Source organism: Curtobacterium flaccumfaciens (genome assembly GCF_004361695.1).
GTDB classification, from domain to species: domain Bacteria; phylum Actinomycetota; class Actinomycetes; order Actinomycetales; family Microbacteriaceae; genus Curtobacterium; species Curtobacterium flaccumfaciens_B.
Genome location: NZ_SNVW01000007.1, coordinates 113,227 through 168,995 on the forward strand (window position 1 = coordinate 113,227; position 55,769 = coordinate 168,995).

The window sequence follows — 55,769 nt, forward strand, 5'->3', positions numbered from 1 at the left end:
CGCAGGCGAGCGCGAACCAGCGTTCCGGGCGCGCGGGCCGCACGAGCGCGGGCATCGCGATCCGCCTGTACTCGGAGGACGACTTCGATCGCCGTCCGGAGTTCACCGACCCCGAGATCCTCCGCACGAACCTCGCCGCCGTGATCCTGCAGATGATCTCGCTCGGGTTCGGCGACATCGAGTCGTTCCCGTTCCTGCAGCCGCCGGACTCCCGCGGTGTGAAGGACGGCCTCGACCTGCTCCGCGAGCTCCGCGCGGTGGACAAGGGCGGCCAGATCACGACGACCGGCAAGCAGCTCACGCGCCTGCCGATCGACCCGCGCCTCGGGCGGATGGTGCTCGAGGCCGGACGGCAGGGCGTCGGGCGCGAGGTCATCGCGATCGTCAGCGCCCTGAGCATCCAGGACCCCCGCGAACGACCCCTCGAGAAGCGTGCGCACGCCGACCAGCTGCACGCCCGCTTCGCCGACCCGACGAGCGACTTCCTCACCCTGCTCAACCTCTGGAACCACATCGAGGACAAGCAGGAAGAGCTGTCGTCGAGCGCATTCCGGCGGCTCTGCAAGGCCGAGTTCCTCAACTACCTGCGCATCCGCGAGTGGCAGGACCTGTACCGGCAGCTGTCCCGCGCCGCGAAGCAGGTCGACGTCCGGGTCGGGCAGTCCCGCAGCGAGGACGGCGACGCCGTGCACCGTTCGCTCCTCGCCGGGCTCCTCAGCCAGATCGGGCTGCGCGACCGCGAGAAGCGCGACTACCTCGGCTCGCGGAACACCCGCTTCGTGGTGTTCCCGGGCAGTGTCCTGGCGAAGAAGCAGCCCGACGCGGTGATGGCCGCCGAACTGGTCGAGACGAGCCGGCTGTTCGCCCGCACCGTCGGCCGGATCGACCCGACGTGGGTGGAGCCCCTCGCCGGCGACCTGCTCAAGCGCACCTACGGCGAGCCGCACTGGGAGAAGAAGCAGGGCGCGGTCGTCGCCTACGAGCGGGTCACGCTGTTCGGCGTCCCGATCGTGCAGCGCCGCCGCGTGCAGTACGCCCGGATCGACCCGGTGCACTCCCGCGAGCTCTTCATCCGGCACGCCCTCGTCGAGGGTGAGTGGGAGTCGCAGCAGGCCTTCGACCGTGCGAACCGTCGGCTCCGCAAGGAGCTCGAACAGCTCGAGGAGCGCACCCGCCGCCGCGACATCCTGCTCGACGACGAGAAGGTCTACGAGTTCTACGACGCCCGGATCCCCGCCGACGTGGCGACGATGCGCGACTTCGAGGGCTGGTGGCGGACGACCCGTCGCGAGCAACCGGACCTGCTCACGATGCGCCGGTCGGACCTGCTCGACGAGTCCGCCGCCGAAGCCGCCGAGGACGACGTCGAGTACCCGACGCAGTGGCGGAGCGGCGACCAGCGACTGGCGATCAAGTACCGCTTCGAACCGGGCGCGCAGGACGACGGCGTCAGCGTCCAGGTCCCACTCGCCCTGCTCCCCCGGATGCGCGAGGAGGGCTTCGACTGGCAGGTGCGCGGCCTCCGGAAGGAACTCGTCACCGCCCTCATCAAGTCGCTGCCGAAGCAGATCCGCAAGAACGTCGTCCCCGCGGCGGACTGGGCGGAGAAGATCGTCGCCGAACTGCCGGACGACGCCCCGACCGAGCCCACCGAGTCGTTCCGCGCGACCCTCGCCAAGGCCATCCAGCGGATGACCTACGTGCAGGTCTCCGAGTCCGACTTCGACCTGTCCCGCGTCCCCGCGCACCTGTTGCCGACGTGGGCCGTCGTCGACGAGCGCGGTCGCCGGGTCGAGACCGGCAAGGACCTGTCCGCCCTGCAGACCAAGCTGCAGGACCGGACCAGGGAGAGCGTCGCCTCCGCCACGGTGCGGGCTGCCGGCCGGCCTGGAGGCGCGGCTCGCGTCGCGTCCGCCGGTGGCGGTCGGCAGGTGGAACGGTCCGGCCTGACCGCGTGGCCGTCCGACGATCTGCCGCAGGTCCTCGACACGAAGCAGGCCGGCGGTGTGATCCGCGCCTACCCCGCACTCGTGGAAGAGGGCGACGGCCCCAAGGCGACGGTCGGCGTGCAGCTCCTCGCCACCCCGGCCGACCGTGCCGTGCGCATGCCCGCCGGTGTCCGTCGCCTCGTCATGCACGCCGTGCCGTCGCCCGTCTCGTACATCCAGTCGCACCTGACCGCGCAGGAGAAGCTCGCGCTCGCCGCCAGCCCCTACCCGTCGACGGCTGCACTGTTCGACGACGTCCTCGCCGCGGTCGTCGACGCGGGCATCCGCCGCCAGCACCCGGACGGGCTCGTCTTCACGAAGGCGGCGTTCGAGGCCGTGCGCGACACCGTGTCCTCGACCGTCGTGGACACGATGTTCACCGCGGTGTCCGAGGTCGCCGCGGTCCTCGCCGCCCACCGCGCGGCCGAACGGTCCCTCAAGCAGGCGAACTCCATGTCCCTCCTGCCGGCACTGACCGACATGCGCCAGCAGATGGAACGGCTCGTGTTCCCCGGGTTCGTGTCGGTGGCGGGGCTCGACCGGCTCCGGCGTATCCGCGTGTACCTGCAGGGCGTCGACGCGCGCGTGCAGAAGCTGCTGCAGAACCCCGGGCGCGACGCCACGTGGATGCGCGAGGTCACCGTCGCGACCGACCGCTACGTCGACGCGGGCGGCACCTTCCCGCCCGCGGTGGGAGCGCACCCGGAGCTCGTGCACGCTCGGTGGATGCTCGAGGAGTTCCGCCTCAGCCTCTTCGCGCAGGAGCTCGGCACGGCCGAGACGGTGTCGCTGCAGCGCATCACGAAGGCACTGACGGCCGCGCGCTGATCGGGCTACTGTGTCGGCCATGATCGGCACACTCGACGTCGTCGTCCTGGACTGCCCGGACCCGCGAGCCCTCGCCCGCTTCTACGCCGAACTGCTCGGCGGGGAGATCGTCGGCTTCGACGAGGACTGGGCCGAGGTCGCTCTCCCCTTCACCGACCACCGTCCGATCCTGGCGTTCCAGCAGGTGGCGGACTACCGGAAGCCCGAGTGGCCGGGGCAGGACGTCCCGCAGCAGAGCCACCTCGACGTCAAGGTCGACGACCTCGACGCCGGCGAGACCGCGGTGCTGGCGATCGGCGCGACGGCGACCGGTTCGGGGACCGACACCTTCCGCGTCTACCTCGACCCGGCTGGCCACCCGTTCTGCCTCATCCGCCCGAACGACTGAGGTGTCGACCTCTGACGTGCCGTCCACTGGAGCGATCCGTGCGGTCGTGTTCGACCTGGACGGTGTGATCCGGCACTTCGACCCGGCGCACGTCGCCGCGATCGAACGCGACCACGCGCTGCCGCCGGGATCGATCGAGTCGTTCGCCTTCACGCCACCGGTGATCGACGACGTCACCACGGGTCGGATCACCCGCGCGGACTGGGTCCGGGCGATCGGCGACCACATCGGCAGCCGAGGTGCGGCCGAGGCGTGGGGACGCCAGCCGTTCGCGCCGGATCCCGACGTCCTCGCGCTCATCGACGAACTCCACGCCGCCGGGTACACCACCGCCGTGCTGACGAACGGCACCGATGGCGTGCCCGCCGAGATCGCGACGTTCGGCCTGCCGGAGCGCGTCGACGCCGTCTTCAGCTCGCACGAGATCGGCGTCACGAAGCCCGACGTCCGTGCGTTCCAGCACGTGCTCGACGCCCTCGGGGTCGACGGCGCAGAGGCCTTCTTCACCGACGACTCCGCGGCCAAGCTGACGGGTGCGGTGGCGCTCGGGATGACGGTGCACCACTACACCGGGGTCGAGGGCCTCCGCTCGGCGCTCGTGGCGCGCGGCGTGCTCAGCTGAGCGGTTCCGGTTCGGTCGCGAGGCCGTCGACCACGGTCACGGTCGGCAGCGCGCCCAGGACGGCACCCGGCAGGAACAGCTTCGCGCCTCGGCGACCGGCGCCGATCACGACGTCTGGGGCGCGCAGCACGCGCTCGTCGACGTACACCGGCCACGACGCGGGCAGGCCGATCAGGGTGATGCCGCCGTACTCCATGCCGGTCAGCGCGACGGCCGCATCCATCGGCGCGAAGCTCGCCTTCCGCACGTCGAGGAGCTTCTTCACGACACGGTTCACGTCGAGCTTCGTGGAGGCGAGGACCACGCAGGCGGCGTAGCGGACCTCGTCGCCGCGCTTGCCCGCGACGACGATGCAGTTCGCGCCGCCCTCGAGCGGGAAGCCGTAGGCATCGGAGAACGCGGCCGTGTCCGCCAGATCGGGGTCGATCGGTGCGGCCTCGATGCGTGTCAGCACGTCGCTCGGCAGCACGGCGAGGGCCTCCGCGACGGAAACGGCAACCAATCCGGTGGCGGCGAGGGCGGGGACTCGTTCGAGCGTCGGCATGGCTCCACCCTAGGCAGCGCGACCCCGACCACTCTGGAGCCATGTCCGTGTACGACGCTCACACCGCCCTGCTCGAGACCTCCGCGTCCGAGCTCGCCGAGGTCCTCCGCAGGTCCGATCCGACGACCGCGATCCCGAGCTGCCCCGGATGGACGATGACGGACCTGGGCGAGCACGTGTCCGACATCCACCGGTGGGTGCTCGGGCAGCTCACCGGTGCCGAGCCGGCCCCCGCGGCGGACGGGACGGACCTCTCGGAACGCTTCGCCACTGGGGCAGACGCCCTGGTGGCCGCGCTCCGCGAGCGCCGCCCCGATGACGTGTGCCCCGCGATCTACCCACCGGACACGGCCGCGACCTGGGCACGGCGGCAGCTGCACGAGACCTCGATCCACCTGTGGGACGCGCAGGACGCCGTCGGGACCGCGCCGCGCCTCCAGGCACACGTCGCCGCCGACGGTGTCCGCGAGGTCCTCGAGGACCTGTACCCACGGCAGGTCCGGCTCGGTCGCGCCGAGCCGCTCGCGGCGACGGTCGAGGTCACGTTCTCCGATGCGTCCGGCGCGGCCACGCTCACCGGGACCGACGGCGGCACCCCGGCGGTCCGCGTGACCGGGCCCGCCGAGGACCTCGTGCTCGCCCTCTGGGGCCGCCGCCGGTTCGACGCGGACGCTCTGACGATCGAGGGTGACCGCGCGGCCCTCGACGCGGCCGTGGCGACGAAACTGGTGCCGTGATGGAACTCCGACCGATCGACGTGACGCAGTGGCCCCGCCGCGAGCACTTCGAGCACTACCGCGACCGGGTGCCGTGCACGTGGGAGATGACCGTCGAACTCGACGTCACCGACTTCGCCGAGACGGTGCGCGCGACGGACCGGCGGACCTACGCGTCGCAGATCTGGGCGATCGCGAGCGTGGTGAACCGGCACGCCGAGTTCCGGATGCAGCTGCTCGACGATGGGTCGCCCGCGGTCTGGGACGTGGTGCACCCGATGTTCACGGTGTTCCATCCCGACACCGAGACCTTCTCCGTCCTGGTCGTCCCGTACGACGAGGACCCCGCCCGGTTCCACGCGGCCGCCGTCGCGACGATGGAGCGGTACCGGGACGACCACCGGATGTTCCCGCAGGAGGACCGCCCGAGGAACGTGTTCGACATCTCGACGCTGCCGGGGACGTCGTTCACCGGGTTCGCGTTGCACGTGCGGGACGGCTGGGACCACCTCCTTCCGATCTTCACGATCGGTCGGTACCGGTTCGTGGAGGGGCGCACGATCATGCCCCTCGTCGTGCAGGTGAACCACGCGGTCGCCGACGGGTTCCACGGGTCGCGGCTCGTCGACGAGCTCCAGACGGTGTTCGCCGAGGCGGGATGGCTCCGGAGGTGAGCGGGGGGATCACCGTCCGACCGGCCGTTCCGAGCGACGCGGCGGCGATGGCGCGGGTGCACGTCGCCTCGTGGCGGTCGACCTACCGCGGGCTGATGCCGGACGCGATGCTGGACGACCCGGGGTTCTGGGCCCGCCGCGAGGGGTTCTGGACGACGGCGCTGACCGACGAACGCTTCGCCACGAACCGGGTCGCGGTGGCCGACGACGACGGCGAAGTGATCGGGATCGCGATGTCCGGACCGGTCGCGAACGCCGAGTCCGAGGTGCGGCACCTGTACGTCCTGTACCTGCTCGACGGGCACCACGGATCCGGAGCGGGGAGTGCCCTGCTCGACGCGGTGCTCGAGCCGTCGGACCCCGCCGCGCTGTGGGTGGCCGACCCGAACCCGCGGGCGCAGGCGTTCTACCGGAAGCACGGGTTCGTGTTCGACGGCACCGAGCAGGTCGACGGCGGCGTCCGTGAGCGCCGCATGGTCCGGCCCGCCGGGCGGCAGGATCCCACGGCTCCGGAGGGCGCAGCCTCGGAGTAGAACGGCCGCATGGTGAACGCCGTCGTGCACGTCGAGTTGATCGGCCCCGAGCCGGAGCGGCTCCGCGCCTTCTACGCCGCACTGTTCGGCTGGGACTCCCCCGCCGGAGCGCCGGTCGCCGACGCGATCTCGGCGCCGTCCTCGTACTCGTTCATCGACCCCGTGGACGGTGCGGGCCCGGTGGCGGGCGGCATAGGCGGCGGACCCGGGTTCGCCGCGCACGCGGTGTTCTCCGTCGGGGTCGACGACGTCCCGACGGCGCTGCAGCAGGCCGAGGAGCTCGGTGGCACGGTCGTGCTGTCGCCGCAGCGGAACGAGGGCGGCGGGGTCACCGTCGGCCACTTCCGCGATCCCGCCGGCAACCTGGTCGGGGTGGCCGGCCCCGTCTGACGGACTGGAGGCGCGGTGCCAGCCCGTACCGCGCCTCCCGTCCGAGGACCCGACGCTCAGGCGGCGCGCGCCTCGAGCGCCTGCTCGTACTCCCGCCGGATGGCGTCGCCGCCCCGGCGGCGCCAGTCGCGGGCCGTCGCCTTCCAGGACGACACCTTCGCCCGGCCGAGCAGCACGTCGTTGATCGCGTTCGTCGCGAACGTGCCGAGTGCCGGGCCCTTCGTCGAGTTGGTCGGCGAGTACAGGCCGTAGACCGGGTTCGGCTGCCCCTCGTCGAGCCACGACGCGAGCGACTCGTACACCGTGTCCGTCATCGCCGCGTTGCCGGCGTAGTAGAGCGGCAGCGGGCACTCGGTGAAGTACTGCAGCGGGAACTCGCCGAGGGCGGTCTCGCTGTTGCCGGTCTTCGTGAGCACGGGAGCGCCGTCGCGGTACTCGAAGTCGCGGCCCTCGATGCCGAACTTGCGGTAGGTCCACGCCTCGGTGCCGAAGGGCGACGCGCACCAGTTGAGGACCTCGAGGAGCATCCGGACCCGCGACTCGGATCCGGCGGCGACCGAGGCGATCGTGTTGTTCGGATCGCCGAGCCACGGCTTCGCCGCCGCGCCGGACGGCCCGACGAACGGCGCGATCGTCAGCTCGAACCCGCTGCCGGGTGTGGCCTGCTGCAGGAGCCCCGGGATGGCGCTGTACGTGTCGGACAGCATGAGCGCGGAGCCCTGTACGAACCAGACCTTGCCGTTGTAGGCGGTGATGCTGTCCGGGTGGACGAGGTCCTCGGCGACGAGCCTGCGGGACACGTCGAGCAGTTCCACCCACTCCTCGAGCTCGTACATGTGGGTGAGCCGCCCGCCCTCCTGCTGCCACTGGTTCGGCAGCCCGAGCATCGGCGCGAGGATGTTCGTCGGCACCGACGCCAGCGCCCACCGGTTCGCGTGCGGGTCGGACACCTGCCGGCACAGCTGCGCGAACTCGTCGACGGTCGAGAACGCCGGGTCGACGCCGAGCCGCTCGAACACGTCTTGCCGACGGTGCAGCGCCTGCGAGGTGAGCGGGCCGCGGGGCACCGGCACGCCGTAGATGCCGCCGGAGAACACGGTGCCACGCCACGACGCGGTCGGCAGGTTCGCCAGGTACGGGTAGTCCCGCACGCCGCTGCCGGACAGGTAGGGGCTGAGGTCGGCGGCCTTCGCCTCGAGGAACTGCGGCAGGTACGAGAACGCCCCGTTGATGGTGAACACGTCGCCGAGGGTGTCGCCGGCGACCTGCGTGGCGAACTTGTTGCCGAAGTCCGCGTTCGGGGTGATCGTCAGGTCGAGGTCGATCCCCATCCGTTCGTCGAGGCCCTGCCAGTACGGGTTGCTGCCCTTCGAGGGCGGGATGGGCGAGTTGGTCGGGACGCTGCCGTGCACCGTGGAGCCGTCGCCGGGCTTGCCGGCCGTGGGCACGAGGCGGTCCGGGATCGTCCGGAAGGCGCTCGGCATGAGTGCGCTCGTCTTCGGCAGGACCGGTTCCGGTCCGCCGGTCCACGGGACGTAGTCCGGCAGCTGCACGGCCTTGTTGATCGCCTTCACGTCGGTCGACCGGGTGACGGTGGAGCAGCTGGCCAGGAGGCCCGTGGCTGCGACCCCGAGACCGCCCGCGATGAGTGCGCGGCGGCTGAAGGGCGTCGCCAGACCCTGGGATGTCGTGTTGCGGTGCATGGGTTCAGCCCTTCACGGCGCCGGTCAGGACACCCTTGGCGAAGTGCCGCTGCAGGAACGGGTAGACGATGAGGATCGGCACGATCGAGACGACGAGGATCGCCATCTGGATCGACGCCTGCGGGGGCAGCGCGTCCGAGGACGTGCCGAGGTCGGCGCCGCCGAACTGCGCGTTGTTGATCACGTACGTGCGGAGCACGAGCTGCAGCGGCCACTTGGCGGTGTCGTTGATGTAGAGCAGCGCGTTGAAGAACGCGTTCCAGTACCCGACGGCGTAGAACAGGCCGATCACGGCGAGGACGGCCTTCGACAGCGGGAGCACGATCCGCCAGAACACCGCGAAGTCGCCGGCACCGTCGATGCGTGCGGACTCGATGAGCTCCTTCGGGATCGCCATGAAGAACGACCGCATCACGATGACGTTGAACGCGCTGAGGGCCGTCGGCAGGATGAGCGCCCAGTACGAGTCGAGCAGGCCGAACTGCTTCACGACGAGGTAGTTCGGGATGAGCCCGGGGGCGAACAGCAGGCTGACCAGGACGAGGCTCAGCACGAAGCCCGACCCGTAGGACCCCGGGCGGCTCAGCGCGTAGGCGAGCATCGCGCTCACGAACAGGCTGATGAGCGTGCCGACGGCGGTGATCCCGATGCTGACGACCATCGCCCGGGTGACGACACCGCCAGCGAAGATGCTCTCGTAGGCGCCGAGGTCCAGGCCCTTCGGCCACATCACGAACCCGCCAGCGTCGTTCACCTGGGCGACCGGCGCGAGGCTCGTCGACACGATCCCGACGAACGGCAGGATCACGACGAGGCAGATCACGAGCAGGACGAACCCGGTGAGCAGGCGTCCGGGCAGCGGTGGCGCGTCGAGGCCGCCGCGCTTCCGCTTCTTCGAGCCGGCGACGGTCATCGTGTGCGTGGCGGTCATCGCGACTCCTTCTGGTAGACGCCCGCTTCACCGAAGACGTGCGCGAGCTTGTTGGCGCCGAGGACGAGCAGGACGCCGACGACGCCCTTCACGAGCCCCACCGCGGCGGCGACGCCCCACTGCCCGCCGAGCACGCCGTTGTTGTAGACGTAGGTGTCGAGGACCTCGCTCGCGGCGCGGCCGACGGCCTGCTGCTGGAGGAGGATCTGCTCGAACCCGACGGTCAGGGAGTCCCCGAGCCGCAGGATGAGCAGCAGGATGATGATGCCCCGCATGCCGGGCAGGGTGACGTGCCACAGCTGCCGCCAGCGGGAGGCGCCGTCCATCTTCGCCGCCTCGTACAGGCTCGCGTCGATCGAGCTGAGGACCGCGAGGAACAGGATCGTCGCCCACCCGGTGTCCTTCCAGATCACCTGGCTGGTGAGCAGCGCGACGAACCCGTGCGGGTTGCCGAGGAAGTCGATCGCGTTGCCGCCCGCGGCCCGGATCGCGTTGTTCACGAGCCCGGAGCCGCCGAGGATCTGCTGGAAGACCGCGACGACGATCACCCACGACAGGAAGTGCGGCAGGTACAGGATCGACTGCACGATGCCCTTGATCCGCTCGGACAGCAGCGAGTTGAGCATGATCGCGAGGATGATCGGCGCGGGGAACACGAACACGACCTGCACGAGCGTGATGACCAGCGTGTTCCGCAGGGCGCCGAGGAACTCCGGGTCGCCGTTGAACACGATGGCGAAGTTGTCGAAGCCGACCCACGGGCTCCGGCCGAGCGGGACGAACGGCAGGTACTCCTGGAACGCGATGAGGTTCCCGAGGAGCGGCAGGTAGTGGAACGCCAACAGCAGCGCGACGCCGGGCAGCCCCATCAGGAGCAGCACCTTGTCGCGTCGGATCCGCTGCCACCTGCTGTGCCGACGCAGCCCCGGGTCGGGCGGCGGTGCGGCCCCCGGGTCGTGGTGTGCAGCGGTCCGCGTGCGGTTCGTCGCACGGTCGTCGAGCTTCGTCACTCGCTGGCCCCCTCCGTTGGATTCCTGGAGTGACCCTCGCGTTCATGGCAACCGTGCGGCAACCCGTTGCCAAACGTTTCCATCGTTGTAACGGTCCACCTCCTACGCTGGCACCATGACGCTGCAGTCGACACCCCGCCCGCGCAGACGGATCGGTCTCGTCGGAGCGGGCGGCATCGCCGTCGCCCACGTGCCCGGGCTGCTCCGCCTCGGCGACGTCGTGGTCCACTCGCAGGAGGGCGCGCGAGCCCTGGCCGACGCCTTCGCGGAGGAGGCAGCGGCCGTCGGCAGCACGATCACGGTCGCCGACACCCTCGACGAGCTGCTCGCCGCCGTCGACGTGGTGGACGTCGTCGTCCCCACCCCGGCGCACGCCACGGTGGTGCGGGCAGCGCTCGCCGCCGGCAAGCACGTCGTGTCGGAGAAGCCCCTCGCCCGCACCGTCGCGGACGCCACCGACCTCGTCGCCCGCGCCGCCGACGCCGGGCTGCAGCTCTACCCGGCGCACGTCGTCCGGTGGTTCCCCGCCTACGCACGGCTGCACGAGGCCGTCACCGCGGGCGTCCTCGGCGACCTCGCCGTCCTGCGGTTCTCGCGGTCGGGCGCGTTCCCGACCCGCGTCGCGTGGTTCGGCGACCGCGCCCAGTCCGGCGGGATCGTGATGGACCAGATGATCCACGACATCGACGCCGCACGCTGGATCGCGGGCGAGGTCGTCCGCGTGTCCGCCGTGTCCGTCCGCACCGGGGACGACGAACACCCGGTCGAGGCCGCGCACGTGCTCCTCACCCACGCCTCCGGTGCGATCAGCCACGTCGCCGGACTCTGGGGACCGCAACACCTCGCGTTCTCGACCGAGTACTCGGTGACCGGGACGCTCGGCAGCCTGACGCACTCGTCCCTCGCCGAGGAGGCCACCCGCGGCGACCTCGCGGTGCCGACCGCCACGGACGGGTTCCTGCCGTCGGTCGACCCCGCTGAGGACCCGTACGCGCTCGAGCTCGCGGACTTCGTCGCCGCGTTCGACGGCGGACCGCTCCCCCGCGTCACCGCCGAGGACGGCGCCGTCGCGGTCCGGATCGCGACCGCCGCGCTCGAGTCCATCGAGTCCGGCCAGCCCGTGGAGGTCGCACCGTGACGCTCCGGATCGGCGTGCTGTCGTTCGCCCACACGCACGCCGTCGGGTACCTGGCCGCGCTCGCCGCGATGCCCGACGTCGAGGTGCGCGGCGCCGATCCCGACGGGGTGTCCACCGGCACCGCGGTGGGCGAGCTGCGGGGCGCCGACCTCGCCGCCGCGCTCGGCGTCGGGTACGCGGACACGTACGACGAACTGCTCGCGTGGGCCCCGGACGCCGTGGTCGTCACGAGCGAGAACGCCCGGCACCGGGAACTCGTCGAGCTCGCCGCCGCGGCCGGCGCCCACGTGCTCTGCGAGAAGCCCCTGGCGACCACCTGGCAGGACGGGCTGGCGATGCGGGACGCCGTCGACCGCGCCGGCGTCGTGCTGATGATGGCGTTCCCGGTGCGGTTCGCCTCGGCGTTCGACCGGCTGCGCGCCACCCACGACTCGGGAGCCCTCGGCACCGTCTTCTCGGTGCGCGGGGCGAACACCGGCATGCTCCCGCGCACCCGCGACTGGTTCACCGACCCGTCGATGAGCGGCGGCGGGGCCCTCGTCGACCACGTCGTGCACATCGCCGACCTGCTGGACGGCCTCACCGGAGCCGCCCCGGTGTCCGTCACCGCGGTGGCGAACCGGGTGCTGCACGCCGACCGGGCACGCGCGGAGACCGCCGGGCTCGTGACCGTGACGTACGACTCCGGGATGGTCGCCGCGATCGACTGCTCGTGGAGCCGGCCGGACACCTCGCCGGTCTGGGGCGGGCTGACCCTCGACGTGGCAGGCACGGGCGGCACCGTGTCGGTGGACTTCTTCGGGGCCGCGGCACGGGGACTCCACGCGGTGGACGGCCGGCCGATCGAGCTGCGGTACGGAGCCGACCCCGACGTGGCGATGCTCCGCGCGTTCCTCGACGCGGTGCGGTCCGGCGTGCGGCCCCAGCCGGACGTCGGTGTCGGGCTCCGGACGCTGTCCGTCGTGCTCGCGGCGCAGGAGTCGGTGCGGACCGGACGGACGGTCGCCGTCCCGACGACCTGACCCACGGGGGCGGCCCCGCCGCGGACCGTCCCGCAGGTCGGCCTGGAGGCGCGTGGCGGCGCCGCCACGCGCCTCCAGGATCGGAGTCTGTACCGTTCCGAACCGCACACGCGGGGGTTCTCGGGCAGGGTGGGAGCATGACCTTCGAGCAGCACGCGCAGTCGTTCGGGGCGGCGGCCGACGCCTACGAACGGGGACGACCCGGGTACCCGCCGGCCGCAGTCGAGTGGCTCCTGCCGGACGACGCCGGACTCGTGGTCGACGTCGGAGCGGGCACCGGCAAGTTCACGCGCTCCCTGGTCGGACACGCGAACGAAGTCGTCGCCGTCGAGCCGGACGCGGCGATGCGCGAGCGCTTCGCCACCGCACTGCCCGACGTGCGGGTGCTCGACGGCACGGGCGAGGCGATCCCGCTGGACGACGGGTCCGCCGACGCCGTGACCTTCGCGCAGGCCTGGCACTGGGTCGACCCCGAACGCGGAGCGGCCGAGGTGGCACGGGTCCTCCGGCCGGGCGGCGTGCTCGGCCTGGTCTGGAACGTGCGCGACGAGACCCGGCCCTGGTCGGCACGGCTCGGCGCGCTCATGAAGCAGCCGGAGTCGCGGGTGATGGACTACGGCGCACCCGTGGTCGGCGCCCCGTTCACCGACGGCGGGTACGAGCGGTTCCGGTGGGTGCACGAGCAGGAGCGCTCGGCGTTCCTCGACATGGTCGCCTCGCGGAGCTACGTCATCGTGCGACCGGCCGACGAGCGGGTCGCGCTGCTCGGGGCCGTCCAGCGGTTGCTCGACCAGGACCCGGACACCGCCGGCCGGGACACCGTGCCCGTGGAGTACACGACGTACGTGCACCGGTACGTCCGGCCCTGACGCGGCGACGGCGCCGGCGCTGGCGCTCCGCCGTGCCTGCGCCCCCGGGCCAGCTCCCCGTGCCCGCTCCCGCGTGCGCGCTACGCTCGTCCGGTGCGCGCAACCGTGCGGGACGTGGCCGCCCTCGCCGGGGTGTCGCCGAAGACCGTCTCCAACGTCATCAACGGCGGCGTCGTGGTGCGCCCCGAGACCCGGGAGCGGGTCGAGCAGGCCCTCGCCGAACTCGACTACGTACCGAACCTGTCCGCCCGCGGGCTGCGGAACGGCCGGTCGGGCGCGATCGCGCTGACGCTGCCCGAGATGGCGAGCGCGTACTCCGCCGAACTCGCGCAGTGGTTCGTGGAGCTCGCCCGCGAACGCGGATGGACCGTGCAACTCGACCAGACCGGCAACGACCCCGCTCGTGAGCGCGACCTGGTCTCCCGCGCGCGGGCGCACCTCGTCGACGGGCTGATCCTCAACCCGGTGTCCCTCAGCGCGAGCGTCCTCGCCTCGACGGAGGGCCTGCCGCCGACGGTCGTCATCGGCGAGGTCGAGCCCGAGCACGTCGACCAGGTGCACGTCGACAGCCGAGCTGCGGCCGAACAGGTCACCGCGTACCTGGTGGAACGGGGCCACCGTCGGATCGCGATCGTCGGTGCCGCGCGTGCCACGGCCCCGACGGCCACGAGCGAGCTGCGGGAGCGCGGGTACGTCGCTGCGCTCACCGCTGCGGGCATCGCTCCCGACCCGGCGTTGCGCGTGCCCCTCGCCGGATGGACCACGAGCGAGGCCGCCTCGGCGTTCGCGGCCTGGCTCGACGAGCACCCGCTGCCCGACGCCGTGTTCGCGTTCACCGACTCGATCGCGTTCGGCGTGCTGCACGTCCTGGCGGCGCGGGGCGTCCGGGTGCCGGAGCAGGTGAGCGTGATCGGGTTCGACGACGTCGACGGTGCCGCGTACGCGATCCCGGCGCTCAGCACGGTGTCGTTCGATCGTCGGGCGTTCGCGACCGCGGCCCTCGACCTGCTCACCCGTCGCATCGAAGACCGCGATGCTCCGCCGGAGACCGTCGTGATCCCGCACCGCATCGTCGAGCGCGCGAGCGTCGCCCCGCGCTGAGGCGTGGCGCACCTCGTACCGTGCGACGACGGCGCGCACCACCGTGCGAGGTCGCGCACCGCGCCCGGCGTACGCTCCGCCGCATGACCTCCGCCGACCCGTCGATGCCGACGCTCACCGCCACCGTGCTGCAGTCCCCGGACGCCATCGCCCTGGCCCGCTTCTACGGCGCGCTCACCGGGTGGACCGTCCACGAGGACGACCCGACCTGGGCCCGCGTCCGCCCCGACGACGGCCCGGGGCTCTCCGTGCAGTACGAACCGGCGTACGTCGCGCCGACGTGGCCGGGGACGACGGACGCTCCGGGCATGCAGCTGCACCTCGACTTCCAAGTGGAGGACCTGCCCGCCGCGGTCGCCCGGGCCGAGCGACTCGGTGCCCGCCAGGCGGAGTACCAGCCGCAGGAGGACGTGCGGGTACTGCTCGACCCCGACGGGCACCCGTTCTGCCTGTTCCTGCCGGGCGCCTGAGCCGTCCGGCACCCCGGCGCTCGCCCGCGCCGCGCCGAGTTTCGCGCGCGCTACCCCGAGTTTCGCGCTGAGCGACACCTCTCGGGCTGTCCTGCGCGAGAAGTGTCGCTCAGGCCGAATCCCTGGCCGCCGCGCCGGGCCCGCCGGACGAGTCCGCCGCACCGGGCCCGCCCGGGCCGCCGTCCGCGGCAGCCAGCACCGCCTCGCGGGTCCGCGCATCGCCGAGGATCCGGAAGTGCCCGCCGACCGGCACCCGCACGTTCGTGGCCCCGGCGAGCGCGCTGCCCTCCGGGATCAGCGTGTCGAACACCCCGAACACAGACGTGATCCGCGTGTTCGCGTCGAGTTCCCGCGCCAGCCCGGACAGCACCGGGTCCGCCGCCCGGAACGCCCGCAGGTGCCGCACCGGCGCGAGTCGCGCGTAGCCGGACCCCGCGAACGGCGTCGACACCGCCACCATCCGGTCGATCCGCCCGTGGTCGTCGAGCCGCGCCATCGCGTACTTGCCGATCAGGCCGCCCTTGCTGTGCGCCACGAGCAGCACGTCCCGGAGGTCGTGTTCCTCGAGGTACGCCAGCACCTCCTGCGCCGACTCGGGCACGGGGCGCAGGTTGTGCCGCAGCACCGGCAGGACGTGCACCGGGTGCCCACGGTCGTGCAGGGCGTCCATCAGCGGACGCATGAAGTGCCAGGTCTCGTAGACGCCCGGCACCACGACGACGGGCTGGCCGTCGCCGGTCCGGTAGTCGTCGGCGGTCGTCGGTCCGAAGCTCCGCAGCTGCCACCGGGCCGCGTACCACCAGTCGAGTGCGGCCCACCATCCGCGACGCACCAGCGAGATCCGGACTGGAGGCGCGGTGCGGCCCGTGCGCGTCGGCCCGGCTCCGGACGTGGTCGCCTCCGTCATCGCGCTCCGTCGCGGGTCCGGGCGTCCTCGCGGAGCCGTCCGGCACGGGCACCGGTGTGCGGGCGCACGGGCAGGCCGTCGACCGAGACCATCCCCACGTTCGCGCGCACGAGCCGAGAGTACGCGGCACGTCCTGCACGCTCGCGCCGGCTCCACAGTCGCACGTCAGCGTCGTCATCACCCGCTGATAGGGAACCGGTGTGCACTCGTCCGCATGACCGACGACACCCCCACGACGCCCGCCGACCGCCCGACCGACGCCACGCCGACCGGGTGGGGAGCGGCACCGGCGCCCGCCTCGAGCTCCACGTCCACCTCGACGTTCGACGCTCCCGCCCCGGCCCCGAGTGCCCCGAGCGACTGGCAGCAGGGCGCGTCGCAGCCGGGTGGTCCGCACCAGAGCGGTCCGCACCAGGGCGACCGGCAGCACGCCGGCTGGCAGCAGGCCGGCTGGCAGCAAGGCGCCTGGCAGCAGGGCGGCCCGAACGGCCCGACGCCCTGGTACGGCACGGCCGCCACGGCGCAGCGGAAGGGACCGAAGCCGCCGTGGTTCTGGCCGATCGTGGCGGTGGCCGTCGGGCTCGCCGCGCTGCTCGTCGGCGGGGGCGTCGGGTTCGCCGTCGGGCACGCGATCGGCGGCGCCGGCCACTCGACCACGCAGGTGCCCGGCACGAACGGGGGCACGGACCAGTTGCCCGGCGGTGGCACCGGTCGGTTCCCCGGCAACGGCACCCAGGACGGGACCGGATCCGGGAGCGGGACCCAGAACGGCAGCGGCACCGGCACCGGCACCGGCACCCAGGGCAGCACCGGGACCGGATCCGACACCAGCGGTTCCTCTGCGAACAGCTGAGCGCTACGCTCCCGACATGCGCAAGGTCACCGCAGGACTGTTCGCCTCCGTCGACGGCGTCGTGCAGGACCCGTACACGTTCCAGTACGACTCCTTCGACGACGAGCTCGGGGCCGGGATGGGCGCGTTCATGGCCCGCACCGACACCGTCCTGCTCGGCAGGAACAGCTACCTCGAGTGGGCCGAGTGGTGGCCCGCCCACCCCGAGGACGGCTTCGGCCAGTGGATCAACCCGATCGAGAAGTACGTCGCGTCGACCACGCTCGGCGACGACCTGGCGTGGGAGAACAGCACGCGGATCCCGGGTGACCTCGACGAGTTCGTCCGAGACCTCAAGCAGCGCGACGGCGCCGACATCGCGGTCTGCGGGAGCGTCACCGTCGTCCGGCACCTGCTCTTCGCCGGCCTGCTCGACGAACTCCAGCTCATGGTGCACCCGGCGATCGCCGGTGCCGGCCGCAAGCTCTTCGAGCCGACCGACCCGCCCACGCGCCTGCGGTTGGTCGACAGCACCGTGACGAGCAAGGGGAACGTCCTGAGCACCTACGCGCCGCTGGGGGCGTGAACAGGGCACTGGCGAACCGCGCGTACCCTCTGAGGTGACCATCTCACCACCCGAGGAAGCCGGAATCAGCATGACCCAGGACCCCCGCCCGCACGTCGTCATCGTCGGCGGTGGATTCGCCGGTGTCGCCGCGATGCGCGAACTCGCCGACGCTCCGGTCCGGGTGACCCTGGTCGACCGCCACGTCTACAACATGTTCCAACCGCTCATGTACCAGGTGGCGACCGGTGGCCTGAACGCCGGGGACGTGACGTACTTCCTCCGCAGCCTCCGTGCGAAGCAGGACAACGCCGAGTTCCGGCACGGCCTGCTCACCGGCGTCCGGCCCGACGAGCGCATCGCCGAGATGTCCGACGGCGAGCACCTGCACTACGACTGGCTCATCCTGGCGAACGGGGTGAACACGAGCTACTTCGGCACCCCCGGCGCGTACGAGTACGCGTACTCGATGTACTCCCGCTCGCAGGCCCTCCGCATCCGCGACGAGCTGTTCACCCGGCTCGAGGAAGCCGCGGCGAACCAGGGCCCCGACGAGATCAAGATCGTCATCGTCGGCGGCGGTGCGACGGGCGTGGAGATGGCCGGTGCGCTCGCCGAACTCCGCGACCAGGCCCTCGTCGGCGCGTACCCGGAGATCGAGCGGGGCAACATCTCGATCACCCTGGTGCACCGCAGCGGTGAGCTCCTCAAGCCGTTCGCGCCGCGCCTCCGCCGGTACGCGGCGAAGATCCTGCGGAAGCGCGGGGTCGTGCTGCGCCTGAACACCGGCGTCTCCGAGGTCAAGCGCGACGGCGTGATGACGGCCGAGGGCGAGTTCATCCCGGCGTCGCAGGTCATCTGGGCGACCGGTGTCGCCGCCCACAAGGAGGTCTCGGGCTGGGGCCTGCCGCAGACCCACGGCGGGCGCATCCAGGTGAACGACGACCTCAGCGTGAAGGGCGTCGAGCGCATCTTCTCCGCCGGCGACATCGCCGCGCAGGACGACGCCCTCGCCCAGCTCGCACAGCCGGCACTGCAGGGCGGACGGCACTGCGCACGGCAGATCGTGCGGCGCATCGAGGACAAGCCGACCGAGCACTTCAAGTACTTCGACAAGGGCACGATGGCGACCATCGGCACGAACGCCGCGGTCGCGCAGCTCCGGGGCGGCATCACGCTCGTCGGGCCGATCGCGTGGGCGGCCTGGGTGGCGGTGCACATCGCGTCGCTGCTCGGCAACGGCAACCGGCTGTCGACCCTGTCGCACTTCTTCGTCCGCTACCTGTGGTTCATGCGGAAGCGCTCGATCCCGATCGTGGGTGACGTCCGGCCGGTGCGCCCGAACGGGGACCGCGAGCCGGAGCCGTGGCAGATGCAGAAGGCGGAGTAGGCGCGGGCGCGCGGGCGCTTGCGGGCTGGCGCCGCGCGCGGGCTGGGGCGGCGCGGGCCGGCGCCGCGCGCGGACCGACCCGATGCGACGAGGTCGACGTCGTGCGACAGCGGCTTCGTCGCTCCGCGCGCAGCGCGACATCCCGCGCGCGCAACGAACGACAGGGCCGACGTCGTACGACATCGGCCCTGTCGTTCCGGGTCAACGCCGCGCGGCGACCTCGAAGTAGGCACCGGCCGCGATGTCCTCGAGCAGCCCCGGGCCGATGGGCTCCCAGCGGAGGAGCTCTCGCGTCGCGTCCGACGTCGCGGACATCTCCATGCCGAAGAACTGCCCGATGAACCCGAAGTGGGACACCGCGTCGGCCGGGTCGACCGAGGTCACGGGCAGCCCGAGCCCTTCGCCGATGGCCTCGGCGATCGCCCGGGTGGGGATCGCGGTCTCGGCGACGGCGTGCAGCTTCGTGCCAGCGGGTGCCTGCTCGAGTCCGAGGCGGACGAGTCGCGCGGCGTCGGTGACGTGCGCGGCGGCCCAGCTGTTCGTCCCCTCGCCGACGTAGCCGGACACGCCGGTGCGCTGCGCGGCGCCGACGATCGCGGCGATGAACCCGTGGTCGCCCGTGCCGTGGGTGGTCGGGCTGAAGCGGGCGGCGATGGTCCGGACGCCCTGGTCGACGAAGTCGAAGCCGCGGTTCTCGCTGCCGCCGCGCATGCTCTCGGGGCCGACGAACGGGTTGGGGTCCGACTCGGTCGAGGGGCGGCCCTGTGCGAGTCCGGCGACACCCGACGCGACGACGAACGGCCGGTCGGTGCCGACGAGCGCCTGGCCGATCGTCTCGACCGCGGCGCGCTCGCTGGCGTTCGTCGCGGCGGGGTTCGCCCAGTCGTGCTTGTTGGCGAGGTGCAGGACGCCCTCGGCGTCGGTGGCCCCGCGGCGGATGGCGTCGAGGTCGTCGAGGTCGCCCCGGAGGACGGCGACGCCCTTCGCCTCGAGCGCTGCGGCGGAGGCGTCGGAGCGTGCGAGGCCGGTGACGGAGTGGCCGGCGGCGAGGAGGTCGTCGACGGTGTGGGAGCCGATCCAGCCGGAGGCCCCGGTGACGAACACGTGCATGTGTCTTCCCTTCACAGGTGTCCACGGCGTGATGTCATGAACTGACATCACTGTAGCACTCGATGTCAGCCACTGTCATCAGTAGACTGCGGACATGGCCCGATGGCAACCCGGAACCCGCGAACGTCTGCAGACGACCGCGCTGCAGCTCTTCGCGGAGCAGGGCTACGACCAGACGACCGTCGCCGGGATCGCCGCAGCAGCCGAGGTCACCGAGCGCACCTTCTTCCGGCACTTCGCGGACAAGCGCGAGGTCCTGTTCGCCGGGCAGGACGACTTCCTCGGCATGTTCACCACCCCGATCGAGGCAGCACCGGCCGACGCGGCCCCGTTCGACCTCGTCCGGCGCGCGCTCGAGGCCGCCGGTGCGTTCTTCCCGGAGGAACGCCGTCCGTGGTCGCGCACGCGTCAGGGCATCATCGACGGGAACCCGGCCCTCGGTGAGCGGGAGCTCGGCAAGCTCGCGACCCTGAAGGTCCGGCTCGGCGAGGTCCTGCGCGACCGCGGCGTGCCCGAGCCGGCCGCGACGATCGCCGCCGAGACCGCCGTGACCGTGTTCCACCTGTCGTTCGCCCAGTGGATCGCCGACGACGAGGACCGGCCGTTCGCCGCCATCGCCGACGAGCGACTCGACGCCCTGACGAGCCTGGTGCACCCCGGTCGTTGAGACACCTCTTACCTTCCGCGCGCATCATGTAACGATCCGGTCACGACCTGACGGTCCGTGGCTCCATCGACCAGATCTCGCAGGAGGCGTCCGTGGCGACCACCACGCTCTCGCCGGAGCGGACCCGTCCGACATCCGCGCCGAACGACACCGCCCGCCGGGCCGGCCGCTCGACACCGCCGCCGCCGCTGACCCACCGCGCTCCGGCGCTCGACGGCCTCCGCACGGTGGCGATCCTGATCGTGATCCTGTACCACCTGCACGTGCCGCAGTTCGAGGGCGGCTTCATCGGCGTCACGGTGTTCTTCGTCCTGTCCGGGTTCCTCATCTCGACGCTGCTGCTCGGCGAGCGCCGACGCACCGGTCGCATCCGGCTCGGGTCGTTCTGGACGAAGCGGCTCCTCCGCCTCTACCCGGCCCTGCTGGCGTTGGTGGTCGTCGGGCTCGCGCTCTGGAACTGGGTCGGCGACTACAAGGGCGCGTCGTTCTCCCCCGGTGAGGCCGCGTTCATCGCCCTGAGCTACACCGGCAACCTCTTCCGCTCCTACTGGGACACCACCCAGGGGGTCTTCGCGCACACGTGGAGCCTGTCCATGGAGGAGCAGTTCTACCTCGTCTGGCCGCCGGTCCTCGTGCTGCTGTTCGCCCTGCGCGCCCGCCGGCACTGGCTGATGACCGGCCTCGGCGTGGTCATCGTCGGAGCGGCTGCAGCATCGTGGCTGAGCTACCGCACCCCGAACGCCGGCGCCACCCCGGACGTCTACTTCTCGCCCGTGCTCGGTGTCGTGCCACTGGCGACCGGGTGCCTGCTCGCCCTGCTCCTGGACGACGAGCGGATCCGGACCTGGGCGTCCGGGATCGCCGGACACGCCGGCACCTGGGTCGGCCTCGCGTTCCTGGTCGGTGTGCAGTTCTGGATCGACGACGACTGGACGCAGCACGCGTGGTCCTTCGGCGTGGTGCTCCCCGTCACCGGGCTCATCTCGGCGCTGCTCATCGGCGGGCTGGCGTCCGTCCGGTCGCCCGTCTCGGTCGCACTCGCGTGGACCCCGATGTCCTGGTTCGGCCGGCGCGTGTCCTACTCGGCGTACCTCTGGCACCCACTCGTGATCGCCCTGCTCGGGACGTACGCGATCGGGCCGTGGGGGAACGTCTGGCTCATCGCGGTCGCGCTGCTGGTGGCCGTCGGTGCCGCGTACGCCGTCGAAGTCCCGGTGGAGAAGGCACGGAGGCGGCTGCGCGAGGCGCGCCGTCTGGTCGCGGCAGACCGGTCAGGGCGCGTGACGGCGGACGCCGCCAGCTGACGGACTGGAGGCGCGTGGCGGCCCCGCACCGCGCCTCCAGTCCGTCGGTCGGGGGAGCACCAACCGTCGGGTGTGCGCGGGCGACCCGCCGATTCCTGCTCCCTCGACGAGACGCCCGCACAGCACGCCGAACCGAGAGCCCCCGCCGCCCTGGGTGAGCGCGTCACCCCCTCGCCGTAGGCTCGCACCGTGACCACGGAGCGCGTCGACGTCCTCGTCGTCGGCGGCGGCCCCGTCGGCCTCTTCACGGCCGCGCTCCTCGCCGCCCGCGGCGTGCGGGTCGCCGTGTGGGAGCGTCGCGCCGTACCCCCGGTCGGATCCCGGGCGATCGGCATCCACCCGCCGTCACTCGACGCCTTCGCCACGATCGGCCTCGACGGTCCGGTGCTCGCCGAGGCCACCAAGGTGCACACCGGCGTCGCCCGGAGCCGCGGCCGGAAGCTCGGCACGCTCACCTTCGACCGCGCTTCGGGCACGCACCCGTACGTGGTGACGCTCGACCAGCACCGCACCGAGACGCTCCTGCGGGACCGTCTCGACGTGCTCGCCCCGACGGCGCTCCGCACCGGGACGACCCTGACCGGGCTCAGCCGGCACCGCGACCACGTCGACGCGACGGGCACCGGGCCGGAGGGCACCGCGGTGTCCGTCCGGGCCGCGTTCGTCGTCGGGGCGGACGGTGCCCGGAGCGTCGTTCGCGACCTCCTCGATATCGGCACCTCCGGACGCGACTACCCGGACCGCTACGTGATGGGCGACTTCGCCGACCCGGAGTCCCCGTCTGCCCGGTCCGCCGCACTCGTCGACGTCGGCCCGGACGGTGTGGTCGAGTCGTTCCCGCTCCCCCACGGGCGGCGTCGCTACGTCGTGCTGGTCCCCGACGACGACGCCTTCGCCGCCGCCGGCACGAGCGCCGGCGAACCGGATGCCGGGGTCGCGGTCCGGCTCGCGGCGCTCGTCGCCGAACGGACCGGTGCCGCACCCGACCCCGCGAGCTGCTCGATGACGAGCGGCTTCCGGGTCCGCCGCCGAGCGGCCGACCGCGTGGGCATCGGACGGGTCGTCCTCACCGGGGACGCCGCCCACGAGATCAGCCCGATCGGAGGGCAGGGCATGAACCTCGGGTGGCTCGACGCCGCCGAGCTCGCGCCGCTCCTCGCCGACGCGGTCGCCTCGGGTTCGTCCGGACCGTGGCCCGACTACGCGCGACGCCGGCAGGCCTCCGCCGCTCGGGCGGCCAGGCAGGCCGAGTTGAACATGGCGCTCGGCCGCCCGCTGGGTGCGCTGGGCGCCGTCGGCCGGGAGGCGCTGCTCCGGACCGCCCTGTCCCTCCCGACCGCGCACGGCCTGGCCCGGCTGTACGCGATGCGCTGGTCCTGACGGGTCGCGGCGACACACGCGCGGGCACGCGGCGCGGCGATGCGGGCGTGCGTCCGGCGGTCAGGCCACGAGTCGCGCGCCGGCCAGCCCGAGTTCGACGACCAGCACGAGCGACGACGCGATCACCAACCGGAACAGGGTCCGCGAGGCGCGCCCCACGACCACCAGCCGGATCCCGACCGCCGCGAGGACGACCACCACGAGGGTGCCGACCACTGCCAGCACGACCCCGACGCCGCGCACCGGGTCGTCACCGAGGACCTGCCCGCCAAGCACCAGCAGCGCCGCGACCACGAGCGAGCCGAAGGCCGTGACACCAGCACCCCGGAGCCCGAGCCGGTGCGGGAAGCCGCGGACGCCCGTCGCCGCGTCGTCCACCAGGTCGGGCAGCACGTTCGTGCAGTGGATCGCCACCCCGAACACCGCGCCCGTCGCCACCGCCCACCACGCGGGCCAGGGCGCGTCGGGCCCGGCGGACACCGCCACCACCGGCAGCAGACCGAACGCGACGACGAACGGCACGACGGACCACACCGTCCGCTTGAGCCCGGCGTCGTAGGCCCACCCCGCGGCGACGAGCACGAGGTGCGCGACCGCAGCCACCGGCCCGAGGAGGAGCGACAGCACGACGGCGACCCCGGCGGTCACGAACGCCGCGGTCCGGACCGTGCCGACGGCGACGAGGCCCTGCGCGACGGGCTTGTCCGAGCGTCCCACGGCCCGGTCGCGGTCGGCATCGATCCAGTCGTTCGCGAGCCCGATGGACAGCTGTCCGGCGACCACCGTCAGCGCCACGAGGACGACGAGCCAGGCCGGGTGCCCGACCGCCGCGGCGATCACCGCGGCGAGCACGGTCACGGTCAGGGTCGGCCCCGGGTGCGACGACGCCACCAGGAGACTCGGCAGGGAGCGTCGCGGACGAGGGGTCACCGGGCCAGCGTACGGGCGGCCTCTCCGACGGGTCGCAGACGACGACGGGTGAGGACGCCGGAGGCCAGCGCGATCCCGACCAGCACCACGAGTCCACCGACCGGCTCGTTCCACCGCACCCGCTCGCCGAGCACCAGCACGCCGAGCGCGACCCCGACGACCGGCGTCAGGTAGGTGACGGTCGACGCGCGCCCCGCGCCCCACGCCTGCACGAGGCGGGTGTTCCACGCGTAGGCCAGCCCCGTGCCGACGCAACCGAGTGCGACCATCGCGGCCACGATCCTCCAGTCCAGCTGCACCGGGCCGGTGGCGATCGCGGGCGCGACCAGCAGGAGCAGCCCCGATGCGAGCGTGAGCTGCACCGTCGCGAGGGTCACCGGGTCGTACGAACTGGTCACGGCGACGCGTCGGAGGTACGCCAGCCCGATCCCGTAGCACGCGGTCATCCCGAGGAGCGCGATCTGCCCCGGGATGCTCGCCAGGACCGCCGGGTCGCCGATGACGTCCCACGGTCCGACCAGGACGAGCACGCCGACGATGCCGAGCACGATCCCGACCACCTGCCGGCCGCGGAGCTTCTCGGACGGCACGAGCACCGCGAGCGCCGCCATCGTCATGATCGGCGTCGTCGCGTTGTAGATGCTCGCGAGCCCGGACGGCACGGTCTGCTCGGCCCACGCCATGAGCGACGACGGCACGGCGTTGAGGAACACGGACACGACGAGCAGGTGCGCCCACACCTTCGGTTCACGGGGCCAGCGACGACGGGTCGCGAGCAGGATCAGCACGAGCGTGACCGCCCCGAGCACGGTGCGGACGGTCGCGACCTGCTGCGGCGCGAGGCCGTCGAGCCCGATCTTCGCGAACAGGAAGCTCGAGCCCCAGGTGAGTGCGACGAGGAGGTAGAGGACCGCGTTCATGTGGCTTAGTGTCGACACCCACAGCGCATGCGGCAAACGCATGCGGTTCATGCCGACATGAGGACGACGCATGACCGTCTCGGTCCCCCAGCTCCGCGCCTTCGTCGCGACGGTCGACGCCGGGTCGTTCACGGGCGCCGCCGCCTCGCTCGGGGTCGGCCAGTCCGCGGTCTCGCACGCCGTCGCCGGACTCGAGCGCGAGGTCGGTGGCTCCGTGGTCCGTCGTGGCGGCGCCGCCGCCACGACCCCGCTCGGCGACCGACTGCTCGCCCACGCCCGCAGCGTGCTCGCCTCCGTCGATGCCCTGGAGGCAGTGGTCCGGCCCGCCACGGCCCGCGGCACCGTGCGCCTCGCCGCCGTCCCCACCGTCTGCCAGGGCCTGCTGCCGCGGCTCCGCGAGCTCTGGGCGGTGACGCTGCCGGACGTCGACGTGCAGGTCTACGAGGGTGACGACGACGAGATGCCCGAGTGGCTCGAGGCCGGCACGGTCGACGCCGCCGTGCTGGTGGACCCGACCCCGGTCCCCGACGGCGGCGTGGTCGTCGCGCAGGACGAGATGGCCGCCGTCGTCCGCCGCGACCACCCCCTCGCGGACCTGCCCGCGCTGACCCTCGACGACCTGCACGAGGACGGCCTGGTCGCCGGCGGCGGTGGCTGCGAGTACCAGATCCAGAAGCTGCACGAGCTCGACGGGCAGCCTTTCCGCTACGCCCACCGGGTGCGCGAGATGAGCACGATGTTCGGGATGATCGAGCGGGGCGAGGGCGTCTCCATCGTGCCGACGCTCGGGCGCGTGATGCTGCCGCCGGACCTCGTCATGGTGCCGATGGCGCGACGGCTCGAACGGACGCTGGTGCTGAGCGGACCGTCCTCGCGGGCGTGGCACCCGCTCGCCCGGGCACTGGTCGACGCGGTCTGACGTGTCCGACCTTCGGTTGATCCGCCGGGGTCCGCCGCTCCCTAGGCTCGGAGCATGACCACGACCGCACTGCCCGACGTCTCCCGGGGGCGCCGGGTGTGGGCGGAGTCGTGGCGGATGGCCGTCGCCGTCCTGACCGGCCTCGTCACCGCCGCGCTGGTCTGGCCGACGATGGACACCCGCGGGTGGAGCGACGCGCACGTCGGGGGCCTGGTGCTCGGGGACCTCGCCGCCGGCCTGGCCGCCGTCGTCCTCCTGCCGTTCCGGCACCGCGCGCCACTGCTCGTCACGGTCGTCATCGCCGTCCTCAGCTCGGTGTCGACGCTGGCCGTGGGCGCCGCCGCGCTCGCCCTCGTGTCGCTGTCCACCCGACGTCGGGCAGTCGAGATCGCGATCGCCGGGGCCGTCATGCTCGGCGCCACCGTGCTCTACGACGTCCTCCTCGCCCCGGACCAGGACATGCCGCTGTGGCAGATCGTCGCCGTCGGGGCCGGCGGGATCGCGCTGCTCGTCGCGATCGGCATCGGGATCGGACAGCGCCGGGCGCTCCTGCTGTCGCTCCGCGAGCGGGCGGCCCTGCTCGAACGGGAGCAGCAGCTGCGCGAGGACCGCGCCCGCGAACAGGAACGCGCCCACATCGCCCGCGAGATGCACGACGTGCTCGGGCACCGCCTCTCGCTGGTCGCGCTGCACGCCGGTGCGCTGGAGTACCGGGGCCGCGGGCTCTCACCGGACGAGACGGCCGCCGCGGCGGGCGTGGTCCGGGCTGAGGCGCACTCGGCGCTCACCGACCTGCGCGACGTGCTCGGGGTCCTGCGCGACCCCGCCTCGACCGGAGGCGACGAGGTCACCGCCACCGCGCCGCCACAGCCGAGCCTGGTCGACCTGCCCGAGCTGCTCGACACGGCGCGCGCCGGCGGTGCGGTCGTCCGGGCGAGCATCGCAGCGGGTGCCTCGGCGGCACCGACGGCCGTGGGGCGCCACGCCTACCGGATCGTGCAGGAGAGCCTGACCAACGCGCGCCGGCACGCCCCGGGGCAGGTCGTCGACGTGGTGGTCGAGGTCGTCGGCGGTCCGGCGCTCCGGGTCGTGGTGTCGAACCCGCTGGCGGACGGCACCGCCCCCAAGAACACCGCCGGCCACGGCCTCCGAGGGCTCGCCGAGCGCGCCCGGCTCGTCGGTGGCACCTTCCGGGCCGGCATCGGGACCGACCGGGTGCACGTCGTCGAGGTGGTGCTGCCGTGGACCGCGTGACCGGCCGGATCCGAGTCGTCCTCGTCGACGACGACCACCTGGTGCGCGCCGGCCTCCGGCTGCTGCTCACCGGTGACGACGACGTCGAGGTGGTCGGCGAGGCCGGGGACGGGCTCGAGGCCGCGCACGTCATCGCGACGACGGAGCCCGACGTCGTGCTCATGGACATCCGCATGCCGCGGTGCGACGGACTCGTCGCGACCGAGCGGGAGGTGCGCCGTCGCCCGGACCTCGCGGTGCTGGTGCTGACGACGTTCGAGGGCGACGACATGGTCCTCGGGGCGCTGCAGGCCGGGGCGCGGGGGTTCCTGCTCAAGGACACCCCGCCGCACGAACTCGTCGAGGCGGTCCGCACGGTCGCCTCCGGACGTTCGATCCTGTCGCCGTCCGTCCTCGACCGGGTCATCGCGTTCGCCGCGCGACCGCGGCCGACGCCCGAGACCGACGGCGCCGAGGAGCGTCGACTGCTCGCGCTCCTGACCGAGCGTGAGACCGAGGTCGCGCTCGCCGTGGCGGACGGGGCGTCGAACGCGCAGATCGCGGCCGAGCTGTTCGTGGGGCTGGCGACGGTCAAGACGCACATCGGGCACGTCTACGAGAAGTTCGGGGTCGAGAACCGGGTGCAGCTCGCACTGGTGGTCCACGCCGCCCGGCGCTGAGGTCCGGGGGCGCTGAGGTCCGGGGCGCTGGGGTCCGGGGGTGGTGAGGTCCGGGGGTGGTGAGGTCCGGGGGGGGCTGAGTCGTCGGCCGGACGCGGTCGGCAGGATGGGGCCATGGCCGAGACGCACGTGAAGACCTTCACCACCCCGCACGAAGCCGCCGCCGAGGCCGCCGGACTGGCCTGGCTGGCCGCGGCGGAAGCGTCGGGCGGCACGCGGATCGCCCGTGTGCTCGACCGTCCGGCGCCGACCGTCCTCGACCTCGAGCTGATCGACGAGGGCTCCCCCACGGCGCAGCAGGCGGAGCGGTTCGGCCGGTCGCTCGCACACACCCACGCGGCCGGCGCCGACGGCTGGGGGACGCCCGCCCCGGGCTTCCCGACGGACGGGCCGCTCCGGATGGGCCGCTCGGGGACGGCGTTCGTCACCGCGGCGGAGGCACCGGCGACGTGGGGCGAGTTCTTCGCCGAGTACCGCATCCGTGACTACGTCCGCCGGATCGTCGACCGCGGCGGGCCCGACGGCGGCGCCGACCGTGGCTTCGGTCGTGACGAGGTCGCGCTGTTCGACCGGGTCGCGGACCGGGTGCAGGACGGGACGCTCGGGTCGCCGCAGCCCGCGCTCGTCCGGGATCGCCCGGCGCGACTGCACGGCGACCTCTGGGCGGGGAACGTGCTCTGGCCGGGAGACCACTCCGAGCCGACGGGGGCGGTGCTCATCGACGCGAACCCGCACGGCGGGCACGCCGAGACCGACCTGGCACTGCTGGCGCTGTTCGGGCTCCCCCGGCTCGAGACCGTGCTGGACGCCTACGACGCCGAGTCCCGGTTGGCCGACGGATGGCAGGAGCGGGTGGAGCTGCACCAGCTCGCGCCGCTGTTGCTGCACGTGTTCCTGTTCGGCGGGTCGTACCGCGGCGCCGCCGTCCGCGCCGCCCGCCGGTACGCCTGACGGAGGCCCGCCGCGCGTCCCGCCACCGCGTCCCGCGCCGTGCGCCGTGCGCCGTGCGCCCGAGTCGCCAGCGGACGGCGCATACTGGGCACACCGGACGAGGAGGCCCGCATGCCGAACGACTTCGCACGACTGCCCGGCCGACCACGACCGGAGGACCTCGTCGTCGAGGTCCCCGCGTTCGAGGACGACCGGCCGCAGCCCGAGCCCGCACCGCCCGTCGCCGCGCCGGAGCTCGTCGCGGCGACGGAGTTCGCGCGCAGCTCGCACACGCCACCGACCATCCGTCGGACCCAGATGCGCGCCGGGGCCTGGATCGCAGGTGTCCCGATCGCCGTGCTCGCGATCGTCGCCGTCATCCAGATCCTCCTCCCCCGCTGACGGCGCCGGCCGCCCCCGGCAGCGCTCCCACGCGGACCACGCGCACGGCGGCGGTGTTGCGTGCTCGGTATACCAGGCCGTAGCATCGCCTCACCGCACCACCACCCCACAGGGCCCGACTGTCACCACCGGTCTGCCCGCGGCGAGCGCTCCATCGATGCAGCCTGGCCGTCCGCTGCCGGCAACGCCCCACTGGACCCGCCCGTGAACCCCACCTCCTTCGGCCTCTACGACCCTGCCCGCGAATCGAGCGACTGCGGCGTCGGTTTCATCACCCGACTCGACGGCACGCCGAGCCACGACGTCATCCGCAAGGGCGACGAAGCACTCTGCGCGATCCCCCACCGCGGCGGCAAGTCCGCCGAGGGCGTCGGGGACGGCGCCGGCGTGAGCATCGACCTGTCGGTGGAGTTCTTCAGCGCGATCACCGGCGAGGAGTTGCGAGCGGGCCACTTCGGCGTCGCGAACTGCTTCGTCCCCTCGGGAGACGCCGACCGTGCGGACGCGATCACCGTCGTGACGGAAGCCATCGAGCAGCAGGGCTTCGAGCTCCTGCTCGTCCGCGACGTCCCCGTGGACCACTCCGTCGCCCGCCCCGAGGCCGAGCAGTACCAGCTGCCGATCGTGCAGTGGGTCTTCCGCGCGTCCGACGACTGGACGAGGGAGGACGTGGACACCGCTGCGAACCGCGCCCTGCTCGCCATCGAGGCCGTCTCGTACGGCCAGGCCGCCGCCGACCGCGCCGAGCACGCTGCGCTCTACCCGCTGTCCCTCAGCGCCCGGACCCAGATCCTCAAGGGCCGGCTCAACTCGGGCGAGGTCATCGGGTACTTCACCGACCTGCGCGACCCCCGGCACTCCGTCCGGACGCTGTACTTCCACACCCGCTTCTCGACGAACACCGAGCCGCACCCGACGATGGCGCAGCCGTTCCGCCTGATGGCGCACAACGGCGAGCTCAACACGGACCGGAAGAACCGGCTGTCCGACGAGGCCCTGGCCCGTGCCCGCACCCGGAGCATCGTCCGTCCGCCCGGGCAGTCCGACTCGAGCCGCCTCGACCAGACCCTGCAGAGCCGGGTGTTCGACGACGGGCTCGAGATCGTCGAGGCAGTGGTCTCCCTCATGCCGCCGGCGTGGGAGAACGACCGCACGCTGACCCCCGACGTGCGCGACATGCTCGAGTACTTCTCGCTCTACGAGGAGAAGAACGACGGCCCGGCCGCCGTGATCTTCAGCGACGGCGACGTCGTCGGCGCCCGCCTCGACCGCCTGGGTCTCCGCCCGCTGCGCTCGGTGCAGACCGCCGAGTACCTGATGGTGTCGTCCGAGGCCGGTCAGGTCACGTTCGACGCGGACGAGGTCGTGCACCGCGGCCGCATCGAGGCCGGCGGCATGCTCGTCGTCGACCACCGGACCGGCACGCTCATGCGCACGCGTGAGGTGCTCGAGATGCTGGCCGCGCGGAAGCCGTACGGTGCGCTGCTCGACGCCGCTCGGGTGAACCTCGACGACCTGCCCGCGCCGGAGTACCACCGCACGACGAGCACCCTCGGCTACGACGGCGACCTGTCGCTGCAGGGCCGGTACGTGGCGTACTCGCTGAACCAGGAGAGCTTCCGGTTCATGCTCGACCCGATGCTGCAGAACGGGTCCGAGCGGATCTCGGCGATGGGCTACGGCAACGCGATCAACGCCCTCAGCGACACCGAGGGCGGCATGGCGAAGTACTTCTCGCAGCGCTTCGCCCAGGTGACGAACCCGCCGCTCGACTCGATCCGCGAGGCGGACGGCATGAGCATGCGCGTCGCACTCGGTGCCAAGCCGGACGGCACGGGGACGACCGGTCGTCAGCTCGTCGTGCAGTCGCCCGTGCTCGGGCACCTCGACATGGTGCGCCTGCGCGACCAGGACATCGTGCCGCTGGAGCGCTTCGACATGCTCTACACGCCGGTGCTCGGGGACGAGCAGGCCAACGCGGACGCGATGCGCTCCGCCGTCGACGCCCTCTGCGACGCCGTCGAGCAGTTCGCGGCGACCAGCGGTGGCGTCGCCGTGGTCACCGACCGCGAGGTCTCGTCGACCCGCGCCCCGCTCCCCGTGATCCTCGCCGTGGCCGCCGTGAACCAGCGGCTCATCGAGACCGGCCTGCGGCTGCGGGTCTCCGTCGTCGCGGAGTCCGGGCAGCTGCCGTCGTCGCACCACGTCGCGACGGCGCTCGGCTTCGGCGCAGCCGCGGTGTACAGCCTGTCCGCGCGTCTGCGTGCGGAGGAGAAGTACCCCGCTGCGCCGGCACCCGCCGGCGAGCTGACCGCGACGGACCTGGCGCTCAAGCAGTTCCGGAAGGCGGCCGAGAAGGCCCTCGCGAAGACGATGGGTCGCGTCGGCCTGTGCACGGCCGAGAGCTACATCGGCGGCGAGTTCTTCGAGCCGAACTACCTCGACACCCGCGACGACCTGTTCGCCCGGGTCTTCCCGCACATGCAGGCGCCCGTCGGCGGGGTCGGCTTCGCCCGCATCGCGCAGGCGGCGACGGACTGGCACGAGCGCGCCCGCACGGTCGAGTCCGAGGGACAGGTGCCCCTGCTCGGCCTGTTCAAGGAACGCTCGGACGGCGCCGGGCACTCGTTCGGCGTCGCCAGCGTGCGCGGCTTCGGCGGCATGACCGAGGAGCGTCCGGCGTTCGAGCGCTCCGGTGACTCGGACGCACTGCGCCTGCTCACGCTCGGGCAGCTCGACGACTCATTCGGCATCACCGACGCCGCGTACCGGAACACCGGGTACGACCGGCTGAGCGACGCCGAGATCGACGCGCACCGGATCACGCCGGGCTACGTAACGTTCCTGCAGACCACCCACGACGAGCGGTCCCGTCGTCCCGCCGCGCTCCGCGACGTGCTCGCGCTCCCCGCGGACGTCACGGGCATCGACGAGGCCGAGGACTTCGCCCGCGAGCTCGGCCGCTTCGCCACCACCGGCAACGCCAGCATCACGGTGCGCGGGCTGTCCGGCTCGCGTCCGTCGGACGAGCAGGACCTGCCGGGAGGCACGGCTCGGTTCCGCCTGGAGCTCACCTCCACGGGGACCACGGGTGCACTGCGCCACGCGGCCCTCGCGGACGGGCTCGCGCTGCTGCACCCGGGCCTGGTCGACGTCGACGCCGTCGACGAGACCCAGGTGACGCTCCGCGCCACCGGTCCGGCGGTCGACCTGCTCGCCCTGCTCGAGAGCGCCCCGGCGAGCGTCGTGCTCGACGAGGTCCAGCCGGCGCACGAGATCACCCGGACCCTGGCGTCCGGCGCGATGAGCCACGGCGCCCTGGTCGCCACCGCGCACGAGGCGGTGGCGCACGGCACGAACATGGTCGGCGGCATGTCGAACAGCGGCGAGGGCGGCGAACACCACTCCCGCTACGGCACCATCCGCGGCTCGCGCATCAAGCAGTTCGCCTCGGGCCGGTTCGGCATCTGGGCGGGCTACCTCGCCGACCCGATGCTCGAGGAGCTCGAGATCAAGATCGGCCAGGGCGCGAAGCCCGGCGAGGGCGGTCAGCTGCCCGCGCCGAAGGTCACGGTGGACATCGCCGCGGCCCGTGGTGGCACGCCCGGCGTCGAGCTCATCTCGCCCCCGCCGCACCACGACACGTACTCGATCGAGGACCTCGCGCAGCTCATCCACGACTGCAAGGCCGCCCGCGTCCGGGTGATCGTGAAGCTGGTGTCCTCCGAGGGCATCGGCACCATCGCGGTCGGCGTCGCGAAGGCCGGCGCGGACGTCATCAACGTCGCGGGCAACACCGGCGGGACCGGGGCCGCGGCGGTCACGAGCCTGAAGTACGCCGGCCGCTCGGCGGAGATCGGCGTGGCCGAGGTCCACCAGGCCCTCGTCGCGAACGGCCTGCGCTCCAAGGTCACGCTCCGCTGCTCCGGCGCGCACCAGACCGGCAGCGACGTCGTCACGAGCGCCCTGCTCGGCGGCGACAGCTTCGAGTTCGGCACGACCGCGCTCATGATGCTCGGCTGCGTGATGGCGAAGAACTGCAACGTGAAGTGCCCGGCGGGCCTCACCACGAACGCCGAGGCGTTCGAGGGCGACCCGCGCGCACTCGCCCAGTACCTGCTCAACATCGCCCACGACGTCCGGCAGATCCTCGCCCGCCTCGGCCTGCGCTCCCTGCGCGAGGCCCGGGGCCGCACCGACCTGCTGCAGCTCCTCGACCACCCGGCGAGCGTCGGACGGCTCGACGTGCGTGCCCTCCTCGCGCAGGTGCCCGAGAAGGTCGTCACCGACCCGGAGTACCTGGAGAAGGACTTCCACACCGACGACGCGCTGCTCGAGCGGGTCCGCACGGCCCTGGTCGACCACGCTCAGGAGCACGTGCTCGTGCACGGCGTGCTGCTCGGCAACGCGGACAAGTCCGTCGGCGGCCAGCTCGGCATCGACCTCGAGCGGCTGCTCAACCACGAGCTCGGCGCGGACGACGTCGCCGGGCTCCCCGCCGTGACGACCGACGACCGTGGTCGTCGTCGTCTGGTGGACGGCGCCGTGACGATCCGCACGCAGGGGTCCGCGGGGCAGTCCTACGGCGTGTTCAACAACGACGGTGTCGTCCTCGAGCACACCGGCACCGCGAACGACGGCGTCGGCAAGAGCCAGAGCGGCGGCCGCATCGTCGTCCGCGCGCCCGGTGGCGGTAGCGCCGAGCAGGGCGGCAACGTCCTCGTCGGCAACTTCGCCCTGTTCGGCGCCACCGGTGGCCGGACGTTCGTCGAGGGTGAGGCGGGCGACCGCTTCGCCGTGCGCAACTCCGGGGCGACCGCGGTCGTCGAGGGCGTCGGCGACTTCGGCTGCGAGTACATGACCGGCGGCGCCGTGTTCAACCTCGGGTCGTTCGGCAAGGGCCTCGGCAACGGCATGTCCGGCGGGTTCCTGTACCAGTACGACCCGTCCGGTCAGGTCGCCGACCGCGCCAGCACGGACTCGCTCCTCGTGTTCCCCGTCACCGACACCACCCGGGGCGCCTTCCACGAGGACGCCGCACGGCTGCTCCTCGAGTGGCACCTCGAGGCGACCGGCTCCGCGCTGGCCGAACGACTGCTCGCCGAGTGGGAGACCACCCGCACGCACGTCTACGTCGGCATGCCCCGAGCGCTCCTGCTCACCCAGGACGCCGGCGAGATCCTCGCGGCGGCGACCCGGAACGAGCTGCTCGACGAGCTGGCGACCTCGATCGCGACCGACAAGCTCCGTGCGTTCAAGGTCGACTACCGCGACCAGCGCGCCGTGCTCGGTGGCCGTGCTCCGTCGCTCGGGGACCAGGGCGACGACATGTTCTCGCTGCTGTCCTCGTACACGGTGCTCGGCGTCGCGCAGGACCTCGCGCTCGAGCGCGTCCCGGGCGCCGCGGGGCCGAACGACCCGCGGGTGACCGAGGCGGTCAAGAACCTCATCCTCACCGAGGACTTCTTCGTGAAGCAGCGCGTCGTGAAGTACCTCCGCGGCACGCTGGACCGGTTCGCGGACGACGAGCTCGCGACCCTCATCGCGATCAAGCGCCTCGACGACTACAAGCGCGCGCTCACGCAGCGGAACAACCGCAGCATGGACGCGCCCGGCACCACCGGGTGGATCATGCACCAGAACGCCAAGAACGACGGCCGCGTCCGCGAGGCCCGCTTCGACGAGCTGCTCGCGAACGCGGCGCTCGAGGACATCGCCCGCCGCGCACCGCAGGCTCCGACCGAGGTGGTGTCCGCGTGAGCACCCTGCCCCCGACCGGCTCGCTGATCCCGGTCGACGCCCCGTTCTCCGCCGCGCAGGAGTCCTGGCTCGCCGGGTTCATCGCGGGCATCGCCGCAGCCGGCAAGAAGGCGTCGGTCGCCGCACCCACGACGACGATCGACGTGCTCTTCGGCACGCAGACCGGCAACGCCGAGTTCCTGGCCGACGAACTCGTCGCCGGCGCGAAGGCCCGCGGGCTCGGCGGCCGCGCGAGCGCGCTCGACGCCGTCACGCCGGAGCAGCTCGCCGAGATGTCCCACGTGCTCGTGGTCACCTCGACGTACGGCGAGGGCGAGATGCCCGACAACGCCGGCCTGTTCTGGGACGCCGTGCAGGCGAGCACCGTGCCGCGGCTCGAGGGGCTGCAGTACGCCGTCCTCGGGCTCGGCGACACCAGCTACGACGAGTTCTGCCAGGCCGGCAAGCTCCTCGACACCCGCTTCGAACAGCTCGGCGCGACGCGGGTCCACGACCGCGTGGACTGCGACGTGGACTTCGAGGACCAGGCCGCGCTCTGGACCGCCGCGGTCCTCGACCGGCTCGCGGCCGAGGCGGGCGTGCAGCCCGGTGCGGGAGCCGCCGCTGCGGGCGCCCCCGGCGCCGGACCGGCCACGACGGCCTCCGCAGCCGGCGGGGCGGGGTCGAGCCGCGCCTCCAGGCCGGGTTCCCAGTGGAACAAGCGCAACCCGTACCCGTCGGCGCTGGTCGAGAACCGGCTGCTCTCCTCGCCGCGCAGCGCGAAGGAGATCCGGCACTACGAGTTCGACCTGGGCGACTCCGGCATCGAGTACGCCGCCGGTGACGCCCTCGCGGTGGTGCCCGTCAACGACGAGGTGTTCGTCGAACAGCTGCTCGAGCAGGTCGGCGCGAACGGCGGCGAGGCGCTCGACGGACGGCCGATCGCCGAGGTCCTCCGGACCGACCGCGAGATCCGGACGCCGTCGAAGGACCTCATCGCGGACCTCGTGCAGCGCGCACCGTCGAGCGAGCTCGCGGCCGTCGTCTCGCACGGCGACAAGCACGAGCTGGACCGGTGGCTCTGGGGCCGCGACGTCCTCGACCTGCTCCGCGACGCCGGACCGGCGGCGCCCGGACTCGACGAGCTGCTGCCGAACCTCCGGCCGCTGCAGGCGCGGCAGTACTCGATCTCGTCGAGCCCGCTGGCGCACCCGGACCGCATCCACCTGACCATCGCGTCGGTCCGGTACGGCGACCCGCACCGGATGTACGCCGGCGTCGCGTCGACGTTCCTCGCCGACCGGGTCTCCCCCGACGGCACGGTCGACGTCTACCTGCAGCCGAACGCCGCGTTCGGGGTGCCGGCGGACGACAGCGCCCCGATGATCATGATCGGGCCGGGCACCGGCATCGCACCGTTCCGCGGGTTCCTGCACGAGCGTGCGGTCTCCGGTGCCACCGGCCGGAACTGGCTGTTCTTCGGCGACCAGCACCGCGACACCGACTTCGTGTACGAGGACGAACTGACCTCGCTGCAGGAGCAGGGCGTGCTCGACCGCCTCGACCTGGCGTTCTCGCGCGACCAGGCCGAGAAGGTCTACGTGCAGACCCGCATGCTCGAGCAGGGCGCGGAGCTGTACCGGTGGCTCGAGGACGGCGGGCACGTGTACGTGTGCGGCGACGCCTCGCGGATGGCGAAGGACGTCGAGTCGGCGCTGCTGTCGGTCATCGGCACGCAGCGCGGCCGCGGCGAGGACGACGCGCAGGCGTACCTGGCCGACATGCGGCGCGGGAAGCGGTACGTCCGCGACGTGTACTGACCCGCGGCGCGCGACGGAGCGCGCTGTCCGCCGCCCCGGTGCGGAACCCGAATCCACGCCGGGGCGGCGGCGAGGGAGCGTGCACGACCGGGGAGGCCCCTGATCCGGGACTCCCACGTGGATCCCCCTCGACCGCGGACGTGTCCACTCCGGTTCCCTGTTCCGGCGAGGACCGCACACGCGGTACCAGCACCGTACGTGGATGCGGCCGGTCGTGGAACCCGTTGACCGACGATGATCCCTGTGGTATTCCTCCGTCGCGGCCCGGCGCTCAGCCCCCGTCGCCGCCGGGAGCCTGGTCCTCCTCGGACGCGTCCTCGGCGTCCCCCGGCACCACGGCCCGCGACCACGCGGAGTCGTCCGCCGTGCTCGTGTCGGCCGGCTCCGGGGTCAGGACGAGTCCGGCACCCGAGGTCGCTCCGGCGTAGAGCTCCTCGAGCCAGCTGCGGTTGATCGACGGCACGCGGCTGCCGCCGAACTTGAAGTGGAGACTGACGTTCGGGTGCAGCCAGATGCTGCTGCGGCCGTTGCCGTGGATGACGTCGTCCTTCCACGAGAACAGGAAGCGGTGCTCGCGTCGGAGCATGTTGACGATCACGATCTGCAGGTGCGTGAGGGCACGGTCGTCGATCCGGAGGTCGACGACCTCGCCGTCGTAGATGAGCTGACCCATGAGTCCTTGTACACCGGAGGGGTTGTGGGGCGGGCGGGACGCGCGTAACGTGCAACCAAATGGTTGTACGAATCGAACTGAGCGACACCGAGGTCGACCGGGTCTTCCACGCCCTGGCCGACGCGACCCGGCGTGACATCGTCCGTCGCACCCTCGTCGGCGGCGCGTCCGTGAGCGAGCTCGCCGACGCCTACGCCATGTCGTTCGCCGCCGTCCAGAAGCACGTGGCCGTCCTCGAAGGAGCGGGACTCGTGACGAAGCACCCTCGCGGCCGCACCCGGATCGTGCGCGCCGAACCGAGCCAGATCGACCGGGTCCGCGGTCTGCTCGACACCTACGCGGACCTCTGGCGCGGCCGGATCGACCGGCTCGACGCACTGCTCGGGGACGACCCCGACCGGGCCCGTCCCACCGACACCCAGCACAGGAGCTGACCATGCCGACCACGTCCGTCCACACCGATCCCGAGGAACTCACGATGACGCTGGTCGCCGAGTTCCCGGTGCCCGTCGAGCGACTCTGGGGCGCCTTCGCCGACCCGCGGCAGCTCGAGCGCTTCTGGGGCCCGCCCGGGTTCCCCGCGACCTTCACGTCGTTCGACCTGCGCCCGGGCGGCCTCGCCCACTACCGGATGACCTCGCCGCAGAACGAGCGGTTCCACGCCCTCTGGCAGGTCACCGCGGTCGAGGAACCCGAGCGGATCACCTTCCGCGACCTGTTCTCCGACGCGGACGGCACGGTCGACGAGTCCCTGCCGGCGAGCGAGACCGTCCTGTCGTTCGAGCGCGTCGGGGAGGGCTCCCGCGTCACGGTGCTGACCTCGTTCGAGTCCTCCGCCGACCTCGACGCCATGATCCAGATGGGCATGCTCGAGGGCTACGAGCAGGCGTTCGGGCAGCTCGACACGGTGCTCGCCGACCTGCGGGAGTACGCGCTCGGCAAGGGCACCGTCACCGAGCTCGTCGACGACACCCACGTGCGCATCACCCGCGCGTTCGAGGCACCGCAGCACCTGCTCTGGCGTGCCCACACCGAGCCGGAGCTGATGCGCCGCTGGCTGCTCGGCCCGGACGGGTGGGAGATGACCGCGTGCGAGAACGACCTCGTCGTCGGCGGGTCGTTCCGGCAGGCGTGGGCACCGGTCGGCGACACCGCGGGCGAGGCGTTCGGCTTCGAGGGCGAGAACCTCGTCATCGAGCCCGAGCGCCGCATGGTCACCACCGAGCGGATGACCGGTGCGCCGTTCCCCGCCAACGTCAACGACCTGCAGTTCGCCGAGGCCGACGGCGTCACCCTCATGACGCTGCTCATCACCTACCCCGACCAGGCCCAGCGAGACATGATCCTCGCGACCGGCATGACCGACGGGATGGAGACGAGCTACCAGCGGCTCGAGCGCGAGGTGCTGACCGCCGCCGCGTGACCGCCGCCGGCCGCCCGGCCGGCTGGCCGCCCGGCCGGCCGGCCGAGATCGCACTTCGTGACGCACCCGTGCCGCGAGGACCGACCAGACTGCGATCTCACGCCCCCGACTTGGGCGGCTGACGGCCTGGAGGCGCGGTGCCCGCTGGCACCGCGCCTCCAGGCCGTCAGCCGGTCGCGTCTCGTGCGCGGAAGCGACCGACCGCGGCCGCGCACCGCCGTCCCCCTCGCGAAAGCGACGGATCGCCGCGAACCTTCCGCGGCGATCTGTCGCTTTCGCGAAACCGGGCGGGCCGGGTCGGGCCGGGCAGGCCAGCCCGCGGGCCGTCAGGCCCGGCCGGCCGCCTCGTAGTGGCGGGCGCCGCCGCGCACGCCCGCGAAGCGGTACGGCGCGGTGGTCACGCGCGGACGCTCGACGTCCTCGCTCGTGGCAGCTCCGGCGGCGTGCAGCTCGCGGTAGGCGTCGACCGTCAGCGGGACCCGGGCGTCGAGCAGCTCGCGCACGCGGCCCACGCGGCGGTGGTCACGGTAGGTCGGCCGGACGATGCCGGTGATCAGCTCGCCGACACTGCCGGAGCCGTAGCTGAACAGCGCGATGCGCTCCCCGCCGAGGTCGTCGTCGAGGTCGAGCAGCGCCGCCAGCCCGATCCAGAGCGACGCCGTGTAGGTGTTGCCGGTCTGCCGGTTGTAGGTGAACCCGGTCGCGAGCTCGGACTCGTCGAACGGCACCCCGACGTGCTGCGTCAGCTTCCGGTGCGCCTTGATCGCCATCTTCGTGAACGGCTGGTGGTGGACGAACCGCACGATGTCCTCGTACGCCGGTCCGCCCTGCGCCGCGAGGTCGTCCCACGCGCCGACGAAGGCGTTCACGTACGCGCTCACCGACAGGCGACCGTCGACCAGGGCGGTCGAGCGGTCGTTCGGACGCCAGAAGTCGTCGACGTCCGCGGTGAAGACCCCGGCGGCGGGTTCCAGCTCGATGAGGTCCGGGTCGGCCGCGATGAGGATCGCGGCGGCGCCGGCGCCCTGCGTGGGCTCGGCGGCGGTGTCGACGTCGTACCGGGCGACGTCCGCGGCGATGACGAGCACCCGCTCGTGCGGCGCGCGGGCGACGATGCCGAGGGCGAGCTGCACGGCCGCGGTCCCGCCGTAGCAGGCCTGCTTCAGCTCGACGACGCGGACGTTCTGCGGCAGGCCGAGCAGCCCGTGCACGAACACCCCGGCCGCCTTCGACTGGTCGACGCCGGACTCGGTCGCGAAGAGCACCGTGCGGATGCCCTCGACGCCGTGCCGGTCGACGATCTCCTTCGCGGCCGCGGCGCCCATCGTGACGATGTCCTCATCGGCGGCGGGCACACTGAACGCGTCCTGCCCGATGCCGACGTGGTACTTCGCCGGGTCGACGCCGAGGCGCTCGGCCAGGTCGTCGAGCTCGAGGACGTGGTGTCCGGTCGCGATCGCGATGTCGTGGATGCCGACGGAGAGCGGCTGCGGCGTGGTCATGCGGCACCTCCGGCCGGCTTCGCGCCGCGGCGTTCCATCGCGACGTGCGCGGCCATCAGCTCGCCCGGGTTGGTCTGCGCGGCGAGCAGCGAGAGCTCCCCGCAGAGGACGGTGGCGGCGCACAGGGCAGCGAGGCGGCGGGCGTTCGCGCCGGGCTCCCGGTCCTCGCGGCAGCCGAGGCGCACGAGGGCGTCCTCCACGACGGGCAGGTCGCCGCCCTTGCCGTTGCCGACCGTGCCGACGATGAGGTGCGGGAGCGAGGTGGCGAAGTACAGGTCGCCGTCGCGGTCCTCGGCGCTCGTGATGCCCTGGGAGCCCTCGACGATGTTCGCGGCGTCCTGCCCGGTGGCCAGGTAGAACCCGAGCAGCATGTTCGCGTAGTGCGCGTTCGCGGAGCGGATGGCCCCGGCGATGGTCGACCCGACGAGGTTCTTCGCGACGTTGAGCTCGGCGATCCGCGCGGCCGACGACCGCAGGCGCTTCTCGACGATCTCACCCGGGATGACGATCTCGGCGATCGTGTTCCGGCCACGGCCACGGATGCCGTTCACGGCGGTGGCCTTCTTGTCGGTGCAGAAGTTCCCCGAGACGGACACGTACCGCAGGCCCGGCTCCCACGCGAGGATCGCCGGCAGCAGCTTGTCCGCCGCCTGCGTGACCATGTTGTGCCCGGAGGCGTCGCCCGTGGTGAACGCGAAGCGCAGGAACAGCAGGTCCCCGACGATCTCCGGGTGCACCTCGATGAGCTTGGCGAACCGGCTCTGCCCGGCGACGATCTGCGCGAGCTCGTCCTGCCGGGCGAGGATGCGTCCGGTCGCCAGGTGGGCGGCGGCCGCGCTGTCGGCACGGACCACGACGGAACGGGTCATGCGCTCGTCGACGACGGTCGACACGATGCCGCCCTCGACCATGCGCGAGACACGGGCGCCACGGCCGACGGACGGCCAGAGCGGCGACTCGTACGTGGCGAGCGGCACCTCGTGCTCGCCCTCCACGGCGTTGCCGCTGATGCGGATCGGCCCCACCCACTTCGTGGGGATCGGGGTCAGCAGGTCAGTCATCGACGCTCCCTTCGGGCGCTTGCACCGCGACGCTGAGGTGTCTGATGTCGTGCGCCTCCCAGGCGCGGTGGATGCCGGCGAGGTCGGTCTCCGCCGGGACGAGCGCGATGCCGCAGTCGCCGCCGCCGGCGCCGGACGGCTTCGCCGCCCCGCCCGCGGCCTCGACGACGTCGCACAGGGTGGCGAGGCGTTCGGTCTCGATCTGCGAGCCGACGGACTCGCCGAGGCGCTGCAGCAACCCACGTGCGCGGCGGAGCGCGCCGAGCGTGCGGTCCGCGTCGCCGGTCTGGAGGCCCGTGGTCAGGTCGTCGACACAGGTCCGGCTCTCGTCGAGGAACGCCTGGTACCCGCCGTTGCGGTGCCGGCGGACGACGCCGACGAGCTTCGTGGTGGACGCCGGCGAACCGGTCCACCCGACGAGGAGCTCGAGGTTCTCCGGCGCCGGGAGGCGCTGGACGTCGAAGCCCTCCCAGGCCTCGGCGTCACCGAGGATGTCCGTCACGCTGCGCCGGTCGAGCTGCGCGGCGAGGCGCTCGCGGTCCGGTGCGCTGTAGCGGAGCCAGCCGCCGAAGGTGCTCGCCGCGAGGTCACCGCCGGAGGCGCGCGGGTTCACCCGGATCGTCGCGAGCAGGGCGACCTGGAAGCGCTTCCGCTGCGAGAGCCCGAGGCCGTAGAAGCGGTCGAGGGCGCCGACCGTGGCGACCGTCACCGCCGCCGACGACCCGAGCCCGAACTTCCGGCCGCTGGCGTCGTCGAGCTGGCTGTGGATCCGCAGGTCGTGGAAGCGCGGCGCGATGCCCTGCTCGCCGCGGAGCTTCTCGACGAGGTCGATCGTCGCCATCACGTAGTCGTAGGGGTGGTGCTCGGTGTCGAGCGCGATGCCGTCCTCGGCGCGGGTCCAGGTGAGCGGCAGGTGCCCGTACTCCTCGGAGTGCACGCTGCCGGCGCCGTGGCCCTCGGTCACCCGGGCCGTGATGGCGCGGTCGAGGGCGATGAGCACGGACGGCTGGCCCGGCTCGACGACGGCGTACTCGCCCGCGACGAACAGCTTGCCGTGGGCACGGAACTCGATCACGCGGTGCGCTCCTCCGGGTCGGGGGCGGCGCCCGGTCCGGGCGTCCCCGTTCCTTCGGAGCGGACCACGCGCGCGGCGGGTCCGGTGCCGGACTCGATGACGTCGCCGAAGCCGGACAGCGCGGACGCGACGGCGGCCCGGTCCTCGGGCTTCGTGAGGACGACGACGTTCGGGCCGGCGTCGGCCGTGGCGTAGGCCTCGACCCCGGACGCGCGCAGCTCGGCGACCGCGTCGAACACGGCGACGCTGCGGGCGTTCAGGTACCGGATCGGTGGGAACGCGCCCTCGATCGTGGCGTGCATGCGGAGCGCGTTGCTCTCGGTGAGCTCGCCGATGCGGGTGAAGTCGCCGGCGGCGCATGCGGTGAGCATGTCCCCGACCGTCTCGGTCGTCGAGGTCACCCAGGCCGGGTAGAACGGCGAGGTCGCGATGGTGCGGCGCATGGCCTCGCGCGAGCCGATCGGCTTCGGGCCGGCGTCGATCGTCACGACGACCATGGCCATCGGCGGCGCGGGGATCGGCTCCGCGTAGGAGCCCTGGTCGTCGCCGGCGTGCCAGACCGCGACGCCGCCGGGGATCGACCGGGTCGCCGAGCCGGACCCGCGCCGGGCGAGCCGGGACAGGTCACGCGGGGACAGGTCGAGCCCGTAGGCCGCCGACGCCGCGGTGGCGAGCGCGGCAAAGCCCGAGGCGCTCGAGGCCAGACCAGCCCCGGTCGGCACGGTGTTCTCGGAGACGACGCTGGCGTGCTCGTCGCTGCCGGCGAGCTCGCGCACGAGGTCGAGGAACTGCTGCACCCGCACCAGCGCACCGTCCTCGACGACGTGACCGTTCAGGGTCAACGCGTCACGGGCCTCCTGGCCGACCCGCGACCCACCGTCCAGCGTGACGGTCGTCGTCGTCGGGAACACGTCGAGCCCCATCGAGACGCTGCCCGTGGCGGGCAGCGCGAGCGTCGCGTCCGCCTTGCCCCAGTACTTGACGAGGGCGATGTTGGGGTGCGCGACGGCGGTGGCGGTCATCAAGCGCGGTCTCCGATCGTGGTGGTCCAGGTGGCTGCGGCACCTGCGCCGCGCAGCGCGGCCGCGATGCGGTCCGCGTGTTCGCCGTCCGTGGCGAGGGCGAGGACGCATCCGCCGCGCCCACCGCCGGTGAGCTTCGCGCCGAGGGCGTCCGCAGCTCGTGCGGCGTCGACGAGCCGGTCCAGGTCGTCGCTCGACACGTCGAGTGCGGTGAGGAGTCCGTGCGCGGCGTCCATCGTGGCACCGAGCGCCTGTGCGTCGCCGTCCACGAGTGTCCCCCGTGCGCGACGGGCGAGTTCGCCGATGCGGGCGACGACGGCGTCGACCGCGGCCGGGTCGGCGTCGTGTCGGGCGCGGACCGCGGCGACGGCCTCGCGGGTGTGGCCGGGCACGCCGGTGTCGGCGACGACGAACGTGAACCGTGCGCCGAGCTCGACCGGCTCGATCCGGCCGCCCTCGAACCAGACGGGGGCGTCCGCGACGACCCCGCGGGCGTCGAGTCCGGACGGACGACCGTGGGCGACGCGTTCGCACTCCTGGATGAGGTCGTGGTGGGTCTCCACGTCGAGCGTCTCGCCCAGGGCGTCGGCGACGGCGGCGGTCACGGCGGCGGCGACCGCGGCGCTGGAGCCCATGCCGCGGGCGGTCGGGACCTCGCTGTCGACGCGGACGTGGAACTGCTGGTCGGTGCTGCCGAAGTGCCGGAGGGTCGCGGTGACGGCGGTGACGGTGGGCATCACGGCGGCGGGGGCGAGGTCGAGCGGGCCGGTGTGCACGGCGGACTCGAGGTGGTGGCCACCGGGGGCGATCGTCCCGGGGTCGGTGCCCGCGCCGGTGCCGCTGCCCGTGCGGCTGCTGGGCGCTGCCGGCTCGATCGGCGTCACCGTCGCGACGACCCGGGCGTCGAGGACCGGCAGCACGAGAGCGGGGGCGCCGTAGACCACGGCGTGCTCACCGATCAGGATCGTCTTGCCGTGGGACGACGCCCTACCGGTGCGGCGGGTGTCGCCGGCTCCAGTGGTCGCTGGGTTGTCGAGGTCGTTGCTGGTCATCGTGGGTCACGTCAGCCTAACCGGCCCGCACCGTCCGCGCCGGACGGTTGTGCACAACTGAGTTGCGTGCAATGCTGTTGCCATGCCCGTGACCGACGAGATGGTGTGCTTCTCCCTCTGCGCAGCCTCCCGTGCGACGACCCAGGCATACCGGTCGCTGCTCGAGCCGTGGGGGCTGACCTACCCGCAGTACCTCGTGCTCGTGACCCTGTGGATCGAGGGCGACCAGACCGTCTCCGGCCTCGGCGACCACCTGCAGCTCGACTCCGGCACGCTCTCCCCGCTGCTCCGCCGCATGGAGCAGTCCGGACTCGTCCGCCGCGAGCGCCGCAGCGCCGACGAGCGCGTCGTCACGGTGACGATCGGCGAGCGCGGCACGGCCCTCCGTCCGGAGCTCGCCCACGTCCCCGGGCGGATCGCCGCCGGGATGGGGCTCTCCGACGAGCAGGCCGCGACGGAGCTCATCGCCACGCTGCAGCGGCTCGCCGAGACCATGCACGCTGCCGCCGCCGTCGCCGGCGCCGCCGCTGGCGCCCCGCGCGACGTCACGGCCTGACCGACACCTCACGCGTCTCCGAGTCCGTGACCTGTCGCTCAGCGCGAAGGAACGGCTCGCACCAGGACGAAGACTGCACGACCCCACGAAGGAAGGAACACCACATGGAAGCCCTCTACACCGCCGAGGCCCTCTCCACCGGCGCCGGCCGCGACGGCCGCGTCGCCACCAGCGACGGCTCGTTCGCGCTCGACCTCGCCATCCCGAAGGAGATGGGCGGCTCCGGCGCCGGCACCAACCCCGAGCAGCTCTTCGCGGCCGGCTACGCCGCGTGCTTCCACTCCGCGCTGCAGGGTGTCGCCCGCAGCCAGAAGGTGAAGATCGCCGACTCGTCCGTCGGCGGCCGCGTGCAGATCGGCCCGAACGGCGAGGGCGGCTACCAGCTCGCCGTGCTGCTCGAGGTCGTGCTGCCCGGACTCGAGCACGACCAGGCCCAGGCCCTCGCGGACGCTGCACACCAGGTCTGCCCGTACTCGAACGCGACGCGCGGCAACATCGACGTCACGATCACCGTCTCGGAGGACTAGTCCATGACCGACAGCACCAGCACCACCCCCACCACGATGCGCGCCGTCGTGCACGAGACCTTCGCCGAGCCCGCCGACGTCCTGACCGTCGCCGAGCGTCCGGTCCCCCAGCCCGGCGCCGGGCAGGTCCTCGTCCGCACCGTGCTCTCCCCGATCCACAACCACGACCTGTGGACCGTGCGCGGCACCTACGGCTTCAAGCCCGAGCTGCCCGCACAGTCCGGCACCGAGGCACTCGGCGTCGTCGAGGCCCTCGGCGAGGGCGTCACGAACCTGCAGGTCGGCCAGCGCGTCGCCGGCGGCACCTTCGGCGTCTGGGCCGAGTACTACGTCGCCGACGCGGCCGGGCTCGTCCCCGTGCCCGACGCGATGCCCGACGAGGCCGCCGCCCAGCTCGTCTCGATGCCGTTCAGCGCCATCAGCCTGCTGCACTCGCTCGACCTGCACGAGGGTGACTGGCTCATCCAGAACGCCGCGAACGGTGCGGTCGGCCGCATGGTCGCCCAGCTCGGTGCGGCACGCGGCATCAACGTCATCGGTCTCGTCCGACGCGCAGCCGGTGTCGAGGAGCTCCGCGGCCAGGGCATCGAGCGGATCGTCGCCACCGACGCGGACGACTGGCAGGACCAGGTCGCCGCGATCACCGGTGGTGCCCCGATCACCGCCGGCGTCGAGTCGGTCGGCGGGAAGGCCGCCGGCGACATCGCGAGCGTCCTCGGCGAGAACGCCACGCTCGTCGTGTTCGGCGCAATGGCGTCGCCCACGCTCGAGATCCCGTCGGGCAAGGTCATCTTCGGCCAGCTCACGGTCAAGGGCTTCTGGGGCAGCGTCGTCAGCAAGACCATGCCGGCCGAGACGAAGGGGCAGCTCTTCGGTGAGCTCATCACCCGCGTGCTCGACGGCTCGCTGACGCTCCCCGTCGCCGAGACGTTCGCCTTCGAGGACGTCCGCGACGCGGTGCGCGCCTCGGACACCGCCGGCCGGGTCGGCAAGGTGCTCCTGCGCCCGTAGCGCGACCACAGGACGGACGGGCGCGCCCCGCTCAGCGGCAACGCGAAGCGTTGCGCGGGGCGCGCCGACCGAGCCTGCGAGGGAGGCACGGTGCCAGCTGGCACCGTGCCTCCCGTCCGTCTCGGCGCGGTCTGCGCGAGACGACCTACCGACGGGCCTTCTTCGGCGGGACCGTGAAGATGTTGCCGGTGGTGACGCCCTCCTCGACCTCTTCCAGGGTGCGGCCGCGGCTCTCCGGCACGAACTTCCAGATGAAGAGCAGGGCGAGGACGCCGACGATCGCGAAGCCGAAGAACGTCCCCGTGATGCCCGTCGCGGCGACGATCGTCGGGAAGTACAGGCCGAGGAACGCGTTCGCGATCCAGAGGCAGAAGACCGCGATCCCCATGCCGAGCGCACGGATCTGCGTCGGGAAGATCTCGGACAGGATCACCCAGGTCGCGATGTTGAGGAAGGTCTGCATCGAGCCGACGAAGGCGACGACGAGGAACAGGATGACCCAGGGCCGGGCGGGGTTGCCCTCGACGAGCGTCATCGAGGCGATGCCGATCAGGAAGTGGCAGACCGTCGTCAGCGAGTACCCGAGGATCAGCGTCGTCCGACGGTTGATCTTCTCCATGTTGTAGATCGCGATGAAGCCACCGATCACGGCGATGACACCGGGGGCGATGTTGGCGATGAGGGCGGCCGACTGCTGGAAGCCGGACTCGATCAGGACGGTCTGGCCGTAGTACATGATCGAGTTGATGCCGGTCAGCTGCTGCGCGACGCCGATGCCGGCACCGATGAGCACGATCCGGATGAGCCACTTGTTGCCGAGCAGGGTGCGCCAGCCGCTGACGCGCTGGACCTTCGCCTCGAGGTCGTTCGTCCGCTTGATGTCCTCGAGCTCGGCCGACGCGCGCTCCTTCGAGCGGATCTGGCCGAGGACGTCGAGCGCCTCGTCGTAGCGGCCCTTCGACGCGAGCCACCGCGGCGACTCCGGCACGCGGAGCATCCCGATGAAGAGCGCGATCGCGGGAAGCGCGCAGACGGCGAGCATGACGCGCCAGACGCCGTTGCCCTCACCCCAGAGATTGCCGATGATGGCGTTGACCACGAAGGCCGCGAGCTGTCCGATGACGATCATCAGCTCGTTGCGACCGGAGAGCGACCCGCGGATCTCGTACGGCGCGAGTTCGGCGAGGAACACCGGGACGACCGTCGACGCACCGCCGACCGCCAGGCCGAGCAGCACACGACCGACGACCATCACGCCGAAGGCCGGCGCGAAGACGCAGATGAGCGTGCCGACGAAGAACGTCACGGCGAGCAGGATGATCGTCTTCCGGCGACCCCAGCCGTCGGCGATGCGGCCGCCGAGCATGGCGCCGATGGCGGCACCGAAGAGGAGCGAGCTCGTGACCACGCCCTCGGTGAAGTTCGTGAGGCCGAGCTCCTGCTTCATCGGCAGCAGGGCGCCGTTGATCACGCCGGTGTCGTAGCCGAACAGGAGGCCGCCGAAGGTGGCGACGAGGGCGAGGACGCCCAGGCGGCGGACGTGCGGGCCCTGTCCGACCGGCGGGAGCGCCGTCTTCGGGGCTGTCGGTTTGATGTCGACCATTCGGGTGACTCCTTCGTCAGTGATCACGCTTCATCGCTTGGAAGGATCGTAACCCGATTCCATGTCCTGTCAATCACACATACGAACATCAGGATAATTGGATCGCTCCATGAAAGTCCTGATCAGACGCGAGCGGCTCTCAGGCGTCGTCGCTCTCGTCGCGCGGCGGCTCGGCGAGCACGTCCCCCAGCGAGGACATCTCCGCACCGTGGTCCGCGTACCGCCGGACCGTCCGACGAGCGGCAGCACCGGCGGCTCCGGCGAGGCGGGGGTTCCGGCGTGCGGCGTCGGCGACCCGACCGGCGTGCCCGGCCGTCGAGAGCAGGACGTTGGCGAGCGCCCGGGCCTCACCGGGTTCGGGGACCCCGGTGACCGTCCACGCCGTGCGGACCTGGTCGTCCGGGGTGACGCCGCGGCGGGTGCCCATGCGGTGCCAGTCCGACAGTGAACCCTCGGTGCGCGAGGCGGCACGGTCGGCCTCGGCCGCACGACGACGGTCGGCGTCGCGGGCATCGGACTCCGTGCTCGTCCCCTCGACGGTGTCGAACCGGTCGGTCAGGCCGTCCGCGCGGCGACGGACGCTCTCGGCTCGTTCCCGAGCGGCGGCGTCGTCACCGCCTTCCTCGGCGATGCGGGCGGCGTGCCGGGCGGCGGCCGCGGCGAGGTTCTCCGAACGCTCCATGCCCACGACGGTAGCCGCTCCGACCGACACCGTGCTCCACCCCACCGTGTTCCGACCGGCACCGTGCTCCACCCGCGTGCTCCACCCGCGTGCTCCTCCGCGACGACGGACGCCGTACGTCCTGGGACACAGGCGCGCGATCGGTCACTCGGGAGGCCGGAACGGCCGCGCTAGCATCATCACGAGGGGGAACCATGAAGCGTTTCGTGACGATCGGTACCGTCGTGCTGGCCACCGTCGCACTGTCCGGGTGCTCGTTGCTGCACGGGTCGGACGGCGCACTGCCCGCTCCGTCGACTCCCCCGGCGACCTCCCCGACGCCGAGCGCCACCCCGACGCCGACCCCCGACGGCGAGTCGGCGTCGGACCTCCTCGAGGCCTCGGCACACCCCCGCACGCCGACCCCGGCGCCGACGGAGGCCGCCGCTCCCCCGCCGACGCTGACGCCCATCCCGGCCGGCACCGTCCTGGCGCAGGGCGACGTGGCCTCCCCCAAGGGCAGCATCCACTTCCACTTCCGGATGGTCGCGAACGGTGACGACACCTTCACCGCGCAGTACTCCGGGATCACCTCGACCCTGCCCGTGCCGATCGCCGTCGGGCTGTTCGACCTGACGCGGAACGTCGGCGACGGACTCACGTACCACGGGGTCGGCGACCACACCCTCGGCGGACCGACCAGCGCGCCGGTCTCGGCGAACGTGCCGCTCAGCGGCTCCGGGGTCGACCCGTCGCACCTCGTGACGCTCGTGACGTACTCGGCCGCGGCCCCCGGACAGGACGTCCCCGTCGAGATCGCCGCCGACAAGGTCCTCGCCGTCACGACGGTCCGGTGGTCGGTCCCCGCGCGGCAGACCAACGTGCACCCGAAGGACGGCGGCGTCCGGGCGAACGCGAACGGTCTGGTCCGGGCGACCACGGCCTCCGGTGCGCCGAAGACGTACACCGTCGCGCCGAACGACCTCATCGGCGACGTCGCCGCGCGCTTCGGCATCACGGTGCGCGACCTGGTCTGGCTGAACGAGGGCGTGCAGGTGTTCGGCGAGGACCAGCACCTCTACGAGGGCACATCCCTCAACCTCGACCCACTCGGCCGCTGACCCTCGGCCCGGCCGACCCGAGTCTCGGGTCGCGTCCGCCCCGCGGCCAGCGCGACCAGCAGACGGACGGGAGGCCCGTGGCGGATCCGCCACGGGCCTCCCGTCTCGCAGGTGGGTACGTCGCTACTTGCGCAGCTCCAGGTACTTCGCGATGAGCGCCTTGGTCGAGGCGTCCTGCGCGTCGAGCGCGGCCTGGTCGCCCTCGACGGCCGGCGTGACCTGCAGCGCCAGCTGCTTGCCGAGCTCCACGCCCCACTGGTCGAACGAGTCGATGCCCCAGATCGTGCCCTCGGTGAACACGATGTGCTCGTAGAGCGCGATGAGCTGGCCGAGCACGCTCGGGGTGAGCTCCGGCGCGAGGATCGACGTCGTCGGCTTGTTGCCCGGGAACGTGCGCGCCGCGACGATGCCCTCGTCGGTGGTGCCCTCGGCCCGGACCTCGTCCGCCGTCTTGCCGAACGCCAGCGCCTTGGTCTGCGCGAAGAAGTTCGCCAGGAACAGCGTGTGCACGTCGGTGCCGGGTGCGACGCCCTTGCCGTCACCGGTCTCGTCCTTGAGCGGACGGGCCGGGTTCGCGACCGTGATGAAATCGGCCGGGATCAGGCGGGTGCCCTGGTGGATGAGCTGGTAGAACGCGTGCTGGCCGTTCGTGCCCGGCTCGCCCCAGAAGACCTCGCCGGTCTCGGTGGTGACGGGCGAGCCGTCCCAGCGGACGCGCTTGCCGTTCGACTCCATGGTGAGCTGCTGCAGGTACGCGGCGAAGCGGTGCAGGTACTGCGTGTACGGCAGGACCGCGTGGCTCTGCGCACCGAGGAAGTTCGTGTACCAGACGTTGAGCAGGCCCATCAGGACGGGGACGTTCTGCTCCAGCGGCGTGGTGCGGACGTGCTCGTCGATGGCGTGGAAGCCGGCGAGGAACTGCTCCCAGTTCTCCGGGCCGATCGCGACGACGACGCTCGTGCCGATCGCGGAGTCGACGGAGTAGCGGCCACCCACCCAGTCCCAGAAGCCGAAGGCGTTCTCGGGGTCGATGCCGAACGCGGCGACCTTGTCGAGCGCGGTCGACACGGCGACGAAGTGCTTCGCGACGGCGTTCGACTTCTCGTCGTCGGACGCGTCCGTGAGGCCGAGCTTCTCCCACAGCCACTGGCGCGCGAGGCGGGCGTTCGTCAGGGTCTCGAGCGTGCCGAAGGTCTTCGACGCGACGATGAAGAGCGTGGTCTCCGGGTCGAGGTCCACGGTCTTCTCGTAGATGTCCGCGGGGTCGATGTTCGAGACGAAGCGTGCCTCGAGGCCGGGCTGCACGTACGGCTTCAGTGCCTCGTAGACCATGACCGGGCCGAGGTCCGAGCCGCCGATGCCGATGTTGACGACGGTCTCGATGCGCTTGCCGGTGACACCGGTCCACGAGCCGTCGCGCACCTGCGTCGCGAACGCGTAGACCTTGTCGAGCGTGGCGTGCACGTCGGCGTCGACGTCCTGGCCGTCGACGGTCAGCGGGGCGGCGGGGACGAGGCCCTCGGTCGCCTTCGGCCGGCGGAGCGCGGTGTGCAGCACGGCGCGGTCCTCGGTGGCGTTGATGTGTTCACCGGCGAGCATCGCCTGGAAACGCTCGGCGACGCCGGCGTCCTTCGCGACCTGCAGCAGTGCGCCGAGGATCTCGTCGTCGACGAGGCCCTTCGACAGGTCGACGGTGAGGTCCGCCGCCTGGAACGTGTAGCGCTCGGCACGGCCGGGGTCGCTGTCGAACCACCCTCGCAGGTCCGGGGTGAAGCCGGCGGCGATGCCGTCCAGCTTCTTCCAGCCTTCGGTCGATGTGGGGTCGACGGGCGCGGATTCGGTCACGGGGTCCTCCTGGATCACCTTCAAGACGTACAAGCCCGCGGGTCACCGCAGCACTGCGTCGCGGACCGAGTTCGAGCGTAGTGCGCTCCGGCGCGTGGTGCGCACAGGGCGGCCGCCGGGTCAGGGACGGTCGAGCGGCGTGAAGGGTGTGTGACCACGACGCCGTATCGCCGAAATACCGAGCATGATGCTCGGGGGCAGGTCGCGTGCCATGGTGTCGAGATGCTCCTCCGCCCCGAGTTCACACTGCACGCATGGGTGGACGAGAGTGCGCGAGTCGCGAACGCCCACCCACCGGCCTACTTCCTCGGTGGTGTGGTCGCCGCCCCAGATGCGAGCGACGCGCATCGTGAGGCGCTCCGACCGCTCCAGAACACGCGGGGCAAGCTGCACTGGCGGGATCTCGACGCAGCCCACCGGAGCCGTGTGATGGCGACGCTCAGCGCGTTCGACGTCTACCACGTCGTGGCCGTGGGGACCCCGATGGACCCGAGGAAGCAGGAGCGTGCTCGCGCGCTCTGTCTCGAACGCCTGGCTTGGGAACTGTGCGAGCGGCACCACGTCGAGCGCACGACGCTCGAAGCCCGAACTCCCTCGCTGATGGAACGTGACCGTCGGACGGTCGACGCCCTCCGTGGCCGCGGAGCACTTCCCCGTGGGATGCGCGTGGAGCACGGGCACCCGCTCGACGAGCCGATGCTGTGGATCGCGGACCAGGTCGTGGGCGCGGTGGGCGACGCGCACGTGGGCGATCACCGTTGGCTCCGAGCGCTGGCGGCCTCGGTCGAGATCGTCCGGATCGACCTGTAGGAAGCGCGAAAGCCGGGTCCCGTCAAAGGGCGGGGGTCCCGGCTTCTACTTCCACAGCCCCCAGCGGGGGTGGGCATGGACAGAGTAGCGCGTCGGCGTGCGCGGCCGCCAGGTCAGGGGCGGTCGAGCGGCGTGAAGCGACGGAGGCGCAGGCTGTTCGTCACGACGAAGACGGACGAGAACGCCATCGCCGCGCCGGCCAGCACGGGGTTGAGCAGCCCCGCCATCGCGAGCGGGATCGCCGCGACGTTGTACGCGAACGCCCAGAACAGGTTGCCCTTGATCGTGCGGAGGGTGGCACGCGAGAGCCGGACCGCGTCGGCCACCACGGTGAGCCGACCACTGACCACGGTGATGTCGCTCGCCGCGATCGCCGCGTCCGTGCCGGCACCCATCGCGATGCCGAGGTCGGCGGCGGCGAGGGCGGCCGCGTCGTTCACGCCGTCCCCGACCATCGCGACGCTCCGCCCCTCGGCCTGCAGCCGTCGGACGGTCTCGAGCTTGGACGAGGGTGTGGCGCGGGCGTGCACCTCGTCGATGCCGACGGACGCGGCGACCGCACGGGCCGCCCCTTCGTTGTCGCCGGTGAGCAGCACCGGACGGAGCCCGAGCTCGACGAACCGACGGACGGCGTCCGCTGCCTCGGGCTTCACGGTGTCGCCGACGACGACCACGCCGAGCGCGGCGCCGTTCCGGGCGACCACGACCGCGGTCCCGGAGTCGGACTCGGCGTCCGCGAGGGCGGTGGCGAGCGTCTCCGGCAGGCCGATCGACCACGACTCGGCGAGCCACCGCGCGGTCCCGACCAGCACGACGTCACCGTCGACCACGGCCTGCACGCCGGCACCGGGCGTCGCGGTGAACTGCGACGACTCGGCATGGGCGGTCCCGCGCTCCCGCGCACCGGCGACCACCGCGCGGCCGACCGGGTGCTCGGAACCGTCCTCGACGGCGGCGGCCAGCCGCAGGACCCCGTCGGCGTCGAGGTCGGTGCCCGGTGCGACGACGACCGATCGGAGCTCCATGACCCCGGTCGTCACGGTGCCGGTCTTGTCGAGCACGATGGTGTCGACGGCACGGGTGCGTTCGAGCACCTGGGGTCCGCCGATGAGGATGCCGAGCTGCGAGCCGCGCCCCGTGCCGACCAGCAGGGCGGTCGGCGTCGCGAGACCGAGGGCGCACGGGCAGGCGATGATGAGGGTGGCGACGGCCGCGGTGAACGCCGCCGTCACGGATCCGCCGAGCACGAGCCAGCCGACGAACGCCAGGACCGCGAGCCCGATGACGATCGGGACGAACACCCCGGAGACACGGTCGGCCAGGCGCTGCACCTCGGCCTTGCCGGTCTGCGCGTCCTCGACGAGGCGTCCCATCCGAGCGAGTTCGGTGTCGGCTCCGACGCGGGTGACGGCCACGACGAGTCGGCCGCCCACGTTGACGGTCGCACCGGTGACGGGGTCGCCCGGACGCACCTCGACCGGGACGGACTCGCCGGTGAGCATGCTGAGGTCCACCGCGGAGGACCCGTCGCGGACGGTGCCGTCGCTCGGGATCCGCTCGCCGGGACGCACGACGACGACGTCGCCCACGACGAGCGACGCGGCGGGGACCCGGGTCTCCGAGCCATCGCGCAGCACGGTCGCGTCCTTCGCGCCGAGCTCGAGCAGGGCCCGGAGTGCCGCGCCGGACTGCTGCTTCGCCCGTGCTTCCATGTACCGGCCGGCGAGGATGAAGACGGTGACGGCGGTGGCGACCTCGAGGTAGAGGTCGCTCGCCTCGGGGTCGGTCGCGAACCACGAGAAGGTCATGTGCATGCCGGTCGTGCCGGCGTCCCCGAGGAACAGCGCGTACAGCGACCAGCCGAACGCGGCGAGGACCCCGACGCTGACGAGGGTGTCCATCGTCGCGGCGCCGTGCCGGGCGTTCACCCACGCGGCACGGTGGAAGGGCAGCGCTCCCCAGACGGCGACGGGCGCAGCGAGGGCCAGCGCCAGCCACTGCCAGTTCGGGAACTGCAGCACGGGGACCATCGACAGCACGACCACGGGCAGGGCGAGGACCGCCGAGACCACGAGCCGCTGCCGGAGGGGCGCGGCGGGGTCGTCCACGGCAGCGTCGGCCGTGTCGTCGTCGGCGGCGACGGGCGGCGCCGGGACCGTGGCCCCGTACCCGGCCGACTCGACCGCGGCGATCAGGGTGGCGGGGTCGGTGGACTCCGGGTCGTCGACCCGCACCTGCGCCTTCTCGGTCGCGTAGTTCACGGTCGCGGTGACCCCGGGGAGCTTGCCGAGCTTCCGCTCGATGCGGTTCGCGCACGACGCGCACGTCATCCCGGTGATGTCGAGTTCGACCACGCGGTCGACGACGTCGTCCGTCACGAGCGCACGACCTCGTAGCCCGCCTCGGCGACCGCGTCACGGAGCGACTCGGCCGTGACCGGGCGGTCCGACGTGACGGTGACCTCGGACCGGCCGCCGGGCACGAGCTGGACGGCGACGTCCGACACCCCGTCGAGTTCGGTGAGTTCCTCGGTGACGCTCATCACGCAGTGCTCGCAGGTCATGCCCTCGACGAGCAGGAGTTCGGTGTTGACGGTGTCGTTCACGGTGTTCCTTCCGGTGTTCAGGAGCGGACGAGTCGGGCGATGGCCTCGCTCGCCTCGCGCACCTTGGCGTTAGCGGCGTCCCCGCCCTCGGCGACCGCCTCGGCGACGCAGTGGGACAGGTGGTCCTCGAGCAGCGACAGGGCGACGCGTTCGAGCGCCCGGTTCGCCGCGGAGATCTGGGTGAGGACGTCGATGCAGTAGGTCTCGTCCTCGACCATGCGGGCGATCCCCCGCACCTGGCCCTCGGCGCGACGGAGTCGCTTGAGCAGGTCGTCCTTGTCGCCGATGTAGCCGACGTGTTCGTGCATCGTGTCCTCCACCAGACTCAATACGGTACCCCCCTAGGGTATTCCTTCGACGTGTCGCCGCAACCGTGGCAAGATGCGCGCATGACCGCCTCGTCGACGAACGGCTTCCGCAGACTGCGGTTCACCGACGCCGACGGCTCCGACTACTCCGCCATCTTCGAGGCCGAGTACCACGGCTCCGACTTCGCGTCGGACACCTTCGCGACCGACGACGCCCGGTACGAGTACACCGTGGTGGGCGACGACGACCTCACCCTCC

53 protein-coding genes (2 of these 53 only partly in view) are annotated in these 55,769 nt (G+C 72.5%); 33 read left to right on the forward strand and 20 right to left on the reverse strand.

Annotation, left to right across the window (positions count from 1 at the left end):
- The 3 genes in view from hrpA to EDF64_RS11465 are tightly spaced (at most 19 nt apart) and all read left to right on the forward strand, a layout consistent with a single transcriptional unit that may run on beyond the window.
- On the forward strand, positions 1 to 2,816 hold the 3' portion of the coding sequence (gene hrpA, locus EDF64_RS11455; protein ID WP_133520117.1) for an ATP-dependent RNA helicase HrpA. Its footprint begins 1,036 nt before the window's first position; 2,816 of the gene's 3,852 nt are visible here — the last part of the coding sequence; the start codon falls outside the window, past its left edge; it ends in the stop codon at positions 2,814 to 2,816.
- 19 nt (positions 2,817 to 2,835) lie between these two features.
- Entirely contained in the window at positions 2,836 to 3,204 is a 369-nt protein-coding gene (locus EDF64_RS11460) for a VOC family protein (RefSeq protein ID WP_166645701.1), read from the forward strand.
- 1 nt (position 3,205) lies between these two features.
- Positions 3,206 to 3,826 carry an HAD family hydrolase gene (locus tag EDF64_RS11465; protein WP_243736360.1) on the forward strand — a complete coding sequence of 207 codons (621 nt, stop codon included), beginning with the start codon at positions 3,206 to 3,208 and terminating at the stop codon, positions 3,824 to 3,826.
- On the opposite strand, the gene EDF64_RS11470 is transcribed toward EDF64_RS11465, so the two are convergent.
- Complete coding sequence (locus EDF64_RS11470; protein WP_133520119.1) at positions 3,819 to 4,370, reverse strand: YbaK/EbsC family protein; 552 nt, start codon at positions 4,368 to 4,370, stop codon at positions 3,819 to 3,821. The two genes, EDF64_RS11465 and EDF64_RS11470, sit on opposite strands and share 8 nt — an antisense overlap.
- 41 nt (positions 4,371 to 4,411) lie before the next feature.
- Here EDF64_RS11470 and EDF64_RS11475 point away from each other — a divergent pair, with 41 nt between their 5' ends.
- From EDF64_RS11475 to EDF64_RS11490, 4 genes are read left to right on the forward strand one after another with little or no spacing between them, the layout of a single operon-like run.
- Positions 4,412 to 5,107 carry a maleylpyruvate isomerase family mycothiol-dependent enzyme gene (locus EDF64_RS11475; protein ID WP_133520120.1) on the forward strand — a complete coding sequence of 232 codons (696 nt, stop codon included), beginning with the start codon at positions 4,412 to 4,414 and terminating at the stop codon, positions 5,105 to 5,107.
- Positions 5,107 to 5,760: a CatA-like O-acetyltransferase gene (locus EDF64_RS11480; RefSeq protein ID WP_133520185.1), complete on the forward strand. Its 654-nt coding sequence runs from the start codon at positions 5,107 to 5,109 to the stop codon at positions 5,758 to 5,760. Before EDF64_RS11475 ends, EDF64_RS11480 begins: the two co-directional genes overlap by 1 nt.
- Positions 5,757 to 6,293, forward strand: a complete 537-nt coding sequence (locus EDF64_RS11485) for a GNAT family N-acetyltransferase (RefSeq protein WP_243736361.1) — start codon at positions 5,757 to 5,759, stop codon at positions 6,291 to 6,293. The genes EDF64_RS11480 and EDF64_RS11485 overlap by 4 nt, the downstream gene beginning before the upstream one ends.
- A 9-nt stretch (positions 6,294 to 6,302) precedes the next feature.
- The gene (locus EDF64_RS11490) at positions 6,303 to 6,683 is read left to right on the forward strand and encodes a VOC family protein (RefSeq protein WP_133520121.1); all 381 of its coding nucleotides are present in this window, start codon (positions 6,303 to 6,305) and stop codon (positions 6,681 to 6,683) included.
- A gap of 56 nt (positions 6,684 to 6,739) precedes the next feature.
- Here the strand turns inward: EDF64_RS11490 and EDF64_RS11495 are convergent, their stop codons facing one another.
- Genes EDF64_RS11495 through EDF64_RS11505 form a run of 3 tightly spaced genes read right to left on the reverse strand, consistent with a single transcriptional unit; the run spans position 6,740 to position 10,327 of the window.
- Positions 6,740 to 8,386 (reverse strand): hypothetical protein, encoded by a 1,647-nt coding sequence (locus EDF64_RS11495; protein ID WP_133520122.1) that lies wholly within the window; start codon positions 8,384 to 8,386, stop codon positions 6,740 to 6,742.
- 4 nt (positions 8,387 to 8,390) lie between these two features.
- Positions 8,391 to 9,317, reverse strand: coding sequence for a carbohydrate ABC transporter permease (locus tag EDF64_RS11500; RefSeq protein ID WP_133520123.1), 927 nt, complete (start codon positions 9,315 to 9,317; stop codon positions 8,391 to 8,393).
- Positions 9,314 to 10,327, reverse strand: coding sequence for an ABC transporter permease (locus EDF64_RS11505; RefSeq protein ID WP_243736362.1), 1,014 nt, complete (start codon positions 10,325 to 10,327; stop codon positions 9,314 to 9,316). Before EDF64_RS11505 ends, EDF64_RS11500 begins: the two co-directional genes overlap by 4 nt.
- Positions 10,328 to 10,442: 115 nt before the next feature.
- On the opposite strand from EDF64_RS11505, the gene EDF64_RS11510 reads away from it, so the two are divergent.
- From EDF64_RS11510 to EDF64_RS11530, 5 genes are all read left to right on the forward strand, one after another.
- Entirely contained in the window at positions 10,443 to 11,465 is a 1,023-nt protein-coding gene (locus tag EDF64_RS11510) for a Gfo/Idh/MocA family protein (protein WP_133520124.1), read from the forward strand.
- The gene (locus tag EDF64_RS11515) at positions 11,462 to 12,487 is read left to right on the forward strand and encodes a Gfo/Idh/MocA family protein (RefSeq protein ID WP_133520125.1); all 1,026 of its coding nucleotides are present in this window, start codon (positions 11,462 to 11,464) and stop codon (positions 12,485 to 12,487) included. Before EDF64_RS11510 ends, EDF64_RS11515 begins: the two co-directional genes overlap by 4 nt.
- 137 nt (positions 12,488 to 12,624) lie before the next feature.
- Positions 12,625 to 13,356: a class I SAM-dependent methyltransferase gene (locus EDF64_RS11520; RefSeq protein WP_133520126.1), complete on the forward strand. Its 732-nt coding sequence runs from the start codon at positions 12,625 to 12,627 to the stop codon at positions 13,354 to 13,356.
- A 93-nt stretch (positions 13,357 to 13,449) separates the two neighbouring features.
- Entirely contained in the window at positions 13,450 to 14,457 is a 1,008-nt protein-coding gene (locus EDF64_RS11525; protein ID WP_133520127.1) for a LacI family DNA-binding transcriptional regulator, read from the forward strand.
- 83 nt (positions 14,458 to 14,540) lie between these two features.
- Entirely contained in the window at positions 14,541 to 14,927 is a 387-nt protein-coding gene (locus EDF64_RS11530; RefSeq protein WP_133520128.1) for a VOC family protein, read from the forward strand.
- Positions 14,928 to 15,036: 109 nt separating this feature from the next.
- Here EDF64_RS11530 and EDF64_RS11535 read toward each other — a convergent pair whose 3' ends face one another.
- Positions 15,037 to 15,834 carry an esterase/lipase family protein gene (locus EDF64_RS11535; protein WP_347813187.1) on the reverse strand — a complete coding sequence of 266 codons (798 nt, stop codon included), beginning with the start codon at positions 15,832 to 15,834 and terminating at the stop codon, positions 15,037 to 15,039.
- A gap of 214 nt (positions 15,835 to 16,048) precedes the next feature.
- Between EDF64_RS11535 and EDF64_RS11540 the strand changes: the two genes are divergently transcribed.
- From EDF64_RS11540 to EDF64_RS11550, 3 genes are read left to right on the forward strand one after another with little or no spacing between them, the layout of a single operon-like run.
- Positions 16,049 to 16,687, forward strand: coding sequence for a hypothetical protein (locus EDF64_RS11540; protein WP_133520129.1), 639 nt, complete (start codon positions 16,049 to 16,051; stop codon positions 16,685 to 16,687).
- 16 nt (positions 16,688 to 16,703) lie between these two features.
- Positions 16,704 to 17,252 carry a dihydrofolate reductase family protein gene (locus tag EDF64_RS11545; protein ID WP_133520130.1) on the forward strand — a complete coding sequence of 183 codons (549 nt, stop codon included), beginning with the start codon at positions 16,704 to 16,706 and terminating at the stop codon, positions 17,250 to 17,252.
- A 34-nt stretch (positions 17,253 to 17,286) separates the two neighbouring features.
- Positions 17,287 to 18,621: an NAD(P)/FAD-dependent oxidoreductase gene (locus tag EDF64_RS11550; protein WP_243736363.1), complete on the forward strand. Its 1,335-nt coding sequence runs from the start codon at positions 17,287 to 17,289 to the stop codon at positions 18,619 to 18,621.
- Positions 18,622 to 18,822: 201 nt separating this feature from the next.
- Here the strand turns inward: EDF64_RS11550 and EDF64_RS11555 are convergent, their stop codons facing one another.
- A complete protein-coding gene (locus EDF64_RS11555) occupies positions 18,823 to 19,731 on the reverse strand; it encodes an SDR family oxidoreductase (protein ID WP_133520131.1) in 909 nt (302 codons plus the stop codon).
- A 94-nt stretch (positions 19,732 to 19,825) separates the two neighbouring features.
- Here EDF64_RS11555 and EDF64_RS11560 point away from each other — a divergent pair, with 94 nt between their 5' ends.
- The 3 genes from EDF64_RS11560 (at position 19,826) to EDF64_RS11570 (ending at position 23,082) form a co-directional block, all read left to right on the forward strand.
- Positions 19,826 to 20,398: a TetR/AcrR family transcriptional regulator gene (locus EDF64_RS11560; protein ID WP_133520132.1), complete on the forward strand. Its 573-nt coding sequence runs from the start codon at positions 19,826 to 19,828 to the stop codon at positions 20,396 to 20,398.
- A gap of 92 nt (positions 20,399 to 20,490) precedes the next feature.
- Positions 20,491 to 21,702, forward strand: coding sequence for an acyltransferase family protein (locus EDF64_RS11565; protein ID WP_166645702.1), 1,212 nt, complete (start codon positions 20,491 to 20,493; stop codon positions 21,700 to 21,702).
- Positions 21,703 to 21,891: 189 nt separating this feature from the next.
- Entirely contained in the window at positions 21,892 to 23,082 is a 1,191-nt protein-coding gene (locus EDF64_RS11570; protein WP_133520134.1) for an FAD-dependent oxidoreductase, read from the forward strand.
- A gap of 60 nt (positions 23,083 to 23,142) precedes the next feature.
- Here EDF64_RS11570 and EDF64_RS11575 read toward each other — a convergent pair whose 3' ends face one another.
- Together EDF64_RS11575 and EDF64_RS11580 are read right to left on the reverse strand one after the other, a co-directional pair.
- The gene (locus EDF64_RS11575) at positions 23,143 to 24,012 is read right to left on the reverse strand and encodes a UbiA family prenyltransferase (RefSeq protein ID WP_166645703.1); all 870 of its coding nucleotides are present in this window, start codon (positions 24,010 to 24,012) and stop codon (positions 23,143 to 23,145) included.
- Positions 24,009 to 24,932, reverse strand: coding sequence for a DMT family transporter (locus EDF64_RS11580; protein ID WP_133520135.1), 924 nt, complete (start codon positions 24,930 to 24,932; stop codon positions 24,009 to 24,011). The genes EDF64_RS11575 and EDF64_RS11580 overlap by 4 nt, the downstream gene beginning before the upstream one ends.
- Before the next feature lie 70 nt (positions 24,933 to 25,002).
- Between EDF64_RS11580 and EDF64_RS11585 the strand changes: the two genes are divergently transcribed.
- From EDF64_RS11585 to EDF64_RS11615, 7 genes are all read left to right on the forward strand, one after another.
- Positions 25,003 to 25,851 carry a LysR family transcriptional regulator gene (locus tag EDF64_RS11585; RefSeq protein ID WP_133520136.1) on the forward strand — a complete coding sequence of 283 codons (849 nt, stop codon included), beginning with the start codon at positions 25,003 to 25,005 and terminating at the stop codon, positions 25,849 to 25,851.
- Positions 25,852 to 25,905: 54 nt separating this feature from the next.
- Positions 25,906 to 27,105: a sensor histidine kinase gene (locus EDF64_RS11590; RefSeq protein ID WP_243736364.1), complete on the forward strand. Its 1,200-nt coding sequence runs from the start codon at positions 25,906 to 25,908 to the stop codon at positions 27,103 to 27,105.
- Positions 27,093 to 27,764, forward strand: coding sequence for a response regulator transcription factor (locus EDF64_RS11595; RefSeq protein WP_133520137.1), 672 nt, complete (start codon positions 27,093 to 27,095; stop codon positions 27,762 to 27,764). Before EDF64_RS11590 ends, EDF64_RS11595 begins: the two co-directional genes overlap by 13 nt.
- A gap of 114 nt (positions 27,765 to 27,878) precedes the next feature.
- Entirely contained in the window at positions 27,879 to 28,715 is an 837-nt protein-coding gene (locus tag EDF64_RS11600) for a fructosamine kinase family protein (RefSeq protein ID WP_133520138.1), read from the forward strand.
- A 111-nt stretch (positions 28,716 to 28,826) separates the two neighbouring features.
- Positions 28,827 to 29,096, forward strand: coding sequence for a hypothetical protein (locus tag EDF64_RS11605; protein ID WP_133520139.1), 270 nt, complete (start codon positions 28,827 to 28,829; stop codon positions 29,094 to 29,096).
- A 204-nt stretch (positions 29,097 to 29,300) separates the two neighbouring features.
- Positions 29,301 to 34,856: a glutamate synthase-related protein gene (locus EDF64_RS11610; RefSeq protein WP_133520140.1), complete on the forward strand. Its 5,556-nt coding sequence runs from the start codon at positions 29,301 to 29,303 to the stop codon at positions 34,854 to 34,856.
- Positions 34,853 to 36,655, forward strand: a complete 1,803-nt coding sequence (locus EDF64_RS11615) for a sulfite reductase subunit alpha (RefSeq protein ID WP_133520141.1) — start codon at positions 34,853 to 34,855, stop codon at positions 36,653 to 36,655. The genes EDF64_RS11610 and EDF64_RS11615 overlap by 4 nt, the downstream gene beginning before the upstream one ends.
- Before the next feature lie 271 nt (positions 36,656 to 36,926).
- Here the strand turns inward: EDF64_RS11615 and EDF64_RS11620 are convergent, their stop codons facing one another.
- On the reverse strand, positions 36,927 to 37,328 hold the full coding sequence (locus tag EDF64_RS11620) for an ATP-dependent DNA ligase (RefSeq protein ID WP_133520142.1): 402 nt from the start codon (positions 37,326 to 37,328) through the stop codon (positions 36,927 to 36,929).
- A gap of 59 nt (positions 37,329 to 37,387) precedes the next feature.
- Between EDF64_RS11620 and EDF64_RS11625 the strand changes: the two genes are divergently transcribed.
- Positions 37,388 to 37,762, forward strand: coding sequence for an ArsR/SmtB family transcription factor (locus EDF64_RS11625; protein ID WP_133520143.1), 375 nt, complete (start codon positions 37,388 to 37,390; stop codon positions 37,760 to 37,762).
- Positions 37,763 to 37,764: 2 nt separating this feature from the next.
- Positions 37,765 to 38,751 carry an SRPBCC family protein gene (locus EDF64_RS11630; RefSeq protein ID WP_133520144.1) on the forward strand — a complete coding sequence of 329 codons (987 nt, stop codon included), beginning with the start codon at positions 37,765 to 37,767 and terminating at the stop codon, positions 38,749 to 38,751.
- A gap of 326 nt (positions 38,752 to 39,077) precedes the next feature.
- Here the strand turns inward: EDF64_RS11630 and EDF64_RS11635 are convergent, their stop codons facing one another.
- Genes EDF64_RS11635 through mvk form a run of 5 tightly spaced genes read right to left on the reverse strand, consistent with a single transcriptional unit; the run spans position 39,078 to position 44,463 of the window.
- Entirely contained in the window at positions 39,078 to 40,253 is a 1,176-nt protein-coding gene (locus tag EDF64_RS11635) for a hydroxymethylglutaryl-CoA synthase (protein WP_133520145.1), read from the reverse strand.
- Positions 40,250 to 41,314 (reverse strand): hydroxymethylglutaryl-CoA reductase, encoded by a 1,065-nt coding sequence (locus tag EDF64_RS11640; protein WP_133520146.1) that lies wholly within the window; start codon positions 41,312 to 41,314, stop codon positions 40,250 to 40,252. The genes EDF64_RS11635 and EDF64_RS11640 overlap by 4 nt, the downstream gene beginning before the upstream one ends.
- A complete protein-coding gene (locus EDF64_RS11645) occupies positions 41,307 to 42,389 on the reverse strand; it encodes a phosphomevalonate kinase (protein ID WP_133520147.1) in 1,083 nt (360 codons plus the stop codon). The genes EDF64_RS11640 and EDF64_RS11645 overlap by 8 nt, the downstream gene beginning before the upstream one ends.
- Positions 42,386 to 43,411: a diphosphomevalonate decarboxylase gene (mvaD, locus tag EDF64_RS11650; protein ID WP_243736365.1), complete on the reverse strand. Its 1,026-nt coding sequence runs from the start codon at positions 43,409 to 43,411 to the stop codon at positions 42,386 to 42,388. The genes EDF64_RS11645 and mvaD overlap by 4 nt, the downstream gene beginning before the upstream one ends.
- Positions 43,411 to 44,463, reverse strand: a complete 1,053-nt coding sequence (mvk, locus tag EDF64_RS11655; protein ID WP_133520149.1) for a mevalonate kinase — start codon at positions 44,461 to 44,463, stop codon at positions 43,411 to 43,413. The genes mvaD and mvk overlap by 1 nt, the downstream gene beginning before the upstream one ends.
- An 82-nt stretch (positions 44,464 to 44,545) precedes the next feature.
- Between mvk and EDF64_RS11660 the strand changes: the two genes are divergently transcribed.
- From EDF64_RS11660 to EDF64_RS11670, 3 genes are all read left to right on the forward strand, one after another.
- Positions 44,546 to 45,019 carry a MarR family winged helix-turn-helix transcriptional regulator gene (locus tag EDF64_RS11660; protein ID WP_208108894.1) on the forward strand — a complete coding sequence of 158 codons (474 nt, stop codon included), beginning with the start codon at positions 44,546 to 44,548 and terminating at the stop codon, positions 45,017 to 45,019.
- 104 nt (positions 45,020 to 45,123) lie between these two features.
- Positions 45,124 to 45,546, forward strand: a complete 423-nt coding sequence (locus EDF64_RS11665) for an organic hydroperoxide resistance protein (protein ID WP_022905450.1) — start codon at positions 45,124 to 45,126, stop codon at positions 45,544 to 45,546.
- 36 nt (positions 45,547 to 45,582) lie between these two features.
- On the forward strand, positions 45,583 to 46,557 hold the full coding sequence (locus EDF64_RS11670; RefSeq protein WP_133520192.1) for a zinc-binding dehydrogenase: 975 nt from the start codon (positions 45,583 to 45,585) through the stop codon (positions 46,555 to 46,557).
- A 145-nt stretch (positions 46,558 to 46,702) separates the two neighbouring features.
- On the opposite strand, the gene EDF64_RS11675 is transcribed toward EDF64_RS11670, so the two are convergent.
- Together EDF64_RS11675 and EDF64_RS11680 are read right to left on the reverse strand one after the other, a co-directional pair.
- Positions 46,703 to 48,160, reverse strand: a complete 1,458-nt coding sequence (locus tag EDF64_RS11675; protein WP_133520150.1) for a sugar porter family MFS transporter — start codon at positions 48,158 to 48,160, stop codon at positions 46,703 to 46,705.
- A 139-nt stretch (positions 48,161 to 48,299) separates the two neighbouring features.
- Positions 48,300 to 48,842 (reverse strand): hypothetical protein, encoded by a 543-nt coding sequence (locus tag EDF64_RS11680; RefSeq protein WP_133520151.1) that lies wholly within the window; start codon positions 48,840 to 48,842, stop codon positions 48,300 to 48,302.
- 194 nt (positions 48,843 to 49,036) lie between these two features.
- On the opposite strand from EDF64_RS11680, the gene EDF64_RS11685 reads away from it, so the two are divergent.
- On the forward strand, positions 49,037 to 49,942 hold the full coding sequence (locus EDF64_RS11685; protein ID WP_133520152.1) for a LysM peptidoglycan-binding domain-containing protein: 906 nt from the start codon (positions 49,037 to 49,039) through the stop codon (positions 49,940 to 49,942).
- Positions 49,943 to 50,065: 123 nt separating this feature from the next.
- Here the strand turns inward: EDF64_RS11685 and pgi are convergent, their stop codons facing one another.
- Positions 50,066 to 51,787 carry a glucose-6-phosphate isomerase gene (gene pgi, locus EDF64_RS11690; protein WP_133520153.1) on the reverse strand — a complete coding sequence of 574 codons (1,722 nt, stop codon included), beginning with the start codon at positions 51,785 to 51,787 and terminating at the stop codon, positions 50,066 to 50,068.
- 222 nt (positions 51,788 to 52,009) lie between these two features.
- Between pgi and EDF64_RS11695 the strand changes: the two genes are divergently transcribed.
- Positions 52,010 to 52,597, forward strand: coding sequence for a hypothetical protein (locus EDF64_RS11695; protein WP_133520154.1), 588 nt, complete (start codon positions 52,010 to 52,012; stop codon positions 52,595 to 52,597).
- A 113-nt stretch (positions 52,598 to 52,710) separates the two neighbouring features.
- Here EDF64_RS11695 and EDF64_RS11700 read toward each other — a convergent pair whose 3' ends face one another.
- The 3 genes from EDF64_RS11700 to EDF64_RS11710 are packed head-to-tail and all read right to left on the reverse strand — an operon-like array spanning position 52,711 to position 55,510.
- The gene (locus EDF64_RS11700) at positions 52,711 to 54,975 is read right to left on the reverse strand and encodes a heavy metal translocating P-type ATPase (RefSeq protein WP_279512734.1); all 2,265 of its coding nucleotides are present in this window, start codon (positions 54,973 to 54,975) and stop codon (positions 52,711 to 52,713) included.
- Positions 54,972 to 55,202: a heavy-metal-associated domain-containing protein gene (locus EDF64_RS11705; protein ID WP_432207027.1), complete on the reverse strand. Its 231-nt coding sequence runs from the start codon at positions 55,200 to 55,202 to the stop codon at positions 54,972 to 54,974. Before EDF64_RS11705 ends, EDF64_RS11700 begins: the two co-directional genes overlap by 4 nt.
- Positions 55,203 to 55,219: 17 nt before the next feature.
- A complete protein-coding gene (locus EDF64_RS11710; RefSeq protein ID WP_092094820.1) occupies positions 55,220 to 55,510 on the reverse strand; it encodes a metal-sensitive transcriptional regulator in 291 nt (96 codons plus the stop codon).
- Between the two features lie 81 nt (positions 55,511 to 55,591).
- Between EDF64_RS11710 and EDF64_RS11715 the strand changes: the two genes are divergently transcribed.
- Positions 55,592 to 55,769, forward strand: the beginning of a protein-coding gene (locus EDF64_RS11715) for an AraC family transcriptional regulator (protein WP_133520155.1). The gene runs 1,016 nt beyond the window's last position; only the first 178 of its 1,194 coding nucleotides appear in the window; the start codon lies at positions 55,592 to 55,594; its stop codon lies off the right edge, out of view.

Bases quoted from the DNA above. Each gene is read 5' to 3' on its own strand.
- EDF64_RS11460 (WP_166645701.1), top strand. From the start codon at position 2,836: ATGATCGGCACACTCGACGTCGTCGTCCTGGACTGCCCGGACCCGCGA.
- EDF64_RS11470 (WP_133520119.1), bottom strand. From the start codon at position 4,370: ATGCCGACGCTCGAACGAGTCCCCGCCCTCGCCGCCACCGGATTGGTT.
- EDF64_RS11475 (WP_133520120.1), top strand. From the start codon at position 4,412: ATGTCCGTGTACGACGCTCACACCGCCCTGCTCGAGACCTCCGCGTCC.
- EDF64_RS11480 (WP_133520185.1), top strand. From the start codon at position 5,107: ATGGAACTCCGACCGATCGACGTGACGCAGTGGCCCCGCCGCGAGCAC.
- EDF64_RS11490 (WP_133520121.1), top strand. From the start codon at position 6,303: ATGGTGAACGCCGTCGTGCACGTCGAGTTGATCGGCCCCGAGCCGGAG.
- EDF64_RS11495 (WP_133520122.1), bottom strand. From the start codon at position 8,386: ATGCACCGCAACACGACATCCCAGGGTCTGGCGACGCCCTTCAGCCGC.
- EDF64_RS11500 (WP_133520123.1), bottom strand. From the start codon at position 9,317: ATGACCGCCACGCACACGATGACCGTCGCCGGCTCGAAGAAGCGGAAG.
- EDF64_RS11510 (WP_133520124.1), top strand. From the start codon at position 10,443: ATGACGCTGCAGTCGACACCCCGCCCGCGCAGACGGATCGGTCTCGTC.
- EDF64_RS11520 (WP_133520126.1), top strand. From the start codon at position 12,625: ATGACCTTCGAGCAGCACGCGCAGTCGTTCGGGGCGGCGGCCGACGCC.
- EDF64_RS11530 (WP_133520128.1), top strand. From the start codon at position 14,541: ATGACCTCCGCCGACCCGTCGATGCCGACGCTCACCGCCACCGTGCTG.
- EDF64_RS11535 (WP_347813187.1), bottom strand. From the start codon at position 15,834: ATGACGGAGGCGACCACGTCCGGAGCCGGGCCGACGCGCACGGGCCGC.
- EDF64_RS11540 (WP_133520129.1), top strand. From the start codon at position 16,049: ATGACCGACGACACCCCCACGACGCCCGCCGACCGCCCGACCGACGCC.
- EDF64_RS11545 (WP_133520130.1), top strand. From the start codon at position 16,704: ATGCGCAAGGTCACCGCAGGACTGTTCGCCTCCGTCGACGGCGTCGTG.
- EDF64_RS11555 (WP_133520131.1), bottom strand. From the start codon at position 19,731: ATGCACGTGTTCGTCACCGGGGCCTCCGGCTGGATCGGCTCCCACACC.
- EDF64_RS11560 (WP_133520132.1), top strand. From the start codon at position 19,826: ATGGCCCGATGGCAACCCGGAACCCGCGAACGTCTGCAGACGACCGCG.
- EDF64_RS11580 (WP_133520135.1), bottom strand. From the start codon at position 24,932: ATGAACGCGGTCCTCTACCTCCTCGTCGCACTCACCTGGGGCTCGAGC.
- EDF64_RS11585 (WP_133520136.1), top strand. From the start codon at position 25,003: ATGACCGTCTCGGTCCCCCAGCTCCGCGCCTTCGTCGCGACGGTCGAC.
- EDF64_RS11590 (WP_243736364.1), top strand. From the start codon at position 25,906: ATGACCACGACCGCACTGCCCGACGTCTCCCGGGGGCGCCGGGTGTGG.
- EDF64_RS11600 (WP_133520138.1), top strand. From the start codon at position 27,879: ATGGCCGAGACGCACGTGAAGACCTTCACCACCCCGCACGAAGCCGCC.
- EDF64_RS11605 (WP_133520139.1), top strand. From the start codon at position 28,827: ATGCCGAACGACTTCGCACGACTGCCCGGCCGACCACGACCGGAGGAC.
- EDF64_RS11620 (WP_133520142.1), bottom strand. From the start codon at position 37,328: ATGGGTCAGCTCATCTACGACGGCGAGGTCGTCGACCTCCGGATCGAC.
- EDF64_RS11625 (WP_133520143.1), top strand. From the start codon at position 37,388: ATGGTTGTACGAATCGAACTGAGCGACACCGAGGTCGACCGGGTCTTC.
- EDF64_RS11630 (WP_133520144.1), top strand. From the start codon at position 37,765: ATGCCGACCACGTCCGTCCACACCGATCCCGAGGAACTCACGATGACG.
- EDF64_RS11635 (WP_133520145.1), bottom strand. From the start codon at position 40,253: ATGACCACGCCGCAGCCGCTCTCCGTCGGCATCCACGACATCGCGATC.
- EDF64_RS11640 (WP_133520146.1), bottom strand. From the start codon at position 41,314: ATGACTGACCTGCTGACCCCGATCCCCACGAAGTGGGTGGGGCCGATC.
- mvaD (WP_243736365.1), bottom strand. From the start codon at position 43,411: ATGACCGCCACCGCCGTCGCGCACCCCAACATCGCCCTCGTCAAGTAC.
- mvk (WP_133520149.1), bottom strand. From the start codon at position 44,463: ATGACCAGCAACGACCTCGACAACCCAGCGACCACTGGAGCCGGCGAC.
- EDF64_RS11660 (WP_208108894.1), top strand. From the start codon at position 44,546: ATGCCCGTGACCGACGAGATGGTGTGCTTCTCCCTCTGCGCAGCCTCC.
- EDF64_RS11665 (WP_022905450.1), top strand. From the start codon at position 45,124: ATGGAAGCCCTCTACACCGCCGAGGCCCTCTCCACCGGCGCCGGCCGC.
- EDF64_RS11670 (WP_133520192.1), top strand. From the start codon at position 45,583: ATGCGCGCCGTCGTGCACGAGACCTTCGCCGAGCCCGCCGACGTCCTG.
- EDF64_RS11675 (WP_133520150.1), bottom strand. From the start codon at position 48,160: ATGGTCGACATCAAACCGACAGCCCCGAAGACGGCGCTCCCGCCGGTC.
- EDF64_RS11680 (WP_133520151.1), bottom strand. From the start codon at position 48,842: ATGGAGCGTTCGGAGAACCTCGCCGCGGCCGCCGCCCGGCACGCCGCC.
- EDF64_RS11685 (WP_133520152.1), top strand. From the start codon at position 49,037: ATGAAGCGTTTCGTGACGATCGGTACCGTCGTGCTGGCCACCGTCGCA.
- EDF64_RS11695 (WP_133520154.1), top strand. From the start codon at position 52,010: ATGCTCCTCCGCCCCGAGTTCACACTGCACGCATGGGTGGACGAGAGT.
- EDF64_RS11710 (WP_092094820.1), bottom strand. From the start codon at position 55,510: ATGCACGAACACGTCGGCTACATCGGCGACAAGGACGACCTGCTCAAG.